The organism is Enterococcus sp. DIV0187, assembly GCF_051713785.1.
Taxonomy (GTDB): domain Bacteria; phylum Bacillota; class Bacilli; order Lactobacillales; family Enterococcaceae; genus Enterococcus_A; species Enterococcus_A avium.
The window spans coordinates 3,135,687-3,193,357 of record NZ_JBIOQO010000001.1; the positions used below are offsets into that span (position 1 = coordinate 3,135,687).

Annotated in this window: 43 protein-coding genes and 2 pseudogenes; 38 read left to right on the forward strand and 7 right to left on the reverse strand. The window is 38.6% G+C overall.

The genetic code is table 11. The features are described 5' to 3' along the window. Positions 1-99 precede the first annotated feature (99 nt). From IGI52_RS15370 to IGI52_RS15385, 4 genes are all read left to right on the forward strand, one after another. The gene (locus IGI52_RS15370; protein ID WP_016181618.1) at positions 100-963 is read left to right on the forward strand and encodes a MerR family transcriptional regulator; all 864 of its coding nucleotides are present in this window, start codon (positions 100-102) and stop codon (positions 961-963) included. A gap of 250 nt (positions 964-1,213) precedes the next feature. Continuing rightward, positions 1,214-2,224 (forward strand): hypothetical protein, encoded by a 1,011-nt coding sequence (locus IGI52_RS15375; protein WP_016181617.1) that lies wholly within the window; start codon positions 1,214-1,216, stop codon positions 2,222-2,224. A 603-nt stretch (positions 2,225-2,827) separates the two neighbouring features. After that, positions 2,828-3,754, forward strand: coding sequence for a sulfurtransferase (locus IGI52_RS15380; RefSeq protein WP_016181616.1), 927 nt, complete (start codon positions 2,828-2,830; stop codon positions 3,752-3,754). Further along, on the forward strand, positions 3,754-4,458 hold the full coding sequence (locus tag IGI52_RS15385; protein WP_049219875.1) for a TVP38/TMEM64 family protein: 705 nt from the start codon (positions 3,754-3,756) through the stop codon (positions 4,456-4,458). Before IGI52_RS15380 ends, IGI52_RS15385 begins: the two co-directional genes overlap by 1 nt. Before the next feature lie 36 nt (positions 4,459-4,494). On the opposite strand, the gene IGI52_RS15390 is transcribed toward IGI52_RS15385, so the two are convergent. Then, a complete protein-coding gene (locus IGI52_RS15390) occupies positions 4,495-5,439 on the reverse strand; it encodes a DUF975 family protein (RefSeq protein WP_016181614.1) in 945 nt (314 codons plus the stop codon). A 271-nt stretch (positions 5,440-5,710) separates the two neighbouring features. Beyond that, positions 5,711-5,881, reverse strand: a complete 171-nt coding sequence (locus tag IGI52_RS15395; RefSeq protein WP_420290702.1) for a DUF3592 domain-containing protein — start codon at positions 5,879-5,881, stop codon at positions 5,711-5,713. A 403-nt stretch (positions 5,882-6,284) separates the two neighbouring features. Here IGI52_RS15395 and mreC point away from each other — a divergent pair, with 403 nt between their 5' ends. Beyond that, complete coding sequence (gene mreC, locus IGI52_RS15400) at positions 6,285-7,115, forward strand: rod shape-determining protein MreC (protein ID WP_016181613.1); 831 nt, start codon at positions 6,285-6,287, stop codon at positions 7,113-7,115. A gap of 347 nt (positions 7,116-7,462) precedes the next feature. Here the strand turns inward: mreC and IGI52_RS15405 are convergent, their stop codons facing one another. Further along, complete coding sequence (locus tag IGI52_RS15405) at positions 7,463-8,260, reverse strand: MurR/RpiR family transcriptional regulator (RefSeq protein WP_016181612.1); 798 nt, start codon at positions 8,258-8,260, stop codon at positions 7,463-7,465. Between the two features lie 166 nt (positions 8,261-8,426). Here IGI52_RS15405 and IGI52_RS15410 point away from each other — a divergent pair, with 166 nt between their 5' ends. Genes IGI52_RS15410 through IGI52_RS15420 form a run of 3 tightly spaced genes read left to right on the forward strand, consistent with a single transcriptional unit; the run spans position 8,427 to position 12,013 of the window. Further along, positions 8,427-9,710, forward strand: a complete 1,284-nt coding sequence (locus tag IGI52_RS15410) for a PTS sugar transporter subunit IIC (RefSeq protein ID WP_016181611.1) — start codon at positions 8,427-8,429, stop codon at positions 9,708-9,710. Continuing rightward, positions 9,703-11,094 carry a glycoside hydrolase family 1 protein gene (locus IGI52_RS15415; RefSeq protein WP_016181610.1) on the forward strand — a complete coding sequence of 464 codons (1,392 nt, stop codon included), beginning with the start codon at positions 9,703-9,705 and terminating at the stop codon, positions 11,092-11,094. Before IGI52_RS15410 ends, IGI52_RS15415 begins: the two co-directional genes overlap by 8 nt. A gap of 28 nt (positions 11,095-11,122) precedes the next feature. Beyond that, positions 11,123-12,013 carry an ROK family protein gene (locus IGI52_RS15420; RefSeq protein ID WP_016181609.1) on the forward strand — a complete coding sequence of 297 codons (891 nt, stop codon included), beginning with the start codon at positions 11,123-11,125 and terminating at the stop codon, positions 12,011-12,013. Between the two features lie 520 nt (positions 12,014-12,533). Here IGI52_RS15420 and IGI52_RS15425 read toward each other — a convergent pair. Further along, a pseudogene (locus IGI52_RS15425) lies at positions 12,534-12,890 on the reverse strand (ATP-binding protein); the annotation flags it as partial. 12 nt (positions 12,891-12,902) lie between these two features. On the opposite strand from IGI52_RS15425, the pseudogene IGI52_RS15430 reads away from it, so the two are divergent. From IGI52_RS15430 to IGI52_RS15440, 3 genes and pseudogenes are all read left to right on the forward strand, one after another. After that, positions 12,903-13,475: pseudogene (locus tag IGI52_RS15430) on the forward strand (transposase); the annotation flags it as partial. A 102-nt stretch (positions 13,476-13,577) separates the two neighbouring features. Further along, positions 13,578-14,018, forward strand: a complete 441-nt coding sequence (locus tag IGI52_RS15435; RefSeq protein WP_438781652.1) for a transposase family protein — start codon at positions 13,578-13,580, stop codon at positions 14,016-14,018. After that, positions 14,011-15,375, forward strand: coding sequence for an ISL3 family transposase (locus IGI52_RS15440; RefSeq protein ID WP_438781653.1), 1,365 nt, complete (start codon positions 14,011-14,013; stop codon positions 15,373-15,375). The genes IGI52_RS15435 and IGI52_RS15440 overlap by 8 nt, the downstream gene beginning before the upstream one ends. A 262-nt stretch (positions 15,376-15,637) precedes the next feature. Here the strand turns inward: IGI52_RS15440 and IGI52_RS15445 are convergent, their stop codons facing one another. After that, a complete protein-coding gene (locus IGI52_RS15445; protein WP_438781654.1) occupies positions 15,638-16,021 on the reverse strand; it encodes a transposase in 384 nt (127 codons plus the stop codon). A 515-nt stretch (positions 16,022-16,536) separates the two neighbouring features. On the opposite strand from IGI52_RS15445, the gene IGI52_RS15450 reads away from it, so the two are divergent. The 19 genes from IGI52_RS15450 (at position 16,537) to tnpC (ending at position 40,368) form a co-directional block, all read left to right on the forward strand. Next, positions 16,537-17,652 (forward strand): tyrosine-type recombinase/integrase, encoded by a 1,116-nt coding sequence (locus IGI52_RS15450; protein ID WP_438781655.1) that lies wholly within the window; start codon positions 16,537-16,539, stop codon positions 17,650-17,652. Between the two features lie 497 nt (positions 17,653-18,149). Further along, complete coding sequence (locus IGI52_RS15455; protein WP_438781656.1) at positions 18,150-19,955, forward strand: SpaH/EbpB family LPXTG-anchored major pilin; 1,806 nt, start codon at positions 18,150-18,152, stop codon at positions 19,953-19,955. A gap of 155 nt (positions 19,956-20,110) precedes the next feature. Then, complete coding sequence (locus IGI52_RS15460; RefSeq protein ID WP_438781657.1) at positions 20,111-24,808, forward strand: SpaA isopeptide-forming pilin-related protein; 4,698 nt, start codon at positions 20,111-20,113, stop codon at positions 24,806-24,808. A 1-nt stretch (position 24,809) separates the two neighbouring features. Then, complete coding sequence (locus IGI52_RS15465; RefSeq protein ID WP_438781659.1) at positions 24,810-25,532, forward strand: pilin N-terminal domain-containing protein; 723 nt, start codon at positions 24,810-24,812, stop codon at positions 25,530-25,532. Between the two features lie 106 nt (positions 25,533-25,638). Beyond that, a complete protein-coding gene (locus tag IGI52_RS15470; RefSeq protein ID WP_438781660.1) occupies positions 25,639-27,393 on the forward strand; it encodes a class C sortase in 1,755 nt (584 codons plus the stop codon). A gap of 14 nt (positions 27,394-27,407) precedes the next feature. Continuing rightward, complete coding sequence (locus IGI52_RS15475) at positions 27,408-29,558, forward strand: glucosaminidase domain-containing protein (protein WP_438781661.1); 2,151 nt, start codon at positions 27,408-27,410, stop codon at positions 29,556-29,558. A 59-nt stretch (positions 29,559-29,617) separates the two neighbouring features. After that, the gene (gene lepB / locus IGI52_RS15480) at positions 29,618-30,196 is read left to right on the forward strand and encodes a signal peptidase I (protein ID WP_438781662.1); all 579 of its coding nucleotides are present in this window, start codon (positions 29,618-29,620) and stop codon (positions 30,194-30,196) included. A 28-nt stretch (positions 30,197-30,224) separates the two neighbouring features. Further along, entirely contained in the window at positions 30,225-31,001 is a 777-nt protein-coding gene (locus IGI52_RS15485; protein ID WP_438781663.1) for a hypothetical protein, read from the forward strand. After that, complete coding sequence (locus IGI52_RS15490) at positions 31,001-32,581, forward strand: hypothetical protein (protein ID WP_438781664.1); 1,581 nt, start codon at positions 31,001-31,003, stop codon at positions 32,579-32,581. Before IGI52_RS15485 ends, IGI52_RS15490 begins: the two co-directional genes overlap by 1 nt. 42 nt (positions 32,582-32,623) lie before the next feature. Then, the gene (locus IGI52_RS15495; RefSeq protein WP_438781665.1) at positions 32,624-33,364 is read left to right on the forward strand and encodes a hypothetical protein; all 741 of its coding nucleotides are present in this window, start codon (positions 32,624-32,626) and stop codon (positions 33,362-33,364) included. A 16-nt stretch (positions 33,365-33,380) separates the two neighbouring features. Continuing rightward, a complete protein-coding gene (locus IGI52_RS15500; protein ID WP_438781666.1) occupies positions 33,381-34,484 on the forward strand; it encodes a hypothetical protein in 1,104 nt (367 codons plus the stop codon). A 43-nt stretch (positions 34,485-34,527) separates the two neighbouring features. Then, complete coding sequence (locus IGI52_RS15505) at positions 34,528-35,340, forward strand: helix-turn-helix domain-containing protein (RefSeq protein WP_438781667.1); 813 nt, start codon at positions 34,528-34,530, stop codon at positions 35,338-35,340. Positions 35,341-35,611: 271 nt separating this feature from the next. After that, a complete protein-coding gene (locus IGI52_RS15510; protein ID WP_438781668.1) occupies positions 35,612-35,812 on the forward strand; it encodes a hypothetical protein in 201 nt (66 codons plus the stop codon). Beyond that, positions 35,784-36,140 carry an IS66 family insertion sequence element accessory protein TnpB gene (tnpB, locus tag IGI52_RS15515; protein WP_438781669.1) on the forward strand — a complete coding sequence of 119 codons (357 nt, stop codon included), beginning with the start codon at positions 35,784-35,786 and terminating at the stop codon, positions 36,138-36,140. The genes IGI52_RS15510 and tnpB (IGI52_RS15515) overlap by 29 nt, the downstream gene beginning before the upstream one ends. A 186-nt stretch (positions 36,141-36,326) precedes the next feature. Next, entirely contained in the window at positions 36,327-36,773 is a 447-nt protein-coding gene (locus tag IGI52_RS15520; protein ID WP_438780107.1) for a transposase family protein, read from the forward strand. Beyond that, complete coding sequence (locus tag IGI52_RS15525; RefSeq protein ID WP_438780108.1) at positions 36,742-38,082, forward strand: ISL3 family transposase; 1,341 nt, start codon at positions 36,742-36,744, stop codon at positions 38,080-38,082. The genes IGI52_RS15520 and IGI52_RS15525 overlap by 32 nt, the downstream gene beginning before the upstream one ends. A 91-nt stretch (positions 38,083-38,173) precedes the next feature. Then, positions 38,174-38,380: a hypothetical protein gene (locus IGI52_RS15530; RefSeq protein ID WP_438781670.1), complete on the forward strand. Its 207-nt coding sequence runs from the start codon at positions 38,174-38,176 to the stop codon at positions 38,378-38,380. After that, positions 38,352-38,708 carry an IS66 family insertion sequence element accessory protein TnpB gene (gene tnpB, locus IGI52_RS15535; RefSeq protein ID WP_438781671.1) on the forward strand — a complete coding sequence of 119 codons (357 nt, stop codon included), beginning with the start codon at positions 38,352-38,354 and terminating at the stop codon, positions 38,706-38,708. The genes IGI52_RS15530 and tnpB (IGI52_RS15535) overlap by 29 nt, the downstream gene beginning before the upstream one ends. 100 nt (positions 38,709-38,808) lie before the next feature. Next, a complete protein-coding gene (gene tnpC / locus IGI52_RS15540; protein WP_438781672.1) occupies positions 38,809-40,368 on the forward strand; it encodes an IS66 family transposase in 1,560 nt (519 codons plus the stop codon). A 92-nt stretch (positions 40,369-40,460) separates the two neighbouring features. Here the strand turns inward: tnpC and IGI52_RS15545 are convergent, their stop codons facing one another. Together IGI52_RS15545 and IGI52_RS15550 are read right to left on the reverse strand one after the other, a co-directional pair. Continuing rightward, on the reverse strand, positions 40,461-41,792 hold the full coding sequence (locus IGI52_RS15545; protein ID WP_438780293.1) for an ISL3 family transposase: 1,332 nt from the start codon (positions 41,790-41,792) through the stop codon (positions 40,461-40,463). Beyond that, on the reverse strand, positions 41,761-42,207 hold the full coding sequence (locus IGI52_RS15550) for a transposase family protein (protein WP_438780294.1): 447 nt from the start codon (positions 42,205-42,207) through the stop codon (positions 41,761-41,763). The genes IGI52_RS15545 and IGI52_RS15550 overlap by 32 nt, the downstream gene beginning before the upstream one ends. 1,384 nt (positions 42,208-43,591) lie before the next feature. On the opposite strand from IGI52_RS15550, the gene IGI52_RS15555 reads away from it, so the two are divergent. The 8 genes from IGI52_RS15555 to IGI52_RS15590 all read left to right on the forward strand — a co-directional run bounded on the left by IGI52_RS15555 (position 43,592) and on the right by IGI52_RS15590 (position 57,444). Next, positions 43,592-45,388 (forward strand): SpaH/EbpB family LPXTG-anchored major pilin, encoded by a 1,797-nt coding sequence (locus IGI52_RS15555; RefSeq protein WP_438781673.1) that lies wholly within the window; start codon positions 43,592-43,594, stop codon positions 45,386-45,388. Positions 45,389-45,531: 143 nt separating this feature from the next. Next, on the forward strand, positions 45,532-50,238 hold the full coding sequence (locus IGI52_RS15560) for a SpaA isopeptide-forming pilin-related protein (protein WP_438781674.1): 4,707 nt from the start codon (positions 45,532-45,534) through the stop codon (positions 50,236-50,238). 2 nt (positions 50,239-50,240) lie between these two features. After that, the gene (locus IGI52_RS15565) at positions 50,241-50,960 is read left to right on the forward strand and encodes a pilin N-terminal domain-containing protein (protein ID WP_438781675.1); all 720 of its coding nucleotides are present in this window, start codon (positions 50,241-50,243) and stop codon (positions 50,958-50,960) included. Positions 50,961-51,032: 72 nt separating this feature from the next. Beyond that, positions 51,033-52,790, forward strand: a complete 1,758-nt coding sequence (locus tag IGI52_RS15570) for a class C sortase (protein ID WP_438781676.1) — start codon at positions 51,033-51,035, stop codon at positions 52,788-52,790. 37 nt (positions 52,791-52,827) lie between these two features. Beyond that, the gene (locus tag IGI52_RS15575; protein ID WP_438781677.1) at positions 52,828-54,969 is read left to right on the forward strand and encodes a glucosaminidase domain-containing protein; all 2,142 of its coding nucleotides are present in this window, start codon (positions 52,828-52,830) and stop codon (positions 54,967-54,969) included. 26 nt (positions 54,970-54,995) lie between these two features. Beyond that, positions 54,996-55,571 (forward strand): signal peptidase I, encoded by a 576-nt coding sequence (lepB, locus tag IGI52_RS15580; RefSeq protein WP_438781678.1) that lies wholly within the window; start codon positions 54,996-54,998, stop codon positions 55,569-55,571. A 16-nt stretch (positions 55,572-55,587) separates the two neighbouring features. Further along, positions 55,588-56,328, forward strand: coding sequence for a hypothetical protein (locus IGI52_RS15585; RefSeq protein WP_438781679.1), 741 nt, complete (start codon positions 55,588-55,590; stop codon positions 56,326-56,328). 18 nt (positions 56,329-56,346) lie between these two features. Then, positions 56,347-57,444: a hypothetical protein gene (locus IGI52_RS15590; RefSeq protein ID WP_438781680.1), complete on the forward strand. Its 1,098-nt coding sequence runs from the start codon at positions 56,347-56,349 to the stop codon at positions 57,442-57,444. Positions 57,445-57,671: the final 227 nt, after the last annotated feature.

A 57,671-nucleotide genomic window follows, 5' to 3' on the forward strand; every position in this document is an offset into this window, starting at 1 on the left:
CGAAAAGTGGAACTGGCATCCTTCATCTATATTGTGTTGTATTTCACAATAATAGTATAATCTCTATAGTAACTATAGAGTCAAGGGAGAGTTTAGAAAATGTTTTCAAAAATGAAGATCGGCCATTTTGCACAATACAACAATATTTCTGTTCAAACCCTGCGCTACTATGAGCAAATTGATTTGCTGCATCCAGCCTATATTGATGCAGAAAGTAATTATCGCTATTATCATATCAATCAGTCGGCGGCCGTTGATAATATCCAATTTTTGAAGCAGTTCAATTTTTCATTGGAGGAGATCAAGCATATCATGAATGATACGGCCGGGTTGGCGGAACTGAGTCAGACGGTTGAAAAGAAGAAAGCAGAGCTGCTGGAACTGCGTGCTGCCCTTGATCAGCAATTAGAAGACATCGATTCCTTTCAGGCAGGCGCGCTGATTTTTCAAGAAAAGCAAGGGCAAACAGAAATAGAGGTAGAACATTTTCCGCCGCGACCGATTTTGACGTACACGATCGATAAAAACATTTATGAAATGACAGAGGTGGAGTATGAGTTCTATCTAAGAGAGTTTAAAAATCATATAGGTCAATTAAACATGCCGATTGGCCGCTTTAATCGAGTAGGAACGATCATGCCGCGACCAGATTTTTTAGCAGAAAATTTTGTATCCAAGGAGCTGTTCATTTTTACACCTAGTCATTTTAAACAGCTGAAAACACTAAGAGGCGGGCTATATGCTACTTTTTATTGTCATTCCTTTAAGGAAGAACTGCCTGCATTGAGTAAATTCAGAGCGGCGCTTCAGCAGCAAAATTATCAAATCGTCGGTGATTATGTGTGTGAAGTCGTCTATGAAAAAAATAAGACGGATTCCATGAATCGAACCATGTTTATCCGGATGCAGATTCCAGTAAAAAAGCGATCAGAGAATTTCTGGCAGATTTCTAGCAGTAAGTAGAATGAGAAGCTTTTTTTCGTTATTTATTAAGGACTTCGTAGCAAGTCAGTTCTGTATTTCCGCTAAAAAAAACGTAATGTATTCATTTTTATTAGAAAAAATCATTATTTAAAATACCAAAATTTTTCGAAAGAAATAGCATTTTTTAAGGTTTAGGTATATTTTTGATATATAACGTTTAACCGGTGAAATGTAAGCGTATTTTTTGGTACTGGATAAATTACGTACAAATATTAGGGAGTGGAAGATCATGCAAACACAACGATTAGGAAGTAGACAGCTGTTCAATATGCTTAGAAACAACCTTGAAAAGAGAATCATCAAGTTTTATAACGAGACGCGTGACGCCTCTGCGGTAGTGGAATATGCAGTGGCCGTTCTTGTGCGTCATTGCATCAGTTCCGATGATTTTTCTTTTATCTGTCGAGAGTTAATCAGAGAATTATTTCTAACCGCAACGCCTAATCATACGTTGCGACGTTTTAGTGTGTTTTTTGAGAACTACTTTACTCCCAATGAGTGGAAAACAGTTATCGCGCGCTTATATCGTCATAAGAAGGAGTATCGCTCAGTTACCGAGGAAGCTCGTTTATATAAAGAATATTTGAAGGAAAAAGACACGACCAGAACCGACGAATTGGCCAATCATCAATTTGTTATCCGCTCTGTTTTCAAAGGAGCCAATGGACGAAAACATACCTGGACATTAAAAAATGGACATCCGACAAAGACGCGGGAAGAGCTTGCGGGGGCGGTGAAAATTCTAACGCTGTTGTCGATTTTTGAGACAAGCGGTGTACGAAAATTCACAGAGTTTGTCGATATTTACCGTGACGCCTGGATAGCTGATTTTCCTTGTGAAGAAGACCAGAAAGAGCCTGTTGAGAAAAATAAAACTGAAAAGAAGGCTTCACATAAAGAAGATAAAAAACAAAAGAAAGTGACTCCAATTGAAAATTACAAGGAGCCTAAAAAGATACCAGTGAAAGAATTAAGTGACGGGCAATTAGCCAAAGTAAGTCTTTCGGGTAAAGAAGCACTGAAGAAAGAGGAGCCAAAGCAGCCCGTGCTTGAGACCTTGGCGAAGAAGGCAAAGACGCTGGAGCAATCACAACCTGCTAATAAGTCCAATCGGTCAGGTGTGGGAAACGTAATGAGTGATAAGATTGATATTGGTAAAATCGAAGAACAAATCAAAGCGGAACAATCGAATATGGGGTTTAGAAAAAGAGTTGCACAGTTTTTAGGTAGGGGAAGTTAACCACAAAGGCGCCGAGTGAAACTATAATTTTGCCTGCAATCCAATGATTGGTTGTAAAAGGATAAAGCGTTTTATATACTTTTACTAAGGGCAAAAATCGAGAATGTGGGGAGGGAGTATTTTGAATTTTCATCAGTGATCAGGTATAACACTTTGCCTTAGAGTCTCTAAGAATGTGAATGTAAAAATCTCCTCCCTAACGAACCTTCGTTTACCATTAGTGTAATCCATTCACTAAAAGAAGTCGTTTGGGAACATATGGGGGTATGTTTCCTTTTGTCAGTTTTGCTTTTTGCAGTTTAGTTAGTTTAAGGACTACGCCTAAATTTATAACAGATTTATGGTCGAACTGTTTAGCAAAATGCTACGCGAAGCGAAAAGCGAAATCATTTTTCTGCCTTTTAGAAAAATGAATCCATTAAATAGAGCTAGCTGTCAGTTTTGCTTTTTGCAGTTTAGTTAGTTTAAGGACTACGTCTAAATTTATAGCGGATTTATGGTCGAACTATTTAGCAAAATAACTTTATCAGACAAAAGGATGGAGATTCCTGGGCTTCGGCAGGAATGTCGGAGCAACAAAACGACAAATGAATGGAGAAAAAGATGAAAAAAACAATGATTGGGCTATTGGCGTTAGTTTCTTTAGGTTTAACAGGTTGCGGCGGCGGTGACGAGAAAGCGGACACTTCTAAATCAGCCGAAAAAGAAACAACGGCTTTTACTGGTGAGTATATTGTGGATGCAGAGTACGTTAAAAAAAATCTGGATGACCTCATTTTAATTGACGCGCGGGGTGAAGAAGAGGCCAATAAAGGTACGATCAAAGGATCGACTGTAATTGGTTGGCAAAATTTAGCTTCAGTCGAAGAAGGGGCCTCCGGCGATGAGAAATGGGGCTTGGTGCTTGAACCCGCAGAATTAGGCAAGCGATTAGGTGAAAAAGGGATCGCGAAGGACAAGGAAGTGGTCCTGTTTGCTGGTGCGCAAAAAGGCTGGGGCGATGATGGACGGATCGCTTGGGAATTATTAGCGGCCGGCTATCAGGATGTCAAGATGGTCGACGGTGGCTTTACGGATTTGAAAAAATCGGGGCTTAAAACAGCGTATGAGAGTACGGAGCTAGATCCAGTTGATGTGACGATTGATTCGATTGATCAAAAGCATATGATTAGGACGGATGAATTGAAAAAGGATTATGCTGACTACAAAGTTGTCGACGTTCGTGAGGACAAAGAATACAAAGGCGAGGTCTTGTACGGCGAGGCCAAAGGTGGTCATTTGCCTGACGCGATTCATCTGCGCTTCACGGAGCTGTTCCAGAAAAACGGCAAGCTAAAGAGTAAAGAAGAGTTAACGAAGTTGTTTGAAGATGCTGGTTTATCTAAAAAGGATCAGATCGTCACTTATTGTACGGCTGGAATTCGTTCAGCTTACATGGAGCTAGTGATGGAGATGTGCGGCTTCAAACAAGTAAAAAATTATGATGGCTCATATTATCGATGGGCAAAAGTTGAGGAAGTAGAAAAATAATGTCTAAAATGAACAAGCGAACTTTCGCTCGAATCCTATTGATTCTTGTGATAGTGCTGGCGGTCGTCGGCTTTTACTTTATTCCGGGGATTCGTTCGAAGGTTACACAAGTGTTGATGCTCTTTCGTTCCATGAGTGTAGAGAGTATCGTGGGCTATTTACGGTCTTTTGGAGTTTGGGCAGTCGTGATCTCATTTCTGCTGATGATGTTCCAATCAATCATCGCGCCATTGCCGGCCTTTTTGATTACGTTTGCGAATGCTGCGGTTTTTGGCTGGTGGCAAGGAGCTTTGCTTTCATGGACGAGTGCGATGGCGGGAGCATTGGTTTGTTTTTATATCGCACGAATTGCAGGACGAGATATTGTTGAACGGTTGAACAAGAACTTTTCGCTGGAGAAGTTAGACGCGTATTTTGATCGTTATGGGAAACACACGATTTTGATCTGTCGTCTGCTGCCATTTATCTCTTTTGACTTTATCAGCTATGCGGCGGGATTAACGGCGATTAAGCCGATTCCCTTCCTAATCGCAACAGGGATCGGGCAGCTTCCGGCAACGGTGGTTTACTCATATGTCGGCAGCAATTTGACCGGCAGCACGAAGACTATTCTGTTTGGTCTGTTAAGCATGTTTGCATTATTTATCGCGATCTATGTCTTTAAGCAGATGTATCAAAGCAGACAGGCGAGAACGAATAAATAAAAAAACGTCAGCTAAAACATTTAGCTGACGTTTTTTCTATGCTTCGACTTCTTTGTTTTGTTCGATGTAATGTTCATAAAGTCGGTCTAAAAATTGAATCTCTGTCACATTCTGGTAAGGCATCACGTAAAAATTCGTAAGCTGGAAGATTGCTGTGAGATTCCAGAAGAAAAAGGAAAAGCGCAGGATCAAAAATTCCAGCTTATAGCCATGCATGATTTGACGGCTTAATAAAATCGCATCCGCAGCACTTAAGTTGTCCTCTTTTTCCAATAAATAGTTCGTCATAGCATAGGATGCACTCTTTACAATACCTGGGATGACGAACAGCATCGACCAAAGGAAGGTATAGATGGCGATTAAAATATTTGCCTTCAATACACGATTTTTTTGCGCCTTGATAAAGTACGCGAAGATTTGTAATCCATCTGCTCGGTTGCCTCTTAAGGTGTGGATCGCGCACCATTGCAAGACAGCGGTCGATAAAGCGGCGATCAAAAAGATCAGAATAAAGGCCGCCACCATGATTAGAAACCAAGCAACTAGCGAAAGCCGCGATGTATACGGTTGGATGTAGTTATAATTATAGCCGTAACCATAGCTGTCGTAGTAGTCATAGGGGCTAAGTATTCTTAGCACGCCGTTGGTAAAAAAACGAAAGTAGGCAATTTGAAAAATAAAGCCGGCGATAAAATTCGCACCGACCAGCAAAATGATTGTTTTACACCATTCACCATATCTGCCGGACAGTTTTTCCTGTGCCTGTTTTTTGATTTCAGCACGAGTAATGTGTAAGCCATCTGCTTTTTCCAGCTCAAGCTTTAGCGGCTCTTCGATTTTTGGTTGATAAAAGGGCACGTTGTTTTCGGGATCTTTTTGAGGACCAACTGCTGGTCTTGTTTGTTCTAAGTTATATCCGCAGGCTGGACAAAAATTTGCTTCTGAGCGTACCTCAGTACCGCAATTAGGACAGTATTTCATTTTTTCACTCTTTTCCTTTTCATTCGATGTCAGCTAACAATTATCATTGATAAGGAGGCTCTCGTCAACATAACCTTTAAAAATAGCGTTTTTGATTAGCTCAAGGTGTTTTGCATGTAATCAATTTTTTTGATAAGGACACGAAATTAAATAATTTAAAGCAGAATACTATAAGAAATAAGAAGTAACTGTGGGTCTTACAGGATGATATGTTAGGGACATAAAGAGATGTTGTCGGATAATTAAAGCCATACTCGGTATCAATTTAGCGCTATGCAAATCGTGGTGAAAGGCGTTTAAATCTTGTGGGTTCATTTTTGTCATATCTGATTTTTATCGTATCACCAACTTGATAACCTAAAGGAACAGTTATACTTTTCTTTGAAACATACTTGAATCCATCAACAACGTAAGAAACAATGGCAAATTTTACATTTCCCAGTACTACTTTTCAGGTACAACGGTAACGATCTCTTCGATTGTCGCGAGTGTTTCAATAGTTTCTGATTTTTTCATTTCATTTCCTCCGTTATAAGTTAGATTACTGCTAATTATACTATAGCTATTTAGGGTAACGGTTTTTGAATGACTTTTGTACAATTACAAAAATATCCAACAGGAAAACAAAGCTCAGCGCATTTCGATCTTTTTTGTCTTCAAATAAAATAGATAGTTACCAAAAAACGAAATTACTTTTTTCGAGATACAGCATAAACAGTTGAATTCCAGTTTTAGATTATTGAATCTATCATTGACATTAGAAAGCGGTTAACAGAAAATTGAAGCAACAAAGGATTTGTTTTTGGTTGTTGGTAAAAGTCGAATAGTTTATAGAGGGTGCCTAAGTGAAAAAGTTTCGTTTAAAAAGGTGGATGATTGTCGTGGTAATTTTGGCTATGGCAGTCATTCTAGTTACAGTAGTAAATCGATGGAAGAAAAACGATGCAGATACTGCGATGAATGATCCACTGTCTGTTGTTGGGGATATCGTTATGATACCTGGACGATGGTTCGGGAGTATTGATTCCTTGTCTAGACTGGTAAATACGTATGAAGAAAATAAAAATCTAAAAGGCGAGATCGAGCAACACGATGATTTGAAACAGAACGTGAAAAATCAAGCACAAGAAATCGAACGTCTAAAGGTTGAAGAGGAGTTAAGCAAAACATTGACTGATTATGAGAAGGTCTCGGCAACGGTCATCACACGTTCTCCAGACACCTGGCAGGATGAGCTTATCGTTGATAGAGGAAGTGATGACGGCGTGACGGAAAACATGGCGGTTATGTCTCAAAAAGGGGTGATTGGTCGGGTGACGGAGGTTAGAGAACAGTCATCCAAAATTGAATTATTGACCTCTGATAATCAAAACAGTAACCATTTTCCAATAAAAATAGGTACAAATAATGGGGAGTCTTTTGGGATCTTAAATAAATATGAAGAAAAAAAACAGCAATTGATCGCCTCGCAGGTTACTAAAGAAAAAGAGATTAAAGAAGGGGACGTTGTTCGAACTTCCGGTTTGGGTGGAAATTCGCCAGCGGATCTTGTTATCGGCACTGTGGTTAAGGTTAAACCTAGCAGCAATGGCATCGATTTTGAAGTCTACGTTAAACCTTATGCACAAATGTATGATATTTCCTTCGTGACGATTATCAAAGGAATGGCCGAGTAACGGACGGTTCTAGACGAAAAGGGTAAATCTGCGTTTTAGTAATTTTTAAAAAGAATTCATAGTCAGAATTTGAAATAGAAGACAAAAAACACCCGCATCCTCAATCAGGATGCGGGTGTTGTTGTCTGTAAGAAGTCTTACATTAATTTGTTGTAGAATTGTTATTCTTTATGTAGCTAAAAGTCTGTGGAAATAGCATTACCTATATATGAAAAATCATATACTATTCAAATGTAACTAAGTCAAAAAACTCAATCGTGGGGCATATAGGAAAGTGAATCATTTTTGATATGTGTGCCTACAGTTGTTTTGGAAGAAAATAGAATGTAAAAATAAAAGGACCAAAATTATTTTTTTCTAAATAATGAAAAGTATCTTCTTACAAAGTATTCACAAAATAAAATAGTTGGATAACTTCCAGCTTCGATATAATTTCTTTTTGTAACGGAGATAATGTGGTCAAATGAAGTAGAAATTAGATTTTCTGTATGTTGTGTAATGAAACAGGTCTCGCAATCCATATTTATGATGGCATTCATCAATTTCGTATTTTCTGAAAGAAAATTTCCGAATGAGGATAATACGATTACAAAAGATTGACTATCAATATAATTAGTCAATCTTTCGAAATCGGCAATTGTCTCACCAGTATATATAACAGATCCTGAGATAAAAAAACCGCGTTGTATCTCTTGCAACAGATTAAGTGAACTAGGTGAGCCGAATAAAAAAAGCTTCTTTTGCTTATTTATTAAGGTGAGTATTTTATCTACCTTTTCAATATCGATATTTTCTGATACATCCTCGATAGAATTGATAATAGCCTGTGAGTATTTTTTTAAAAATTCTTTTGGATTGTCAGTAATCAAATCTACTGATTTACTATTCATCCTGAAATTGAATTCAGGTTTATATTGAGATGGCAAAGTTAGTTCTTTTTTTAAAGATTGAAAATTCTCATATTGAAAAAAACGAGCAAATCTAGAAACGGTTGCATTAGATACAAAACATTCGTTCGCTAACTCAGTAATAGAAAGTTTTGGAACGTTATTAATATGTTTAATTAGATAGATAATGATACGGGCATAAGAGCTGTCTAACTCGTGTGTGTTCAAATAATCTAGCATTTTGATATAGCTTTCCATTTTTTCACCTCGACGTACTGTATGAGTATGTTAGTCTACAAAGTATATCAAATTTTCATACTCATGAAAATAGTCATACAGATTGTAAATTTCTTTATTAAGTTGGAAACAAAAGAAGTTAGGGTATTGTTAATATAGTTTTATCTTATGAAAGGAAGGTTTTTTTATGAATAAAAAAATATCGGAAAAAATAGTTCCAGCAATGTCAAAACTTGGACAAGTCAAAATATTGCAAGCGCTATCTGGCGGTATGATGTTGACATTGCCTTTAACTTTGGGAGCGGCTATCTTTTCTTTATTAGGTAGTTTTCCTATACCTAGAGTTGCTGAGTATTTTCAGAAAATCGGTTTAACAGAGCAATTAAATGCAATCTCTGGAGGAACAATGGGTGTATTAGCACTTTTCACTACAGTTGCTATTGCTTATAGCTATTCAAAATTGCTTGAAATAAAAGAAATTACAGCAGTTTTATTTTCTCTAGCCGCTTTTCTTATTTTATCTCCTCAACAAATAACGGTTGGAGATGAAAGTGTTGGAGGTTTTTTGTCTAGTAATCTCGGAAGTTCAGGGATATTTGTTTCTATGCTTATTGGTATTTTTATTCCGTGGACTTACTCAAAACTTGTAAAAAATAAAAAACTAGTCTTAAAAATGCCTGATACAGTACCACCAATGGTAACTATGTCGTTTGAACCAATCTTCATTGGAATCATATTATTATTTTTTGTTTTTATAGTAAGACTAGGATTTAGTTTCACAAGTTTCGGAACAATTTTTTCTTTTATCAATGAAAGTGTCGCCAAACCGCTTTTAGATATAGGCGCGTCTGTGCCTTCATTATTTTTAATTTATGTTCTAGCAAACATATTGTTTTTCTTCGGGATTCATCCAAATGCGATTATGTCTGTAATCACTCCAGTCGTTATGACCATGATGATGATGTCTATAGAACAATTTAATGCGGGCGAATCTGTTAAGTATTTCAACAATTTAGTAGTTTTTGATTTTATGAATAATGATGGAACTGGTAGCACTCTTAGCCTGATGATATGTATTCTATTTTTTGGGAAATCCAAGAGATATCGTTCCTTTGCAAAACTCGGGACTATCCCGAACATTTTTAATATCAATGAACCAGTAATATTTGGTTTTCCTATCATGTTGAATCCTATCATGTTTGTACCATTTGTTTTAAGCACGATTGTATCCGGTGGTATTGGCTTTATTGCTGTACAAATTGGATTTATTACTTCTTATAACCCAAATTTTTCTGCAGTTATTTTACCTTGGACAGTCCCTAAATTTATTGCAGCATTCTTTACAATGGGGTGGCAAGGAGTTGTTGTCAGAATTGTAATCATGATCGTTCTAGTAGCACTTTATTATCCATTCTTTAAATACTTAGATAAAGAAGAAGTGGCAAATGAGGAGAGATTAATAAGTGAATAATCAATTTTTTCCAAACGATTTTCTTTGGGGAGCCAGTACTTCAGCATTTCAGGTTGAGGGGGCAGCGTATGCAGAGGGAAAAGGCATTTCGGTTGCTGATTTGAGGACTAAAAAGAAAAATCATATACAGATGGATACGACAGTTACAGTAGATCATTACCATCATCTTGAAGAAGATGTTCAATTGATGGTAGAGCTTGGTCTCAAAGCTTATCGATTTTCAATTAGCTGGACAAGGATTTTTCCAAATGGAGATACAAAAGAAATCAATCCTAAAGGAGTAGAATTTTATCACCGATTAATTGATTTGTTAAACGCAAATGGAATAGAGCCAATCGTAACAATGTTTCATTTTGATTATCCTATGTCTTTAATTGAAAAGTTTGGTGGTTGGGAATCTAAGCAGTCAATTAATAGCTTTTTTGATTACGCAACCTTTCTATTGAAGGAATACGGTAGTAAAGTTACCTATTGGTTAACTATCAACGAACAGAATGTAATGGTAAATCAACCAGATATTATGGGAATTGAAGACACTGATTCTTCAGAGTTATATAAAAAGGCCCAGTATGCGAATATTAACATGTGTATCGCTCAAGCAAAAGTCTTTAGTTTAGTGGAACATAAGTATCCCAAATTAAAAGTTGGTCCTGCTGTTTCTTATATTACAGCCTTGCCTGAAAATGGTACCTCAGAAAATGTTTTATTAGCGAAAACGATTGAAGACATGTTTTCTTTCTCGCTAATGGATATCTCACTAAGGGGAAAAATTCCTCAACAATATTTGAATATGTTGGAAAATGCTGGAATCTCTCTTCCTATATCAAAAGAAGAAATGAAAATTTTATCTGAGGGAACTGCTAACTATCTTGCCGTTAATTGGTATTGTACGACGACTTTCAGACAAAAAGATGTTTTTGATCCTAAAAAAGCGCTGATGGAAAATGTTGAAGTATGTAAATCTAAATGGCTTGAGTATACTAACTGGGGTTGGTCATTTGACCCTGTTGGCATTCGTTATGCGTTACAGCAACTACACGACAGATATCCAGATATTCCAGTCTTGATTACAGAGTGTGGTTGGTCTGATACTGATGAGTTAGTCGATGGAAAAATTTATGATAATAAGAGAATTGCTTATTTAAATGATCATATTCATCAATTAGGGTTATCTATACGGGATGGTGTCAATTTGATTGGATTTTGTCCATGGTCTTTCATAGATTTACTTAGTGTTAATGATGGAATGGATAAAAGGTATGGGCTAGTTTATGTTGATCGAGATAATTTTAATGAAAGAAGCATGAAACGATATAAAAAAGAGAGCTTTTATTTTTATAAAAAAGTAATATCCAGCAACGGACATAATACGTTAAATGAATAAACTATAACTGAAAGTTGGGAGATATCAATTGAATATTCTAAGTCTAGATGTAGGTGGAACATTCATCAAATGGGGTGTAATGAATGAAAGCGTAGAAATACTCAAACAGGGGAAAGTAGTTACCCCTAGAACCTGTCTTGACGATTTTCTAAATTCAATCAAAAAAATAGTAGAATTGAATCAAGAGTTCTCGATTGTTGGATTATCTTTTAGCCTTCCTGGAACTATGGATAGTTCGACGGGTGATATTACACACGGAGGTTCTCTGCGTTATTTAGATGGAATTAATTTCTATGATCTTCTTCAGAACAGTTTTCCCATGAATATTCATGTTGCGAATGATGCGCGATGCGCAGCGCTCGCAGAGATGCAATTTGGAAATCTTGGAAATGTGAAAAATGGTCTGGCTTTTATTTTAGGTACAGGTGTAGGTGGAGCTATTATAATCAACGGTGAAATCTATTCAGGTTCTAATTTGTATGCAGGAGAATTTTCACTTATGGTTTCTTCGAATTTGGAAAATGGTAGAAGACAATTTTTAGGTGATGAATTAAGTGTTCCGTCATTAGTTGAAAAAGTGAAACAACAATTGAATTTAGAAAAATTAACAGGCGAATCAATGATGGAAATAGTGAAATCAGGAAATTCTGAAGCTAATAAAATTTATGGTGAGTATATTAATTGCGTAGTAAATAGTTTAATTTCATTACAGTTTATCTTTTCGCCAGAAAAAATTGTTCTTGGTGGGGGAATAAGTCAGGATGATTATTTTATAGAATCAATAATTCAAAACTATGCTATTTTTTTTAAAACCATTCCTTTGCCGAAAGGATTGAAGCATGCAGAGATAACTCGATGTAGATTTGCAAATGATGCCAATCTAATAGGTGCGTTCATTAATTATCAAACAAAAAAGTAAGATACTAAAAAATCTATAATCAATTTCAACCAGAAGACTGGATTAAGTACACGATTTGAATCACGATAAATACTTGTAAATAAAAATCTGATCAATCTTTTTTCATACGAACAAGTTTAGGTTATTCAAGTATTAAAACTATAATGGATTAATATGTCGGATAGCAACTAAGTCGAATCGATTTTCGGCATTTACAGACAAAAAACACCCGTATCCTCAATCAGGATGCGGGTGTTGTTGTCTGTAAGAAGTCTTACATTAATTTGTTGTAGATTTCTAAAACAGGTATTATTAAACATCAAATTATGGAGAATACTGATTGAACAACAGATTTTCTATGTTTAATAATCATTGACAATCATGGTCTTGTAAACGTAGCTAAGGTAAAAACTAAGTTAAAAAATGTACTGTGGGGCACATGGAAAAAGAAATCAAACTTGATGTGTTTTGCAAGGACATTCCGCATAAGATTGCAAAGAAAATTACATAACTTTGCCACGCATAATTTTTGTCTATTTTTTTATATTTTTGATAACGCATTCTTGAGTTTATAGCTTTCACCAGTGAAGCTTAATATATGGGCGTGATGAATCAATCTGTCCACCAATGCCGCCGTAAGGCGGGGATCAATGAGCACTTTATTCCAACTACTAAATTCAAGGTTGGATGTAATAATGACGCTTTTTGTCTCATACCATTCGCTGATTAACTGAAATAGCAGTTCAGAGCCTTCTTTTGTAAAGGGAACATAACCCATTTCGTCTAATATAATTAAACGTGCCTTGTCGAATTTCTTTTTTAGTGAATGAATCTGTTGCTTCTTCCAAGCCTTCTCAAGTTCTGTTACAAGCTCAGAAACACGCCAAAATCTTGTTTCGTAACCCTTGGCACTTTTGGAAAGAATTATGTCCGCCGATTTAGAGAAACGACGGTGTTTGAGGATATTTTTGCCTATATTTTAGAACAAGCAGTTAAAGCAGGTTTTGTAACAGAGGATCATTTGTATCTTGATTCTACCCACATCAAAGCTAACGCCAATAAACATAAGTTTACGAAAGAAATGACCCATGATGAAGCGAAAGCCTATCAGGATGAATTAGAAGATGAGATCAATCGTCAACGAATAGAGGCCGGAAAACGCCCTTTTACTTTGGACTTAGAAAAGGAAGTGAAGCTGAAAGAAAGAAAAATAAGTAAGGCTGATCCGGAAAGCGGCTACTACGTCAAAGGCGAACGAGAAAAACAATTTGCTTATTCTGCCCATACTTCATGCGACGACAACGGATTTATTCTTAGCACAATCATCACTCCTGGAAATATTCATGACAGTCAAGTCGCCTTTCAGCTCGTCAAACAATCGAAGAGACTTTTTCCTGAAATCAACTGTGTTGTCGCTGATGCTGGGTATAAGACACCTAAGTTTGTTCACTTTTTGACTCATTTGAATCTTCGACCTTGTTTGCTGTGACTGCTAAAATAAAGTGGGTTCTTTCCAGAGTTAGTTGATTTGCTTGCTCAAGCATGGTAAAAGTAAAGTAATAAATCAACATAGGAGTGAGCCATCGTGAAGGAATTGATTAAACTGCTGGATGAACATCTGGATTACATTGACCATGAGTTGACGGGTGACACATTTTTCATTTATGTTGCTTCAAACCGGTATTCTGTCGATTGCCCATTCTGCCACACTCCCTCTTCCAGGATACACTCAAGGTACGAGCGTTCTTTCCAAGATCTACCGATCCAAGGAAAAAAAGTGGTCATCGTGCTGGAGAACCGCAAATTTTTCTGTGAGAACCAAGAATGTGGTCATACCACTTTTGCAGAACGTTTCGATGTTTTGGCTGGAAAAGCAAAAAAGACCAAACGGCTGGAAGAAGAAATATTACGTATCTCGTTGAATGTCAGTTCAGTAGCAGCCTCGGAAATACTGAGAAACCAGATCGTTGATGTGGGAAAGAGCACCATCTGTAATCTGATAAAAAAAAACTGGAACAATGATTGATAAAGCGATCGTAACTGCTGTTTGTATTGATGATTTTGCTCTAAAAAAAAGAGAACGCTACGGCACAATTATGGTAGACCTCGAGACACATCGAGTCATTGATCTTTTGCCCAGCAGAGACGCGGAGGAGGTAACGGAATGGTTATGCACTTTCCCCAATTTGGAACTCGTCTCAAGAGATGGATCCATCACTTATAAAAACGCAATCTCTATTGCTCATCCAGAGGTCCGACAAGTAAGTGACAGGTTCCACTTGTATAAAAATCTCATTGATTATGGGAAAGCCCATTTGAAAAAAGTCATGAAGGCGCGAATTCTTATTCCAGCAACCAGAAGCATCGAAAACGTTGAAATAGAACAAGAAATATCTTCAGCCAATGAGAATCGAAAATTAACTTTGGAACAAAAATTTAGGAGGATAAAGAGTCTAGCTGATGCGGGTCTCACTCAAACACAGATCTGCGAAGAATTGAACATGGATGTCAGGAGTTATAAAAAACTGATTGCGCTGACAGATAAGGAAGTGATTGATCGTTTTAGAACGATTGCAAATGAAAGAAGTCAGGAAAAAGTCCTGATGAAAATGGAACTGGTGGAAGAAATACGAAGCATGCGACAAAACGGACTCAGCGTGAGTGCGATACAGCGTGATACAGACCTTGCACGAAGAACCATCTACAGATACCTTTCTCCAGATTTTGATCCCGTACACGGAACGATAGGCAAGTACAGACAAAGTGTTCTTGACAGGTATCGCTCCTTCATTGATCAAAAACTTGAGCTTGGGGTAATGGGCAGCGTCATTGAAAGAGAAATTAGGGAAATGGGGTACGAAGGTTCATCTTCCAATCTACGACACTACTGCAGTAGATGGAAAAAGGAGCAGATACATCCAGATGCTTCGAAAGCGACTGAAGTAGTTGGCTACACTGAGATGATCAAGCGTCAGCGATTGTTTAAACTGCTCTATCACCCGCTGGAAGAAGTGAGCGCCATCACAAAAGAACAATTTGAGCAAGTACTAAAAACGGTGCCACAATTTCAAGTCATATATAGTCTCATTTGGAGCTTCAAAAAACTGGTCTCCGAGAAAGAGGTGAATCAACTATCCAACTGGATCGCAGAAGCTCAAAAACTAGGAATCAGCGAAATCAATAGTTTCATCAATGGTATTATACGAGATATTGATGCGGTGCAAAACGCAATCACTTTTGATGAAAGCAATGGGCTAGCTGAAGGTAGCGTCAACAAAGTGAAAGTGATCAAGAGGATTATGTATGGCCGATGCGGGTTTAACACTTTAAGAACCAAAACCCTTCTTCTGGAAAAGATGCGGGGAAAGCCTGAAATCAACTAACTCTGGAAAGAACCCACTTTATTTTAGCAGTCACAGACGTTCAATAGCCCCTTCACGAATGTTGAAAAATAGCGAGATTGAGAATCGTTAGTGAAGCATTCAGTGCAAGTGGAGATGTATTGATTGAGTGATGTAAATCATCTGTTGTAAGTTTGTCTAGACCAAGCGTATCCATCATTTGAACGGTATAGCATTCTTTTTTCAGATCGGCCCCTTCATTTGAAAGATGCCACATTTAATGTGTTCGTTGTAGTGATAATGTCTACTGAATAATTACCAAATATTCGGAAAACGCAAAATCCGATGACTTTGACCATGTTTTTCTGAAACTCAAAGACCAATTGAAAATTTGGCGTAAAAAATCTGCCGTCAATTTTGACAGATTCATGGCGATCACGCTCAGAGCGATACTGGTAAGCGTCGTATCCTTGCGTTTTGTTCGGACTAATCTCGCACTAAAACAGCGTTTCAATAGACTGAAGCCGCGTTCCACTTCTACTCTGTCCGCGTTGTCTTGGGGTTCGATGGTTTTATCTCGACTCGCATTTTTCTTTGGACGCCCTAAAGTTGGTTCAGAAAGCCGGATCTCTCGATGGTTACGTCTCTTTTTTTCAAAGCAAATGAAGATCAAGAATAAAATTGTCATGAATGTTACTGTTGAAAATGATAAGCTATTTTAGAAAAGTAATATTATAATAAAAGGATAAGTAAAATGAGGTGAATGGAAAGTTGATATAAAGAATAAAAAACGTTCTTTTTGTTTGGGATATAACAAAAATCACACATGATATGTGCAGATATATATAACATAAAGTTATTTTTCTGAAACAGAAAAGATGCTTTTATTTTTGTAGTTTAGCTTTTAAAAACACTATTTACCTGCATGAATCTTACTTGGTCTTATAAAAAACTAGAAACAAACAAGACTCATCAAAAATATAATAACTAATATATGACATATAAGAGCAATTCCTAAGATGATTATATATTATCTGTTATTAATAAGCAACACAAATCACAAAAATAATTATTTTTTTAATAGTAGAAGTGAGGATGGGAGAGTAGCCTCCTCCTATCTCTAGCTTTTCAACTAAAAAGACTAATAGAATAGAAAAATATACACCGTCAGTTACGCCGTCAAAAAATAGGAGGAATGCTCGTATGCGCAAAGGTGAAAATATTTATCTTCGGAAAGATGGTCGTTGGGAAGGCCGATTTCCGAAAGGGAGAAAAACAAGTGGACAAATCAAGTATGGATATGTCTATGGGAAGAGTTATACAGAAGTAAGACAAAGAATTTATCCGCTTCGAATTCATTACCAATCCTTACAAAAAATTCAAGGTTCCTCAGTGGAATATTTTGAAAAATGGGCAGAGAGATGGCTTGATGAAATTCAGGACGAGGTCAAGTCATCAACACTTTCCAGTTACCGTTATAAGTTAACAAAATATGTTTTCCCGATGATTGGAAAAGTTGCTTTAAATGAATTGTCGATTGATTCAGGAAAAATTCTCTTGAAAAGACTGCAGGAGACTTTATCCTGTTCAACCATTCAAGTGGTTTTCAGAATATTGAATAAATGTTTGAATCACGCTAAGAAAACAGGGAAGATTCATTCGAATCCCCTTTTAGAGTTGGGAATTCCAAAAGCGAAACAAACCAAAGTAAGGGCCTTGACCCGCGCGGAACAAAAGAAAGTGATGGCTATTGCACTTAACGAGAAAAAGGGCTATGGTGTTCCCTCGCTACTCGCTCTCTATTCGGGGTTGCGAATAGGGGAAGTTGCGGCACTCAAATGGACGGATATTGATTTTGATGCCAATTTGATTCATGTGGTTCACACGTACCAAAGAATTCCAACCAACAGTCCGATTAAAAAAACACAATTGATTTTAGCAGACTCAAAAACGGAAGCTTCTGGACGGATAATTCCTATGAGTAAGACATTGAAGAAACTATTACTGACGCATCGGAAGCAATCAAAAGGCCACTTTGTCTTTTCCACCAACGGTCACCCCTGTGAACCGCGGCTACTTACTTATCATTTTCACCGTATTCGTGAAAAAGCGGAGCTTCTTCATATCCATTTTCATCAATTGCGGCACACATTTGCAACTCGCTGTTTGGAAATAAAAGAAGATATTTCCTCTGTGAGTGCCCTTCTTGGTCATGCCTCTACGCAGATGACGTTGGATACCTATGTGGATGCTATGCTAGAACAACGGTTTTCAGTTATTAACGAATTGGACAGTTTTTTAAGAAAAAATATTTTGTAAAATTAAAAAAAATAGGCTCTTTTTTCGGGGTATTCTTTTTTCAAAAACGAAGAAAGCGCTTACTCGGAGCCGTGAATGAACACACCATCATGAATCCTTCGGTTTATTCAATTTCTTTTCCAAAATAGATTGAGGATCCAAAGCATTCTATAATAAGCCGTCATTCATCGTCAAGAATAGATGATAGAGCCCTATTCAAAAGGAGTGATAATGTGTTTCTAGTTTTTTATAAGACTAAGAAGAAAAAAGTGTAATAATTAGAGCTTTTGACAAAAATGATGAACTTTATCAAGCTTTTGAAAGGGGGAATGTTTATCGAAGGACAGACATACTATTTTTTCATTAATTTCCAATATAGAACTGGAAGGTGCTGTTCTCCATTTGTGTATTGGAGTGTATTGGAAAAAATTAGCAATTAGGAAATCGATAATCCTTCTTTCTAATTCTTTATTTTAGCTAATTTAAGAGTAAAAAACAAAAAAGTAAGGGAGATAATTATGAAGAGCAAAAGAAAATGGATAAGTAAAACAGCAATGATGTTAGGGGTATTAACAATGATAGGAGCAGCAGGTGCTGGTTCTACGGCAGTTTTTGCGGCACCACCTACACAGAATATTAGTGGGAATGCGGTATCAGACAATACATCTGATCGTTCAATTACTATTTGGAAATACGAAATTAATAGTGCCTCTGAATTAGGTGAGCGAGGCGATGGGGAATCATTAGATCCATCTGTGGCACCTGATTTAGTTGGAAAAAAAGTCATGAAGGATGTTAATTTTGAAATTATCCGAGTGAAGCCTAAAGGAAACGCGTCCTTGACAGACCCGTTAAAACAAGTCGAAGGTACAGATTGGGAAGTCGATGCAACATTCACTAGATTGACTGGCAAAACTGATTCTGACGGTAAATTGACCTTTGATGTAGGTACAGGTAAAACAGCGGATGGAATATACTTAGTTCGAGAAATCAAAGATTCTGTGTCTGGTGATTATACGTATACAGATCCTACGACGGGTGAAACAGAATTGAAAATCAGCAAACCAATGGATCCATTCTTTGTTCACCTGCCACAAACAAAACGAGATGATACTGGCAAATTGATTTATGATGTCCATGTGTATCCTAAGAATATCGTGACAGATACAGAATTAAATAAGACTGTTGAAGGTGGTAAAGGCTACTCAATCAAAGCGGGAAATGACTTCCAATGGGAAGCGACAACGAAACTTCCATCAGGGCTGTACAGTGAGATCGACAAAGAAATGACGATTACTAATTGGTTAGATCCGGCAGATGGGACCATCAAAGATTTGGTGATCGGAGCAGGTGACTTGCCATTTGATTTATTCGCCAATTACTTCAGAGTAAGCGATAGCATCGATGAAAACCTGAAATTACAAGATGTAGAAGTTTACGTGTTAGACAAAAATGGTGATCCTGTCCAATTAACAAATGGGACAGAATATGAAGTAACACTAGGTGGCACGAAAATTGTTGCACCAAGTAAAGTAGAAGATTTAACGTTGGGTGCTAAAAAAGAAGTTGTAGTTAGTTTAACGCAAGCTGGAATGAAAAAAGTGACTGTTGATGAAGACACACACTTGCAAGTTGTGTATAAAGTAACAACGGACAAAGATTTTAACGGTATAATCGCCAATAAATTTGGCATCGAATATTTGCTTCCTGGACAAGAACCAGTTACAGAAGAAAGTGAAGAAAATCCAGAGTACTATGATGGTGGATTTGACATTGAAAAGACAGATGAAGGTTCAACAGCGTTGGATGGTGCAGAATTTCATATTGCGACCAGTGAAGCAGATGCGAATGCGAAGAAATTCTTAGCGTCTGATGGCAATTCTTATACCTTGAATGACGATGGGACAAGTACACCGGCATTGCCAAGCGGCGTTACTTACCTAAAAGCAACTTCTCTTAGCGGAAAAGCAGAATTCAATGGGTTAGCATTGGATTGGTTTACTGATGATGATGGGGATGGGAAACAAGATCCAACGAATCCAGTTGAAGCAACATGGCCTAAAGCAAATATCAAAAAAGATTATTGGGTAGTGGAAACGAAAGCACCTTCTGGCTATGAATTGATTAAAGACCCACAAAAAGTAACGGTAACTTTGGATACAGCAAGTGATGCAGCTGTAGAACTAACCGTAATCAACAAGAAGAAAACGGACTTACCATTTACCGGTGGCGCTGGTACAACATTGATGATTGTGATTGCTTTAGGAGCTATTACAATTGGTACAGCAACAATGGCGATTGAAAAAAAACGTCGTCAAGTGTAGGGGATAACTAGCGCATGACATACGTTGTACTGCAAGCTGCTTACGAAGGATTGTCTTAAAAAGACATCCTTCGTATCAATCTGTTAGACAAAATATATGTTTAACGGGGCTGATAGATTGTCTCTTAAGAAGACAATGGAAAGGAAAGGAAGACGATGACAAAACCGATTCAAATAAAACGCATGGTCCCCCTCCTTCTTCCTGTTGTGTTGATAATAGGAGTTCTTTTCTTCTATTACCATGGAAAAGCACTAAAAGCATCAGCACCTGACTCGTTAGTCAGTGTAACAGTGAAAAATAAAGCAGTTCCCAATGATTCTTTAGAGACTGATAAAGAAACTGTCGAGCTTTCTTTTAAGGCAAAAGATACAGATATTTTTGAATTATCGTATGATGATACCGTTTCTATTGTTCCTTTAAATGAAGAAGGACAAGACATCGCGTACCCTCAATTGGATTCTTCAGATTTTAAAAAAAGTCAAGCTTTGGGGCTGTTTGAAAAACGTTTGGAGACAGTAAAAACGAGCGAACAAGAATCAAGTAAAGAACTGATGGTTAGTGAAGGTCGTGAACGATTTCCTTATTACCAAGTACATAAAAGCGAAAGTAAAGGGAGTTTCTATTTTGAATTAGAAAAAAATCAAGTTCAACACCTTCGTATCACACGATTGACAAGAAAAGAACAAACCGTGACCATAAAATCATTAAAAGACAACAATAAAACGCAACCAATTGTTCTATTTAAGACAACAGAACAATTGAATCAAGCTCAAACAAAAATTCCAGAAACAATTGAGCCAGTTGAGAATGAAAGACAAGAAGAATTCGTAGAACCAACAAATAGTGGAAGTGATAATACTGAAGGTCAGATAAACAAGTCACCAAAATCTGAAAATGAAGATGTCAAAGAAGAAAGAACAGCAGATTCTGCGGCTGAGGAGAAAACAATTGACTCACGAGCAGTTAGTGGAACTACACCATTTCGAGTAAGCATTGATGTTGGACGAACGACCGGGGTGGCGCCATTTGATACTACTAAGGCACCCGGTTACGATAGAAGTGCAGATGATGAGTTTGTTCGAACATGGGATATTGCCAGTTATCGTGTCAACATTGGGATAAGTAATATGGATGTAAAATATACGTCATTGCGCATTCGATTAGACACGGAATTATCAGATTCTTGGCGTAAAGACAGTGCTGGTCAAATTCGACAAACTGCGGAATTATCGAATGGTACAGTAACCGATACAGGGAATGGGACAAAAAAATCAAATCGAAGCAGTTGGCTAACCTTGAGTAAAGCGACTGGACAAGCTTATTTTACTGAAACAATAGAAACATTTGGTGGCGTCAATGGAGATTCATTGAAACCAGAATTTACGGTAACCATTGAAAGTGCTAAAACGACGAGTGGGGGAACAGAGACGATTGATCAAGTGATCAATGCTAGTGTTGAACCTCATTTGAAGGACGAAATCTTTATTAGTGCTAAGCCACTTGTAGATGTAAAAATGGTTTGGTCTCCAAATAGTATGACAACTTTTAATCAATTAGCAAGTTCTACTGATCATCCGTATACAATGGTTAGTAATGTAGCAGCATATGTTCAATTGAAGCCGCTTCCTGGAAGGACTGATATTGGTTTACTTAAGGGATCGACCTATCCGGTTGGAGGGGTTCGATATGATATTAATCAGAAGCTCGTGTATTCCGAAGACCATAGTGATGTACAAAAAGAGTTAGAAATAGGGACCGATACTAGGGGGATGCAGGCCATTATGTATGACGGTCTCTATCGCAGAGATCAATGGTCACCTAATAAACAAGTTACTGCGGAATATGTACAATATGAACCCACACTTAAAGAGCTATCTCGAAGTGGAATGGCAGCGCCGGCGGGATATACAAGAAGAATATATCCACCGACTCAAACTAGTCCAAATAATAATATAGGGATATATGATACGGGAAAACCTAAGGCAATCAATCAAGTATCGGATAATTCTATTCGTGTTGAAAATCAAGATTATACACCGATTAGTGTCGGACCAAATAAATGGTTTGTTAATGGGGGAAAGATGGCAAGTAATGCAGAACCTTTTTCTGTTATAAATATGGCTATGACTTTTCCTTATGAATACTTAGAGAAACAAGTAGATATTAATGCTAATATTGATTACCAACTAACTGTATCAAAAATAAAATATGAAGGTGTAGAACAAGATGTAAATTCAAAAATCAGTATGGCTTGGGATAGAAAATGGCCAGGAAGTATGATAACTTATGCAGTTTTTATGGATAAAAATAGAAAGGCCTATAGTAGTAATCATGATACTAACTTTTATAAAAGCTCAGGAGATGGGGTTGTAGCAAAGGGAGAAAAAATATATCTTAGAAGTGCCACTAGTGCTGTAGATTTTAGAACAGAGAATGCAGTTCAGTACACACGGTGGAATGCTAATAGTTTCGAGTATGATTCATCAAGATCAATCATCCAGACTCATACCGATATGGATGAAAAAGCAATATATTTTGGAGTAGGAAATAATGTCCCTGATGTTTCTTTAAGAGAGCAAGAAGAAATAGATAAAGCTTATTCATGGTATTCTAGTGCTACGGAAGCAGAGAAAAACGGAACTATAGCAGCTATAAAGACCGTGACTCATAATACATCGGCATCTGGAGTGAATTCTATAAGAGTTTGGGTACCGTTAACAGTTGTTGGAACATTGACGGAGGAAGATGGAAAGGGAAATGGCAATATAGGCTTGACAAATACAATGTTATTAGACAATGAAGATAAAAGTGTTCGCATTTCACCAGGAAAGGGTAAGAATAATTATGCTTATACAAAGTATAATGATAGTGGAGTAATTACAGAAATTCATAACCCATCTGGGGATTATGGAGATACTCTTTATATTACACCGATGACAATTCGTCCAACAATTACATCGGATAAATCTGTATATTCTCCTCAAGAAGTGATCAGATGGAGTGTAGAGGGAAAAGTAGAAAGTGGATCTAGTCAAAATCATAAAGTAAAATTTGCAGTCACTATACCTGAAGAAACACATTATGCTGATGGTACGGCAAAAGATTATCTAGGAAAACAGTTATCCGATCCAGTGATTAAGGATAATAGTGATGGAACTCAAACGTTGACATGGATATTGGATTATCTGACAGAAAATAGTAGTTATAATCCAAAGGTATCTTTTGATACAATTGTTATTTCTTCAAAGTTAAACTTTATCAATAACGTTGCGGATTTAGACGGAAAAGTTGTTGCAGATTTATGGTTGGAGAGTGATGAAAATAACAAGGATACGTCAGAAGAAGAATTTCGAACTAGTACAAAAACAGTGTCAGTATCGAACAGTGGTGTAATCGTAGTCGATAAGGAAGTTAATAAACCTTATATCGAAAGTGGGAATGAAGTTGATCCCGCTAAACCCTCAATAACACATCCTACTGATTTTACGTATACCATTTCCTATAAAAATCACTCAGCGGTTGCAATGAATGATATTCGGGTGTTGGACGTCCTCCCTTATAACGGGGATGGACGTGGAACAGACTTTAATGGCGACTATTCTCTTTTATCAACCAAGTTGGGTAATGGCTCTGGAGTGATTTGGTATACGAATAATTCTTTTTCAGCAAATGTTGATCCAAACTCGATTGTCTTGAGTTCTGGTTGGTATAAACTTGGTTCGGATATGTCTGTTTTGAAAAATGCGAAGGCTGTAATGGCTATCTATGACGAGGTTCAACCAGATGAAGATTTGAGTTTTTCAATCACTTTACGACCGGATAAACAGAAAGCTGGGGATAAGTATGTCAACGCACCATCATTGAATTCTCATTTGAATAAATTTGTTCAAGGTGTTCCAAGTAGAGTAACAGTTTATGGACGAGATCTATCTGGGGTTGCTTGGTATGATGATAGTCTAGATGGGTTGATAGGGAATAAATCCTCTGGGGCTCCGGAAGACTGGGTCAAAGATATTCCCGTTAAGTTATATCGAACTAGTCTTGAAGTTCCTTCCTATAAGAAGAAGTTAGTGGAGGAAAGTTTGACAGGGGAGAAATTCATTAATGGTTCTGGCGATTCCTTAGTGAAAACCGACGCGAATGGAAAGTATCTATTTGAAAATTTACCAGAGGGTGACTATATCGCGGAGTTTATTATCGGAGATAAGGTTGTTCAACGAGAAGCAAGGGTCACAAAGCAGCTGGTAGGATCCGATCCAACAAAGAACTCAAAAGCAGATCAAGACTCTTATCAAACGCTGGAGTATGAACAACCGAGCTTGAGTGAAATTGCGGGTTCGGGAGCGACCGACGCAAAGCATCATGTGACCGATGTCAACCTCGGTTTGATTCGACCATCAACGATTCGTCTATTTAAATATGCGACAGGGACAGCGACAGATGCTAACGGAGATGGAGAATTAAGTGAGGCCGAAAAGGCGACTGGTACACCATTAAGCGGGGCAGAATTTGAGGTTTATGAAGGGGATGCAAGTACACCTTTTGCGACTGAAACAACAGATGGTAGTGGGTATCTGAATTTTGTGAAGCTGTTCCCTGGGGAACACACCTTGATCGAGACCAAAGCCCCAAGTGGTTATGAATTGATCAAAAATCCGATCAAAGTCACGATCACGGAAGGGAACCAAACGGTGACGGTCTATCAAGAAAATGACAAGAAGGCGGACCTACCATTTACTGGAGGTACCAAAGCATTACGAATCATTTTGATTGCATCTGTCTCATTATTCGTCATTGGAATGGCCGGAGTATTCCTACATTTTCGACCAATCAAAGTAAGGGGAGGAAATTAAAGTGAAAAAAGTACGTCGTTTGTTGTTTTGCTTATTTGTTTTCTCTCTGAGCTTTGGTGGTGTGATTTCTGCTCATGCCGAAGCAGAAAACGCAGAAGGTGTGGGGATTTCTGGGTACAGTATCTTCATTCAAAAATACAAAATCGATGATTTTGCAAAAATTGCAGAGACGATGCCCTTAGATGGAACCAAAGTAGATCAAGTGAAAGATGCGGATGGGAAGAATCTTGATCCGTTGCCAGGAATATCTTATGAGATCACTCGGGTGACGCCAATTCAAGGGGCATCTGGATTTGAGCCTGTTCAGGGGGATGGAGCGTACCATACAACGGTAACCACGGATACGCAAGGGCTTGCTCATGCAGAAAATCTCGCGCAAGGGATGTATCAAATTGTTGAGAAGGAACACAAGCAATTAAAAGATGTGATGGAGCCGGTCATTGTTGAGTTACCTTTCCCTCAACAGACAGGCGAACCCTTGAATGAAGTATATATTTATCCCAAGTCCAGTGTTTTAGGTGAGACGCCTAAATTGCCTGTGACTAAAGGACCAGACGGTCAGCCAATTCCTGTTGAAGTCGATGAAAAAGGCGAGATTAAGAAGTTGCCGCAAACCAGTGGAAACATTGGAACTGCTCAGGTTTTGATGTGGATCTTAGCCATGATCGTTGCGATGGGCGGAGTTGGAATGTTTAGTATCCACCGCAAAAAAGACGTTTTTTAATCAAGTCATGCATCATCACTGAAGAAAGAATCTCGGATGCGGAACTGTTAGTATCCTGGATTCTTTCTTTCAACTTGTAAATCCCTATTGGAAAGAAGGAACCGCCATGAAGAAGACCCCAAAAAAGAAACGAAAACATTCCTTTCTAAAGATTTTCGCAATCATCATGATTGTCGGCGGAGTCTTGACATTACTCTATCCAATTGCTGGGAATTACTTGGCAAATCGTGAACGTAGTCAGGCGGTATCTGAGTACGACGACACGATGAAGAAAATGTCTCAGAAGGAAAAAGATGAACAATGGGCGTTGGCAAAAGCCTATAATGAATACATCTACAACAAACAAGAAGGCTTGCCGAAGGGCAATCCAGTCGTTTACAACAAGGTCATGAAACAAGGGGATGTCATGGGTACCGTCGATATTCCTGCGATTGATATCAAACAAATGCCTTTTTTTCACGGCACGTCATTCAAAACATTAGAAAAAGGCTTGGGGCATTTTGAGCCGACTTCGATCCCGATTGGTGGGAAAAATACCCGCTCAGTCATTACGGGACATAGCGGAGTCAAAAACCAAGTCTTGTTTACGGATATCCGTAATTTAAAAGAAGGCGATTTGTTTTTTATTAATATTTTAGGCAAGCGATTGGCGTATGAGATTGATTCTTTTGAGGAAATCCTGCCTAGCGATGTCGATAAGGTCAAAATTTATAAAGGGAAAGATAAAGTGACCCTGCTTACCTGCACACCGCCAGGTATCAACACTTTCCGGCTATTAGTAACTGGTCATCGAACGGATTATAAAGCCGCGGTTCAAAGAAAAGTCAAAAAACGGAATACCTGGAGTTATCAAAATATTGTTCTGACAACACTAGGATTGAATGTGGCGATCTTCATCTTATTGATGAGCCTATATCGCCGCTTCATCAAACGTTTCCGCTCAGATGATCCCGTCGTTTCAGCGAAAGCTCGAAAGAATCTGAAACGCTTGTTCCAAGTCACGAAAACCTTATTCATCATTCTGTTCGTCACGATGACCGCTGTTCTAGTCACCGCGATCTATGGCTACCTGCACATGGAACAAGAGCCCGCCTCGGCAGCGATTAATGTAGGACCGAAGGAAGAACTGAGTGCCTACAACATCGACAAAATTGATGAGGCAAATTATGGCGAGAAACAAATCGCCAGTGTAAAAATCTCCGATTACGCCAAAGCGAAATCAGTGGTTCAGAATACAACCAATAACTGGGGGATCGGCAAGCTTGTGATCCCGGATGTGTCGATTGATTTACCCATCTTAGCTGGGATGGCAAATGAAAACTTGTTAACAGGAGCGGCTACCTACCGCTCCGATCAACAGTTAGGACGAGGCAACTACGTTGCGCTAGCCCATAACATCTTCGATAAGGATGTCTTGCTTCACCGCATCCAAGATTTAAAAAAAGGACAGCTGATCTATGCGACAGATTTCAAGGATGTCTATGTTTACGAGGTTTTTTTGAACAAGATTATCGAAGAAACAGAGGTTTCATACGTTGAAAAGGAACCAAAAAATGGGATCGCCAAGCTGACACTTTTACGTTGTGAGGGAGACATCGGCACGATCTATCGGCGTCTTGTTCAAGGAAATCTCAAAAGCGTCCAGCCGCTTCATGACGCCAAAGACGATCTGTTCGATCAAATGAAGCTGAAACGAAATGATGGGAAAATCGACGGCACCATCATGAAAAAGGATCCAGTGTCTGAGCTCGAACGGGTAAGCATGACACTGGCTGCGAAGATCATTTCTGATCCGATGCAGACGGTCGTGCCGTTGTTCTTATTATTCTTATTACCGATTTTATTCTTTAGTTTGATCTAGAAAGGAACAAATACATGAAAAAGATAGTTGTGGGTGTTTGCGGGATACTCGTTTTCATTGGCGGCCTTGCCAGCTTACGCAGTGGTGTTTTAAAAGCAGGAGAGCTGACAAAAGATTCTTCTTTAATAGTAGAAACAGGAACGGTAGAAAGTCAGGTGTCAATTCCAGAAAGTAGCGAAGCACGAGTAAATGACGTGAGTACAGTGGAATTGGAATCACCCATTCCCATGGAAGAAGTAGAAGAATCAACGGATGCACCAGAACATTCCAGCAGTTCCGAATCGGAAGTTTTAAGTACGTCGGAAATTGCTTCTTCAGAAAGCAGCTCAGTCGATTCGTCAACGAACTCGACGGCTTCTTCGACAAATTCAAGTACATCCAGTTCGACGAAGCCTTCCAGCAGTTCGTCCAATTCAAGTTCGACAAGGCCGAGCAGTGCACCATCAAGCAGTACGCAACCAAATAAAACGAAGCCAAGCACGGCAACTCCGAGTAGTTCCGTGCCAACACAGCCGACCACAAGTAAAGATGAACCGAAACAGTCTATGGCTCCAATACCAGTTGTACCGAATGAGCCTGCCGCAGTAATGCCAGCTGCACCAAAAGATTCAAGTGTTCGACCGAACGCGTTTGTTGCGCCGACGGCACCGGATGCCTTTTCAGAAACCAGCAATTTAAAGCTGCCAAGTGAGCTGAAGGCAACGGAAGTTGCTCAATCCGATTTGAAGGGATTCGAATTACCGTTACTAAACAGTCTTGAAAATAAAACTCATGGAGCATTAATCTATGAAGGGATCAAGCAACTTGGAACTGAACAGGAAGAAGGCTATGATCCGGAGCAATTAGCGACAGACATCTATCAAAATCTATTCGCGTTAGAGCTTGAAGAAAAGCCAGAAAAAATGCCTGAAGAAATCGAAGTGGGCAGTCTGTTATATCAAAAGAAAAAGGACAAGAACATTCTACTCGGTGTCTATCTTGGAGATGACTATTATTTGACTGTCGATGATGTAGAAATCGAAAAAGAGGCGGATAAAGAAAAAGCGACAGAAGAAAAAGGAACGACAGATTCGGAATCTGATGAAATTGAAGCCCAACGTCAAGTCGTTATAGAAACGATTGATTTAGAAGAGGATTTATTAGTTCAAGAACTGCCAGAAACACCCTTGACCAAATATGGTGAAGAGATTCTAGCGGAATATCCTGCCTCAATGAACTTTAAAGAAAACGAAGGTGCTAAGAATTTTATTAAGAAGGTTGGAGACGATGCTCGTAAGTTAGGACAGGAGTACGATGTCTTTGCCTCAGTCATGATCGCCCAAGCATTATTGGAAAGTGGATCTGGAACAAGTACCTTATCTTTAGCACCAAATCATAATTTATTCGGGATTAAAGGAACCTATCAAGGTCAATCAGTTTCGATGGCGACTCAAGAGGACCGTGGAAATGGCGATCTCTACTCGATAAACGCAGCTTTCCGTAAATACCCAAATTATGCGGCGTCGCTGGGTGATTATGTAGAATTATTACGCGGTGGAATTTCAGGAAATGCTAGGTATTACAAACAAACGTGGCGTTCAACTGCGAAAAACTACCTACGCACCACAAATGCATTGACCGGTACTTACGCGACAGATACCACTTATGGGAAGAAACTGAATTCGATTATCGCGCTCTATCATTTGACGCAATATGATCAGGTGAAAACAGACGGCAAAGATTCGGGCATCTTCATCAAAGGCAAAGAGGCGATTCCAGCGGAGTACCGCAGTCGGATGAAATACCCGGACTACAATGGTGTGGACTACAACAGCTCCGGCTCTTACCCCGTTGGTCAATGTACCTGGTATGCCTTCAATCGTGTGAAGCAGCTAGGAAAATCAGTCGATGATTACATGGGCAACGGCGGCGAGTGGGCGACAAAAGGTAAAGCGTTAGGCTATCAAGTCAGCCAAAAACCAAAAGCAGGTTGGTTGATTTCCTTTAAACCAGGTACCGCTGGTTCCGATCCACGCTACGGACATGTGGCGTTTGTGGAAGTTGTTCGACCAGAGGGTATTCTGATTTCAGAAGGAAATGTTTACGGCGGTACGGTGATCTCGTATCGAGTAATCGATACGGCTTTAGCAACATCTGACCAGGTATCTTATATCAAAGCGAAGTAAAAAGAATACCCAGTCAGACTTTATTTGACAATACTACTATACAAGGAGCACTGTAACTTATGGCAACTGTTCGATCACGTCAAACAAAAAAAGAAGAAAGTCCGCCTCACCGCTCGATCGCTAAAAGCCTTATCTTAACGATTCTGACCCTGTTGTTATTAGTGGTTCTGTTCGTTTCCGGGCAGCTCGTTCGAAGAGAGTATAGCTTTCATCCCATCTCAGGAACTTCTATGAATCCAACCTTGACGGAAAAAGATATGGTTTTAGTGAAAAAAAGGGATCCAATTCACCGATACGATGTGATCGCCTTTTCCGTCAAAGGAGAGAATGGGAAATTTGTGAAACGAGTGATCGGGATACCTGGGGATACGATGTTTATCCGCAATGATCGAATGGTTTTGAATATTGGTGATCATGGAGATTTTGAGACGACTTATACGTTTCAATTATCTCCGGCTGTCGCGGAAGAATTTCAAGCGTTGACGAAGATTCCAAAGGGCTTGTATTTTACGACAGGGGATCATATTGATGTGTCGAAAGATAGTCGCACATTTGGTTTTGTCTACAAACGAGATGTTGAAGGGACCGTTCAGTTTCATCTTCCCTCCTTGATCAGAAAGCAGGCGGACAGCGAATGAGACAACACAACCTGCTGGAGGAGGAACCATGATGGTGATACTAGGGATAGCTAGTGCGGGCTTAATTATTATAGCTCTTATTTTAACCTTTCTAAGACTTGTCTTCGATTTACGGTTCGCTGCGATTCAAAAGGAATCAGATCAATCGCCTTTGTTTCGGCGAAAGGTTAATTATCTCAGAAAACTCGAACAGACTCGCCACATTCGCTATTTACTTCTTACTTGTCTAGCCATCGGAATCGCGTTAATGCTTTTTATTGGTTCTTTTCTACTGTTGACTAACGACTATCAAAGTATGAAAAAGAAGACTGTTCATTTAGAAGATCGGTTAGAACGCTTGGAAGAGCAGCACAAACAGCTATCCGCCAGTATTCCTTTGAAAAATTATCCGGCAGAAGGAATTGGTCTCAAAGAATATGAGTGGGAGAAACTAACTGTGGAAAAGAAAGACTCCGCCTTCCAGCATCAAGTGGAAGCCGCCATTTCCCAAAAGACAAGTCCATATTTTGGTTCTTCTGATACAGAGGTTTCTTTGATTGTTCCGAAAGCAATAACACTTCATCTAAAAGGGCAAGCGAATGATAGAGGCGAAAAAGAAACAATTCAGAAGAATATTGATGCATTCGCGAAAGAAGCTGAAGGAGTTTCTGAATTGACCGATATCCATGTTCGGATGATCGCTTCTATAGGCAAAGAAAAGAAGATTGTTTATAGCGTGAATTACTCTCGTAAAAATAGTGAAGAGAACTTTAATAAAAAAAGTATTTCCGAGCAAAATCTAAAGAATGATGGTGGGAAGGGTTAATGGCAGAGAACAAGAAAAAGCGAAAATGGCTATCGACGCAATCGTTGAAAGAATTTATCAACGATATTACTGAGGAAGAGCTAAACGCAGAGGAACGATATATTGAAACAAAAGAGGTTCCAGAGGCGTTCTTTTCAACTGAGGAAGATAACCAAATTAAATTAGAAGGATCAACTCAAGAACAGGAGCAGGAAAAACGTAAATTCGCTCAACAATTAAAGCAAAGTGACTTTGAACAGAAGACAGAAATTCAGCAATTTCAGACAGAATTAGAAGCACTAAAAGAAGAAACAGAAATTCATGTTCATAAATTAGAGTTGGAAAATGAGTCATTAAGAGAAAAGTTGGCATTTGAGCGGATTCGATTAACTGACGAGCTGAAGGAACAAGAAAAGGAGTGGCAAACGAAACTTACAGAAATAGCTGAAGAAAAGAACGAGGCAGAATTAAACATCCAACAGCTCCAACAAGAACTAGAGGAAAAGCAACGAGAGTTAAACGATACAGTTGAGCGAATCAAAGAAGATGAAACTAAAGAAGAAACTGTCACCACAGACTTGAAGGAACTCACTCGACAACTTGCAGAGTACAAAAAAAATTATCAAGAGTCACAAGAAGAGAGCAAACAAAATGTAAAAAAGTTAACTCAGATCCAAACGGAAATGGAGTATTACAAAAATGAACTCGAAGAGTTCAATCAGTTAAAAAAACAACATGGTGAATTGGAAAAAGACTACCAACAGTTACATACCATTAATAAAAAGAATGAGACAAAAATGATTGAACTTCAAGCTGAAAACGACATACTCGATGAGATGCTTGAGGAAAAAGATCAAGAAATTGAAGCGGAGCTGAAGAGTTTAAAGGAAAAAAACGCGAAGTACAAACGAACGATCCAACAATTGAACGAGCAGGTTGCTCAAAAGCTTGAAAATGCATTGGAGGAATCACAAATGGCGATTGATGAACAAGGACAAATTCTGGAAGAACAAGTACAAGAAGAACCTACGGAAACGATGGAACAGCTAGCTGCGGAGAAAGAAGCTCTCAACAGCGCCTTGTTTGATGCCCATGAAGAAATCGCAAAGCTGGAGGAGAAGACGAACACGCTAGAACAGCTCGAGGCGGAAAAAGAACGACTGGCCAGTCGTTTAGCCGATGCGCAAGTCGAATTAAGCAAGCTGAAGGAACAAAAAGACGCGGAAGAAAGTCTTGAATTGATCCAAGCGAAGAAACAAGTCGATGAACTGATGGAAAAAAATGAACGCCTCAAAAAAGAAGTGGTTCAATCGCAACAAGAAATTGGCGAGGTGCTGATCTCAGCGAAGAAACAAGCCAATCGGACCGTGGAGGAAGCGCAAGTAGAAGCGAAGCACATGATCAGTTCAGCCGAATTGGAACTAGAAAATATCAGTAACCGGGCGAAAAAAATTCTTATCGAAGTTTCTGAATCAAGAAAAAGTGTGCTTTCCATTTATGATGATTTGGAATTCAAGGTAGAAGCCTTGTCGAACGGAACGCTGTTACAAGAGATAAAGAAAAAGAAGCACGATCAAAAGCTAGCGGATTATTTTGATTAAGCAGGAAACGAAACCAACGAGAGAAAAGGGGATAGAAACATTTTGATCATAAATTGGATTAGCGTGGCGCTAGTCATTTTGATACTGATTGTTTGGTTTCGGCGAATGGTCATCAAGGTGCAATTGCAGCGGCTGAAGCTGCCGCCAAATACACCCGCATCATTCCAACGGAAGTTGGAGATTGTCAAACAAGCGGAACAAGGCAAGCATGTGTCGTCCTTGTTGTACCTGACAATCTTATTAGCACTCGGCCTATTGTTGACGACCTATAGTTTGTTTCAAATGGAGGACCAGCTGCACGACATTACGGAGCGAAGCAATCAGTTAAAAGATGAACTGTATACGCTAAAAAAAGAACAGAAACAACTCATCAATAAATTGCCTATCAAAGTCTACCCCCAAAAGGGGATAGGATTGAAAGACTATCCATGGGAGGAATTGTTCTCCAATGAAAATCGGGAGAAACAGTACGAGATCGAGAGTGATCTTTCAACGAAGGTCAGTCCGTATTTCGGTTTATCCACCACCTTGATCGTCTTGGATATTCCAACCCAAACACTAAATATTGCCTTGGCAGGGGATTCCGGCAGTGAAGAAAATCGCCAACAGATCAAGGAAAACATCAAGGCTTTCGCGAAAGAGGCGAAAGATGTATCGAACTTGACGCAGATCACGTTCCAGATGAATTTGATGAACGATAAGAATAAGAAGAAAACGTATAGCTGTACATTCTCACGGGAGAACCCTGCTGAAGAATTTTCATTGATTCAAGAAGACGAGTAAAGAAAGAGGAGAGACTATGACTGCACAACAAAAGAAAAATGGTTGGTTTTTCAATAAGAATATTATCGATGAAATTAATTCCGTTCCAGAAGAAGAGATCCTATTTGAGGAAGAAGCGAAAATTCTGCCAGAGAGGCAAACAAAGAAACAAATCGATGAGATTGGAGAATTGAAACGTCTGATTGCTGAAAAAGACGAACTGCTTGAACAGGCGAACCGAAATACGGACTTAGAAAAGCAGCGCCTAACAAAGGAAAATGAAAAATATAAACAAGCACTTCTGCGAACCGGAGAAGAAAAAGCCGAAAATCGTCGTCAAATCAAAGATCTAGAGACAGAAGTTCGCCGAAAACGTCAAGAGATCCAACGGTTGCAAGATAATAAAGAAACTGGCTACTTGAAAGAACAGCTGGATCAAGCTGAAGAAGAGATTAACACCTTGAAGGTCTCGATAGAACAGTATCAGTCGGTGGATGCCGAGCTGGAAGAAGCTAAAAAACAGCTTCATGAGTTCGCCATGAACCAGCAAGACGGTGAACGTCGTTACCAAGAAACGGTTCAGCAACTCGAGGATCAAATGACTACTTTGTCGAATGACTTGACCCAAAAAGAAGAATTGGTGGCTCAGTTGGATCAGTTGATTATGGATAAGGACCAGCAGATTTTAGAAAAAGAAGAGCTGGTTCAGCAATTGATCGAAGATCAAAAGCATCAAGAGGCAGTAATTGAAAGTGAGCAGATCACTAACTTATACCATCAAATTGACGAATTGAAAACTGAAAATGAGCAGTTGAAGCAAGAAGCGATCCATTCCCAGCATGAAATTGGTGAAGTTTTAATCTCTGCTCGACGCCAAGCCAATCGGATGGTGGAAAAAGCCAAGCTGGACGCGCAACGGATTGTGAAAGATTCAGAAGCTGAATTACAAACCATCCATGATCGGGCCAAAGAAATATCTTGTGAAGTGGATGAATCCCGCCAAACAATCATGAGTATTTATGAAGAAATGAAGACCCGTGTGGATCAATTGGCTCAAAGTGATGTACCGGACTTAGAGGAAATCAAAGAGCGTTACGAATATCCAAAAGTTTCTGTGATCTCACGAAAAGAATATAAGTAAGTGAATTAATAGCATTGGGCTTAACAAAAAAGGGGAGATTATTATGAATCAAGTATTGATTCTGACTAGAAATGTTTTGGCTGAACAAGAAATTCAACAGAAGTTGCAGTCACTGGATTATGAGGTCTACTGTTCTTCAAAAATTTTTAACAGCTGTAAGCAACAGCAAGAAACAAGGGAGTTTTTTAAACTGTTCCAGTATGTCATTTTAAGTGAAACAATTTGTGAGAGTGAGGTAACAGAACTTATCCCACTCTTAAGAAATTACTCCATTCGTATTATTCGTAAAGTCGAAAGCAATGTGACGGAGATGGATCAGAGATATTTAGAAATTGCGCATCTTAATGCGATTATTTCATCCGCGGATTCTATCGATGAATTACGTGAACACTTGTATAACCTGAGGAAAAAGGATGCCCGAACGGAAGATTCGCAACAAGCGAGCAATGTTGCTCAGTTATCAGTATCAGGCAAGGTTTCGCCAATTAGTTCGAATTATCTTCAAGATACAGGGAAACATGCAGGTAAAGAAAATGAAATGAATTACGGAATTATGGAGACGTTGCATCGGTTATCTCAAACGGAATCAAGAATTTTATCCATTTTAATCGAAGCAGGGAGTCAAGTCGTTACACGAGAAGAAATTTGTCATAAAGTATGGAACGAAGAAGTGACTAAATCCCATTTAGCTTCTCTTTCCAGTACCATAACACGAATTAAAATGAAATTTGAACAAGCGAATGTAGAGAAAGTTGCGGTTCAAACTTTATGGGGAAGAGGCTATAGAATTAATACAAATTTATTAAATTATATTCAAAAGGAAGATCTTTTTAAAAATATTATCTCACAGGCGTGAAGAATAAAACGAGAAAAATGAAAAAGAACTATTTGGCATCACTAAGAACTGAGGAGTGTGTTATTCGTAAAGAAACGGTAACAAAAACGAATTAAAGGAATCCCCAATTCGACTAAATAAAGCACTTGAATCGTAACCGCAGAACCACTGTAAAAGCCCAGCGTCCATCCTATAGAATAGGGAGAATGGTAACCGTCCTATACTGTGGTGTCTCGCATCTTCAATAAATGCTTGATAAACTGAACCTAACAACTAGAAGGAGGTTCAAGTTATGGAGACAAAAGAAGTCGTTCCGATTCAATTAGTGGATCAAAAACCAATCGCTACCGCTGCATCAAAACCAAAAATTGCCGCACGGGTTAAACTTGGAGAAGCAGAAGTTAACATCTACAACGGTTCAGACAAGTACATTCTAGCAACGATTTTAAAGGAGCTGAGTATCCATGCTTCTCGACTTCACTCGCGTACCTAATATCTTTTTGGTTTGTGGGAAAACGGATTTGCGAAAAGGGATTGATGGTCTCGCAGCTTATGTCATGGAGACATACCAACTGGATGTTTTTGACAATGCGCTCTTTCTCTTTTGTGGGTCAAGGCCAGATCGGTTTAAAGCTCTTTATTGGGAAGGGGATGGCTTCATACTCTTGTATAAACGCTTTGAAAATGGTCGTCTTCAATGGCCGAAACATTCTTCGGAAATCAAACAATTGGACGGCCGACAATTGAAACGATTGCTTACTGGGTTTTCAATCGAAGAGAAGAAAACTATTCATTCAAGCACCAAGGGTGCCTTCTATTAAGTAGTAGAAAACGTTGATTTTATGCGATTTCTACTACTTTTTTGTATGAACAAATGGTAAGCGTCATATAGGTTCTTTCCGTAAGCGTCATATAGGTTCTTTCCAATTTCATGGGATTCGATATACTAAATGTAGTATAATTTAATTGTTGGTAGTTACTGTTACATGATAAGGAGGCGTATTTCTTTGGAAGAATTACTTTTATCATTGGACGTTAATTTACATGTTGATGACTGTCAAATAACAAAAGAGAAAATTACCTTTGATGTTTCTTCCATTTCTACCTCGGCAAAGTGCCCCACATGTCGCTGCAAATCCACCAATATTCATGATTCTTATACTACTAAAATTCAAGATCTACCGATTCAAAGTAAGACAGTCTATTTAAATTTACTTATACGAAGATTCAAATGTCAAAATCCTGACTGTTCTAAAAAAACATTTTCTGAGACGTTCCCTTTTAGGGAACGAAATGCACGAAAAACAACACGATTGATGAAACTAATTGTTGATTTAGCAGAAAGTCGGAGTTCTGTAGGTATGACTAAAGACCTTGAAGAAATGGGAATCATAGTAAGGAAGAGTAGTCTATGTAATTATCTTGGGCAAAAAAAAAATTCACGTAGATTATGATGTAGCTGAAATATGCATTGATGATTTCGCTCTGAAGAAACGCCAACGTTATGGCACAATTATGGTAGATATCAAAACTGGGAAAATTGTTGACCTGCTGGAATCTCGTGAAAAAGAGGATGTGATCGAATGGCTTAAAAAATTCAAATGTGTTGAGCTGGTGTCACGTGATGGTTCTCGTACATACTCTGCAGCGATTAAGAAAGCATTCCCTCATGCAATACAAGTCACCGATAGATTTCATTTGGTTGCTCGTCTTTGTGAACTCGCTCAAACATTCATGCGCCACTCTTTCCCGCCAAGGATTCCAATCGAGATTTCCAATGAAAAATATGAAAAATTTGAAGATTTTCTTCTATATGCTTCACGAAGAGATAAAATTGTTTATGTAAAACGGCTGCATACCGACGGTATGACACAGCAAGAAATTCGAATGAAAACAGGCTTCGGCCTTAAAACTATTTCCAAGTATATAAAAATGAAGGAGAAGGAAATTCCGGAAGATAAAGCAATATTTTGGGAACGACATCATAATGAGCTAATGGAAGAAAAACAACAACAAATTGATGAAGTGAGAGCCCTTGCCAAAAAAGGAGTTGCCCTTTCCGAAATAACTGATATTACAGGATACACGCCTCAAACAATTGTAAGATATTTAGGAAAAGATGCTTCTTCTCTCAGCGGACAATATGGGATCGATCGTCCTGGTAAATTAGAAAAATATCGCAAAGAAGTTCTTGCGCTTCGTAAAGAAAGAAAAACATACTCAGAGATTTTTCAAATTATTTCTGAAAAAGGATATACCGGAACAGTAGATGCTATTCGAGGATATATGTCCCGGCAACGTCGTCTTCATAAACATTTTAAAGAAGAGTATCAAGGGAAATCCATTGAAATATTAGAACGAAAATGGTTAATTAAACTATTCTATTTACCGATTGAGAAAGTTCCCGTCATTGATAGTGAGTTATTGGAATTAGTTTTCAATCAGCATCCAAAATACAAACAACTCTATGAATTAGTTTGGAGATTTCGTCATTGTTTAAAAAAACAAGATCTAGAGTCTTTTAAAAGCTGGATGTCTTCTGTAAAAGAAAATTTTGATGATGTCTCTCTATTAAAGTTTGTGGGTAGTCTCTTAAATGATTTCCCAGCAGTCAAATATGCGATTACTCATAAATATAACAATGGTTTAGCTGAAGGTAGCGTAAATAAGATAAAGACCATAAAGAAACAGATGTATGGACGGTGCAGTTTCAATTTATTACGAAAAAAAGTTTTATCATTGGAAAATCGTCGAATCCCATGAAATTGGAAAGAACCGTCATATAGCAAAGTGTCTCGTTTCCTCCTGCGATGATTGTTAAACTAACTCTATCAACTACAGGAGGTTTATTTATATGGAGAAAAAAGAAATTGTTCCTATTCAGATCGTGGATCGAAATCCGTCTATGACACCCACTGCTCCAGCAAAATCAAAACTCGCTGCTCGAGTAAAATTGGGACAGGCTGAGGCCTATATTTATAATGGGACGGACAAATATATTTTGGCCACGATCATGAAGGAGTTGAGCATCCATGCTTCTCGACTTCACTCGCGTACCTAATATCTTTTTGGTTTGTGGAAAAACGGATTTACGAAAAGGGATCGATGGTCTCGCAGCTTATATCATGGAGACGTACCAACTTGATGTTTTTGACAATGCGCTCTTTCTCTTTTGCGGGTCAAGACCGGATCGATTTAAAGCTCTTTATTGGGAAGGTGATGGCTTTTTACTTTTGTATAAACGCTTTGAAAATGGGCGGCTTCAATGGCCGAAGCATTCTTCGGAAATCAAACAATTGGATGCCCGGCAATTGAAACGATTGCTTACTGGGTTTTCAATCGAAGAGAAGAAAACCATTCATTCCAGTAACAAGGGTGCCTTCTATTAAGTAGTAGAAAACGTTGATTTTATGCGATTTCTACTACTTTTTTGTATGGATAAATGGTATAATAATAACAGATATAATTATATTTAGGAGGTGCGGATGATTGGCTAAAAAGGAAAATCAGCTTCTTTTGAATAACAAAAAATTGGAACAGAAGAATAAAGAGTTAACCGAACAATTTCAGCTTGTTCTTGAACAAAATCACTACCTTCAAGAACAACTATTTGTGCTGCAACGACAAATGTACGGCCGAAAAAAAGAAAACACCCCTTCTGTCGAAGGACAAACAAATTTATTCGATTCAGACCCTTTTAAAGAACCAGAGCACACTGGTCAAGAAAGCCAGGAATCAATCAAGGTAAGGAGCTTTCGTCGGAAAAAATCATCTGGCAAAAAGGCGTTATCACTCGCTCATTTGCCTTCTAAACATCTTCACTATTGTTTAGAAGGAGAAGACTGTCTTTGTGATGCTTGTGGGACTCAGCTAACAGAGATTGGCTCAACGATCGTTCGCGAAGAACCTCTATTTATTCCTGCTCATATTGAAAAGAAATTAGTTCATCAACATGCTTATAAGTGTTGTGCTTGTGAAAAGAAATCGGGAAGTACACCAATTAGAAAGGCACGCGTACCAAAACCGTTAATCAATAATAGTTTCGGCAGCCCAACGATGGTTGCACAAACAATCATTGAAAAGTATGTAAAGAAAGTTCCTGCCTATCGGCAAGAGAACGAATGGAAAACCTTTGGTTTTCCATTGGATCGCCAAAAGATCACGAATTGGCATCTCTTGGCGACTGATTACGTCTTGGAGCCAGTGTATCAACTGTTAAAAGAAACATTGCAAGAACAAGAAGTCCTTCATGCGGATGAAACAACGTATACTGTTTTAGATGTTCCCAAAGCCACGACCTACTACTGGTTGTACACCTCTGGAAAATCAGAAACACACCCCATTGTTCTCTATCAACACGAGCTGTCACGTAAGCACGAACTACCGCAAAAGTTCTTAGATCGTTTCACTGGTTATCTTCACAGTGATGCGTATTCGGCGTATGGAAAAATGTCTCAGGTAAAGAACGTCTACTGCTGGGCGCATGTTCGGCGAAAGTTTCACGAAGCAATTGGTTCACAGCCGCAGAAATATAGCACGGCCTTGATGGGGGAACGCTATTGCGATCTGCTCTTCAAAGAAGAGAAAAAATTGCGGCATCTTTCCCCAGTAGAACGTCAAAAACAGCGAGGGCAATGGATAAAGCCAATCGTTGATGAATTCTTTTCTTGGGCAGCGAATCTTCATATTCTGCCACGATCAAAACTGGGGGAAGCCGTTGGCTACCTATTAAAGTACAAGGAAGGATTGTGTACTTTTTTGACGGATGGTCGATTGGAAACGACCAATAATCGAGCAGAGCGAGCAGTGAAAGAGCTCGTGATTGGGCGTAAAAATTGGTTATTCTCGAAAAGTGAGAAAGGCGCGCAAGCGTCGGGGATCATTCTGAGTATTCTACGCACAGCGGTAGAAAATGGATTAGATCCGAGAAAATACCTTGTTTACTTATTCGAACAAATCCCCAATCTGCCAAGTCTAACAAAAACTGCGCTAGCAGCTTATTTACCGTGGAATCAAACAGTCCAAGCGGATTGTCGCGCAAGCTATTAGCAAACTTTAGAGAAGCCCAGCGTTCTCCCTATTCTATAGGATGGACGCTGGGCTTTTAAATACACCTTGGTATATGACGGTTCTTTCCAATTTCATGGGATTCGACGATTTTCCAATGATAAAACTTTTTTTCGTAATAAATTGAAACTGCACCGTCCATACATCTGTTTCTTTATGGTCTTTATCTTATTTACGCTACCTTCAGCTAAACCATTGTTATATTTATGAGTAATCGCATATTTGACTGCTGGGAAATCATTTAAGAGACTACCCACAAACTTTAATAGAGAGACATCATCAAAATTTTCTTTTACAGAAGACATCCAGCTTTTAAAAGACTCTAGATCTTGTTTTTTTAAACAATGACGAAATCTCCAAACTAATTCATAGAGTTGTTTGTATTTTGGATGCTGATTGAAAACTAATTCCAATAACTCACTATCAATGACGGGAACTTTCTCAATCGGTAAATAGAATAGTTTAATTAACCATTTTCGTTCTAATATTTCAATGGATTTCCCTTGATACTCTTCTTTAAAATGTTTATGAAGACGACGTTGCCGGGACATATATCCTCGAATAGCATCTACTGTTCCGGTATATCCTTTTTCAGAAATAATTTGAAAAATCTCTGAGTATGTTTTTCTTTCTTTACGAAGCGCAAGAACTTCTTTGCGATATTTTTCTAATTTACCAGGACGATCGATCCCATATTGTCCGCTGAGAGAAGAAGCATCTTTTCCTAAATATCTTACAATTGTTTGAGGCGTGTATCCTGTAATATCAGTTATTTCGGAAAGGGCAACTCCTTTTTTGGCAAGGGCTCTCACTTCATCAATTTGTTGTTGTTTTTCTTCCATTAGCTCATTATGATGTCGTTCCCAAAATATTGCTTTATCTTCCGGAATTTCCTTCTCCTTCATTTTTATATACTTGGAAATAGTTTTAAGGCCGAAGCCTGTTTTCATTCGAATTTCTTGCTGTGTCATACCGTCGGTATGCAGCCGTTTTACATAAATAATTTTATCTCTTCGTGAAGTATATAGAAGAAAATCTTCAAATTTTTCATTGGAAATCTCGATTGGAATCCTTGGCGGGAAAGAGTGTCGCATGGATGTTTGAGCGAGTTCACAAAGACGAGCAACCAAATGAAATCTATCGGTGACTTGTATTGCATGAGGGAATGCTTTCTTAATCGCTGCAGAGTATGTACGAGAACCATCACGTGACACCAGCTCAACACATTTGAATTTTTTAAGCCATTCGATCACATCCTCTTTTTCACGAGATTCCAGCAGGTCAACAATTTTCCCAGTTTTGATATCTACCATAATTGTGCCATAACGTTGGCGTTTCTTCAGAGCGAAATCATCAATGCATATTTCAGCTACATCATAATCTACGTGAATTTTTTTTTTGCCCAAGATAATTACATAGACTACTCTTCCTTACTATGATTCCCATTTCTTCAAGGTCTTTAGTCATACCTACAGAACTCCGACTTTCTGCTAAATCAACAATTAGTTTCATCAATCGTGTTGTTTTTTGTGCATTTCCTTCCCTAAAAGGGAACGTCTCAGAAAATGTTTTTTTAGAACAGTCAGGATTTTGACATTTGAATCTTCGTATAAGTAAATTTAAATAGACTGTCTTACTTTGAATCGGTAGATCTTGAATTTTAGTAGTATAAGAATCATGAATATTGGTGGATTTGCAGCGACATGTGGGGCACTTTGCAGAGGTAGAAATGGAAGAAACATCAAAGGTGATTTTCTCGTTTGTTATTTGACAGTCATCAACATGTAAATTAACGTCCAATGATAAAAGTAATTCTTCCAAAGAAATACGCCTCCTTATCATGTAACAGTAACTACCAACAATTAAATTATACTACATTTAGTAGTATATCATATCGAATCCCATGAAATTGGAAAGAACCTATATGACGCTTACAAACAGCTAACGTTAAAGTGCTGGAATAAAATGCCGATCAACATACTATGGGAAAACCTAGTGGATTTCTTTTGGAATAATTTGCGTCAAACTGTTGTGAATGGTGACGATCGTCACTTTCGACTCACAATTCGGCACTGAAAATCACCATCTCCGACTGACGTTTCACTGTCGCATCAATTTTTTTAAAATATTTCAAAATGTTGAATTAGATAACGATGTCTTTTTGTTTATAATAAAAATATTCAGTGAATGCGAGTTTTATTTATTATTTGAGCAAAATAGGCAACTATTTTACATGTTTCCAGTAAGAAATTTTGATAAAAAGATTAATGGGATACTTGACGGGATAGTTCTCGTTCTGTAGATGAAGTACCAAGCTGTAAGAGGATAGTAGAATTCCTATCTATAAAAATGTAGCGACTATCAATTTCTAAAGTCATAAATTTTTTGAATTTGTCTTTCAAGATTTTGTTCTTTTGTTGAGACGCGAGCATAAGCAAAAAGTATAAAGGTCCTCATTTCTATACCAAAAAGCATATTATTTTTATGATACATATCAATAATTCAAAAATAGATATTTTGATACAACATGTTTTTCAGTTTAAAATTAGTGACCCCAAAAGTCTGCTTTTTACCACATTGAAGAAACAAAAAAGAAGTGTTTCATCCTGAAAACAAAAAACGTTCGTTCTATAGCGCAACTTTTTGTACCATTGATCCCGTATACCCTTCTACGTAAAGATTTTTTAGAGTAAATCAAAAAACGGAACTTTTCGGAAGGATCCGATTGCCTGAAATACTCAAGGATAACCTTATTGTATCAAGTTAGAGGAGTCTCCTTTTTTTATGTGTTTTGAAAATAATGATGTATTATGGGGGAAATTATGAAATTATCTATATTATAAAAATAATTATATCGTTTTAATTGAAAAGGAAATCGTAATGTTTAATAGTCATATTTTTTTTTTTGAAAAATAATTTTTTAAGATTGCATTGTGCGAAAAAAATTAATAATATAATATAATCATGTAAGAAACGTGAGAATAAGATGTGTTCCATGTAATATTTATTTGGAAGGCAATGAAGGAGGGGCATCAAAGGACGAACAGACGAACATAAGTAGAGGTCTTGTATATTTTTTTGTAGGTATACAGTAGATCGGTTAGTTGGTAAAAGAGTAAGGAGTTAATAGACGGCAATCATATACCCATTCATTTTACCAGAGTATTTAATGAAGGACAAAAAGAATAGAGAAAAGGAGATTATTATGAACAAAAAATGGATAAGTAGAACAGCGACAAGTTTGGGATTGTTAACAATGGTTGGAGGAGTTGCAGTAAATTCAAGTATGTTAGTATATGCTGCACCACCGACACAAAATGTCAGTGGGAATCCGGTATCGGACAATACATCGAAACGTTCAATCACTATTTGGAAATATGAAATCAAAAGTTCTGCGGAATTGGGTGAACATGGAGATGGAGAAGGTCTAGATCCAGCAACAGCACCAGATTTAAGTGGTAAGACCTTAATGAAAGATGTTAATTTTGAAATTATTAAGGTAAAAGCTAAAGGGAACGCATCTTTAACTAATCCTTTAAAACAAGTAGAAGGAACTGATTGGGAAAAAGATACCGGATTTACTGCAATGACAGGAAAAACAGGTGCAGACGGTAAATTAACTTTTGAGGTAGGAACAGGAAAAGTTGGAGATGGTATTTACCTAGTACGAGAAATCAAAGATTCTGTGACGGGGGATTATACGTATACCGATGAGAATGGGGATACGAAGAAGATCAACAAGCCAATGGATCCATTCTTTGTACATTTACCGCAAACCAAACGGACCGATACAGGTAAATTGATCTATGATGTGCATGTGTATCCCAAAAATATCGTAACCGATACAGAGTTGGATAAAACGATCGAAGGCGGGAAAGGGTATTCGATCAAAGCTGGGAATAACTTCCAATGGGAGGCAACAACGAAACTACCAGCTGGATTGTACTTTAAAGCAGATAAAGACATGATCATCACAGATGTCGTTGATCCAGCGAATCATGCGAATAAATTACCGGACATCCATGTTTCGGCAGGAGACGAAGTTTATGCAAACTACTTTAAAGTAAGTGATACGCTTGATAAACGACTGTTATTACAAGATGTAGAAGTATGGGTGTTAGATAAGACAGGAGTACCTGTTCAATTGACGAATGGAATTGAATATGAAGTCAAATTAGATGGGACGACAATTCCTTCACCTAATAAAGTAGAAGATTTAACTGAAGTGGCCGATAAAGAAGTTGTTGTTAGCTTAACAGAAGCTGGAATGAAAAAAGTGACGGTTGACGAAGATACGCATTTAAAAGTGGTATATAAAGTAACCACAAATAAAGATTTTAATGGAACGATTGTGAATAAATATGATGTTGATTATTTGATCCCAGGGCAAGAGCCTGAAAGTGAAGAAAGTGAGAATAATCCAGAATACTACGATGGTGGATTAGATATCAAAAAGACAGATGAAGCGAAAACAGATTTACCTGGTGCAGAATTCCATATTGCAACAAGCGAGGCCAATGCGAATGCGAAGAAGTACCTAGCATCAGATGGAAAGTCGTATGAATTAAAAGATGATGGTACCACAGATCCAGTAATGCCAAATGGTGTAAGTTTCTTAACTGCTACCTCAGATTCAGATGGGAAAGCAGAGTTCAACGGGTTAGAACTGAACTGGTTTACTGATACCAATGGTGATGGCAAACAAGATCCAAGTATTCCAGGTGAAGGAACATGGGCACCTGCGGATATTGAAAAGGACTATTGGGTAGTGGAAACAAAAGCACCAAGTGGGTATGAATTGCTTAAAGACCCAGTGAAAGTAACCGTAACATTAGATACAGCATCAGATACTGATGTAGAAGTAGAGGTTGTCAATAGAAAGAAAACAGACCTGCCATTTACAGGGGGAACAGGGATGACAGTGATGATTGTGATTGCATTAGGAGCGATTACAGTAGGTACTGCAACTATGGCGATTGAAAAGAAACGTCGTCAAGCATAGAGCTGTGAAAAAACGAGTAAGTAACTACTAAATATTGCGTGTGAGGGATTGGCGGAAACGCCTCTCCTTCCCGTTTGTATGAAAAAAATGAGTGGTTATGGAATGAATGTCTTGTTGGAGACAATGGAAAGGAACGGAAGACGATGAGAAAAATGAAACAATTTAATTACATGATTCCACTCCTTCTTCCTATCGCATTGATAATAGGAGTTCTTTTCTTCTATTACTATGGGAAAGAGCTAAATGCATCAACACCTGATGCAATAGTCAGTGTTACAGTAGGAAATAAAGCAGTACCCAACAATTCGTTGACAACAGATCAAGAAACAGTAGAACTAACTTTAAAAGCAAAAGAAAATGACATAATAGCGATTCCATATGATGAGACGGTGTCTATCAAACCTCTAGATGAGGAAGGAAAAGAAACGAATTATCCTCAACTTATGGCTTCAGATTTTAAGAAGAGTGACGCCATCAACTACTTTGACGAGCGTATTTCATTACAAGAAGAAATGACTAGTAAAGAAGCGAGTGAGGAGACAACTGAAGAATCCTCGATCAAATTATCGAAAGAACTCGAAGAGGCACATACACGCCTCCCTTACTATCAAGTGAATAAAACTGAAAGCAAAGGTCATTTCTATTTTGAGTTGGAGAAAGATCAAACGCAACGAGTTCAGATTACCCGATCGACAAAAAAGGAACAGACCGTAAATATACAATCTGTAAAAGACAGCAGTCGTTCGCAGATTTTGGTGACTTTTCAAGCATTGAAAGAACCATTGAAACAAGTGGAGCAACCAATATTGCCGGAAGAATTGGAAGAAGTGGAAGAAGCGAAGTTATCGGAACCAGAACAGCCACAACCGGCAACTGAAGGTTCCCCCGTGGTAGAAGAAGTGGGAGAACAGCTTGCGAACGAGTCAGGAACGGTTGATCCGAAAGCCGTTAGTAAGGATACGCCCTTTAAGGTCGATGTAGATGTTGGAAAGACGACGGGATTAGCCCCATTTGATACAGCAAATGGTCCTGGTTTTGACAAAAGTGCAGATGATGACATTGTTCGGACGTGGGATTTAGTTAGCTATCGTGTCAATCTTGGGATTTCCAATATTGATGATAAGTATGCGTCCCTTCGTATCCGGCTAGATAGTGAATTGCCGGATGCTTGGCGTAGAGACAGTGCGAATCAATCGCGTCAAACGGCGGAAATAGCGAATGGCACGGTGACAGATACAGCTTCCGGGGTAAAAAAATCTACGCGAAGTAGCTGGGTGACGTTGGAAAAAGCAACTGGGCAGGCGTATTTCACGGAAACGATTGAAACATTTGGTGGTGTGAATGGGGACCTGTTAAAGCCGAAATTTAAAGTTACGATAGAAAGTGCGAAATTAAAAAATGGGAGTACAGAAACGATCAACCAAGTGATAGATGGCAGCGTTGATCCCCACTTGAATGATACGGTACAAATTAGTGCAAAACCGTTCGTAGATATAAAGTTAGCATGGACACCGAGCAAAATAGGGCGCTTTGAAAAAGTGGCTGGAACACCCGAGAGACCGAACACCATAGTCACTAATGTGGCGTCTTATGCACAAATCAAGCCGTTACCTGAACATATGGGCGGTAAATTTTTGGGTACTATTAAAGGTTCGACCTATCCAGTTGGTGGAATTGAGTATGAAATTACTCAAAAGCAGATCTATAACGCAAATAGTGCAAGCAAAGAATTAAAGATAGGCGTAGAGAACGACCCTGTTCAGGCGATGTTTTATGATGGGTTGAATGCTTGGGAGCCAAATACTATTAAAATGGCGAATGGGTATGAGAAATATCAAAGTACGTTTATGCCTCTTAGTAGGCAGGGACTAGCAGCACCTGTGGGGTATACGAGACGAACCTATCCGCCAACACAATCGGATTCAATTCACATTGGAATATTTGATACAGGGAATCCTACTGCAGAGAATATCAGTTCCAGTCATGCACTAAAAGTGATCAACAAGGATTACCAACCAGCGAGTGTTGGGAGAAATAAATGGTTATTGAGTGGACCTAAAATGGGCAGCAATGATGAGCCATTTTCAGTGATTGCGATGCAAGTTACTTTGCCTACGGATTACTTGGAAGCACAAGCAGGGACTGGTGCGCTGTCAGTCAGTTTGGACTATGTTTTGTCCGTTTCAAAAGTGAAATATGAAGGGAAAGAACAAGCTCTTTCGTCCAGTTTACGAATAAATTGGAATAAAGAATGGCCGGGCAATGCAAAAACATATTCTTGTTTTCAAAATGCAGCTGGGAGGGGCTTAAGCAGTGGACCAGTAAGCAATAGGGATTATGCGAGTATGGGAGATGGAATGACGACAAAGGGAAATAAACTTCGTGGCGCTGTTTATGCCTCAGTTACTGATGGAAGGGCAGATACAGGGGTATTGTATGGAAGATGGAATAGCAATAGTTTTCCGTACGATGATTCAAGAGGGATCACGCATACGTCAAATGGAGTGAAATTCAGGAAGGACTATTTTGGTGTAGGTTTAGCTACGCCAGATTTGTCAGTCCGTACACCCAGTCAAATTGAAGCCGCGTATACGTGGTATGCCACACCAGCAGAAGCCAAGAAGCATGGAAAGATCGCTGCGATAAAAAGTGAGTTTGATGTGGTCGATCCTTCAGGATACGTACTTCCGCGGACGTTCGTTCCGTTAGCCGCTACTGGAATCATTGGGGCAGAAGATTCTTCTGGAAATCCGAATGCACTTTTAACAAATGTTTTTATGTATTCAAAAGGAGCCCTGATCAGATCGTATCCCAGTAATCATGCGGATTTGATTTATAAGCCAACCAAATATTCGAATGCCGGAATCATCACTAGTTCGCAAGCGCCCAAACAAAATTGGGCGGATACATTATATATCGCACCTATGACCATTCGACCAACGATTACGACCAACAAATCAACGTATTCGCCAGATGAGACCGTGCAGTGGATAGTAGATGGCAAGGTAGAGAGTGGTTCGGAAAATAACCATAAGGTTCAGTTTGAAGTGACGATTCCCAAAGAGACGGAGTATATAGTGGGAACCGCAAAAGATTATCGAGGCACCTCTTTGTCAGATCCCTCCACTATTGTAGAAAATAGTGATGGCACGAAAACCTTAACATGGGTTTTAGACTATATGGCAGTCGGAAGTACCTACAATCCAAAGGTTACGTTTGGGACGTCTATTGTTGCCTCAAAATTGACTTTTGTGAATAATGTGGCCAATTTGAATGGAAAAGTAGTGTCCGAATTATGGCTAGAAAGTGATGAAAGTAATCGAGACACTTCAACTAAAGAGCAACGAACGGCTTCTAAAGACATTATAGTAACGAATTCTGGTGTTATTGTCGTCGATAAAACGGTGGATAAACCATTTATTGAAAGTGGCAATGAGCGTGATCCAGCAAAACCGGCAGACACGCATCCTACCGATTTTACGTATACGGTTTCTTTTAAAAATCATTCGGCAATTCCGATGCAGAATGTCCGTGTATTGGATGTTTTGCCCTACAACGGGGATCAACGAGGGACCACTTATCAAGGGACGTATTCACTGACTCAAGCAAAGCAGTTGTCTGGTACACAGGGGACGATTTGGTATACAAACAATTTTGTAGCGGCAAACATCGATCCCAATGCGATTGTTTTGAGTGCTGGCTGGTATAAGCTAGGTTCCGATATGTCTGTCTTGAAAAATGCGAAAGCGATTATGGCTGTCTATGATGAACTAGAACAAGGGAAAGATATGGCTATTTCATTGACATTGCGACCGTCAGGTCAAAAAGCAGGAGACAAGTATATTAATGCCCCTTCTTTAAATTCTCATCTGAATAAGTTTGTTCAAGGAGTGCCAAGTGGTGTTCGTGTTTATGGTCGTGATTTATCCGGTGTGGCATGGTACGACGATAAGTTGGACGGCTTGATTGGAACGAAACCTTCGGGAGCGCCTGAAGAATGGGCCAAAGACATTCCCGTGAAGTTGTATCGTTCGAGTCTAGAAGTGCCAACGTACAAAAACAACCTAGTGAAAGAAAGTTTGACGGGAGAAAAATTCATCGATGCCTCCGGAAATTCTTTGAAAAAGACGGATACCAATGGGAAATACCTATTTGAGAATTTGCCAGAAGGAGACTATATTGTCGAGTTTATCATTGGGAATAAAGTCATTCAGCGAGAAGTGAGAGTCACTAAGAAATTAGTGGGTAGCGATCCGAAACTGAATTCAAAAGCAGACCAAGACTCGTATAAAACAGAGGCATTTAATCAACCAATTTTAAGCGAAGTAGCTGGTTCTGGAGCGACGGATGCGAAGCATCATGTGACAGATGTTAACCTTGGATTAATTCGTCCATCGACTATTCGACTCTTTAAATATGCGACGGGAACGGCAATCGATGCCAACAAAGATGGGCATTTATCCGATGTTGAAAAGGCAACCGGGACGCCATTGAAAGGCGCGGAGTTCGAGGTATACGAAGGGAACGCGTCCACGCCGTTTGTTACAGATACAACTGATGGTAGTGGTAATTTGAGTTTCGTCAAATTATTCCCAGGGGAACATACATTAATTGAAACGAAGGCGCCAGATGGATATGAACTAATCAAATCACCAATTAAGGTGACAATCACTGAAGGGAATCAAACCATTCAACTATATGAAGAAGATGATAAGAAAACGGAATTGCCATTTACGGGTGGAACAGGTCCGATGTTTATTATTGTTATGATTGTGAGTGTGATGGGGATACTGGGAATGGGAGGTCTTTATTGGTACTATAGGCAACCTAGCAGGAAGGGAGAAGGATAACAATGAAACGAATGGTCACGATAGGTTTTAGCCTTCTTCTGCTAGGAATCCTCACGGCCTGGACCGATATGAGTATTGCGGCAGAAACAACCGATAGTTATTCGATTTCGGTTGTGAAATATAAACTGGAAGACCCAGAGGTTCTGACCAATCAATTGCCTTTGGATGGGACAAAAGCTGGGGAAATTAAAGATTCGCAAGGGAATCAGCTGGATCCATTAGCCGGGATTTCTTATGAAGTTACACGGGTATCTCTGGTTCAAGGGACGACCGAGTTTGAACCTGTAATTGGGGAATCAGCTTATTCTACAACAGTAACAACGAATGAATTTGGATTGGCTCAAGTGACCAATTTAGCCCAAGGAACCTATCGCGTTGTAGAAAAAGACCATGAATTACTTAAAGAAACAATGGGGCCAGTGATTTTGGAACTCCCATTACCTCAGCGAACTGGAGAAGTGCTATCAGAAGTGTACCTGTATCCAAAGTCGAGCGTTGTTACAAAAGAGGCCCCAAAGGATGATTCGTCCACTACTAGTAATGGAAAACTATCTAGTACGAATTCCACTAACGGAAACAGCGCTTCGGCTAGAACTGATCGGTTACCGCAAACTAGCGGAAATATTGGGTCGTATCATTCGTTACTGCTCGTTTTAAGCTTCATTCTTGTTATGACTTTAATTGGGTTTAGAGTTATGAAAACGAAGAAGTTTGATTTTTGATGAGAAAAAGTAACTCGAGATTCAAGAGTTACTTTTTCTTTTGCAAATTTTTGATTAGAAGGATGACGATTCATGAAGAAAAAAGCGAACAACAAACACAGTAAATGGATTATGAGCTTTGCCATTTTTATGATTGTTGCCGGTGTCGCAGTGTTAATGTATCCGATCGTTGGGAACTATTTGGCAAATCGTGAACGAAGTGCAGCGAGTATATCTTATGATGACTCATTGAAAAAAATGTCGACAAAAAAAAAGAAAGAACAATACGAAGTCGCCAAAATCTATAATACATACATATTCAATAAGCAACAAGGCCATAGTGCTGAGCCAATGGTCTATAAAAATATCCTCAAGAATGATTCGGGAGTTATGGGAACGATTGATATTCCAGGAATTGATATCGAACAAATGCCCTTTTTTCACGGCACATCCTTTAAAACGCTTGATAAAGGGTTGGGACATTTAGAAGAAAGCTCAATCCCGATAGGGGGTAAAAATACACGGGCTATTATTACTGGTCATAGCGGAGTTCAAAACCAAGTCTTGTTTACCGATGTGAAAAACTTAGAAGAAGGAGATATCTTCTATATTAATATTTTGGGGAAACGGTTGGCGTATCAAATCGAATCTTTTGAGGAAATCTTACCTAGTGAAGCCGAAAAAGTAAAAATCGTACCAGGAAAGGATATCGTGACACTCTTAACATGTACACCGCCAGGGATTAATACCTATCGGTTATTGGTGAATGGTCGTCGTATTCCTTATAAAGATGCTCAGAAACAAAAAGTTAATAAGCGAAATTTATGGAGTTATCAGAACGTTGTGTTAGCGACCATTCTTATAAACCTACTCTTGTTCATCATTTTAGTGACAATCTATCGTTTCCATATCAAGCGATTTCGTTCGGATGATCCGTTGATTGTAAACAAAGCACGGAAACATCTGCGCCGTTTATTCAGGATAACGAAACTCTATTTTGTGTTGATTTTTGTAGCAATGATGACAGTATTAGCAGTAGCTGCTTATGGTTATGTGCAAATGCAGGAAGATACATCTTTAGGTGCGGTTGATGTTGGTCAAAATGAATATTTAAGTACGTTCAATTTAGACAAAGTTAATCGGGCAAATTATGCAGAGAAACAAATTGCGAGTGTCAACGTTGCGAATTACGCGGAAGCTCGCGGGAATAGTTTTGAAACCACTAATAATTGGGGAATTGGAAAATTGAATATCCCAAAGGTTGATGTTGATCTGCCTATTTTAGCTGGAATCGCTAATCAGAACCTTTTGACAGGGGCAGCGACCTATCGGGTGGATCAACAACTGGGAAAAGGTAACTATGTTTTATTAGCACACAATATTTTTGAAACTGATGTGCTCCTTCATCGTATCAAACAATTGAAGCTTGGTGATAAGATTTATGCCACAGATTTTAAGGATATTTATACGTATGATGTATCGGTGAATAAAGTCATTGAGGAAACCGAAGTTTCTTATATTGATGCTAAAGCAGAAGATGAGAAGCAGACGTTAACCTTACTTAGATGTGAGGGAGATGTCGGGACAATCTATCGGCGCTTGGTTCAAGGAAAATTATCAAATGTTCAACCTATTAATCGGGCAAGTAAGCAAAGATTGAAGCAATTAGGAATTAAATCGAATGGACAGAAGATATCCTCGAGCAAGATTTTAAACAAGCGAAGAGTTTCTCCGTTTCAACAATTTGCAATGTTAATCGCAGCGAAGTTCGTCTCGGAACCACTACAAACAATGGTTCCGATGTTTCTCTTCTTTTTATTACCCATTCTGTTCTTTAGTCTTATTCGTTAGGAATGATTTAGTTCAATTCAGGAAGGAATTTTAATTCATGAAAAAGATAGTGATAGGAATTTGTGGGTTTCTCGTTTTCATTGGTGGACTAGCTGGTACACGCAGTGGAGTGTTGAAAGCAGGCGAACGAATTGAGGAATCTTCATTAATGGTAGAGACTAATACCGTTGAGAGTGCAATTTCTGTACCAGAGAGTGTAGAGATATCGACGGACAAAGGAGGGATCCCGATTGAAGCGCAGCCGGAAGTGCATGGGGAAGGAGAAACAGAATTATCGGTGCCTACTGTTAGTTCAGAGCTAACAACTGAATCTTCTTCGGAGTCTACTCCAGTTGAAAATAGTACAGATTCGACGACAAGCTCATCGAGTTCAAGTACATCAACTAGTCACACTAGCTCTAATAGTTCATCGAATAGTTTAACATCAAGTGACGCGAAATCGGGCAGCTCAACTAAACCAAGTACGACATTTCCTAGTAGTTCGGTATCACTCTCATCGTCTACAAGCCAAAGTAATGAAGAGCTGACACAACCAGTGATTTCGGAAACGCCGGTTGTTGTACCAAGTACACCAACCGTGGGGATGCCAATAACACCTGTAGGACCAAGTGTTCAAGCCAACTCCTTTGTTGCTTCAATTGCACCGGAGGCTTTTTCGGAAAGGAGTACATTGAGTTTACCGAGTGAGTTGAAAGCAACTGAAGTGGCACTCTCAGATTTGAAAGGATTTGAATTACCGTTATTGAGTAGTTTTAAAGACAAGGCTCAGGCGGCGTTGATTTATGAAGGAGTCAAACAGGTAGGGACAGAACAAAAGGCGAATTACGATGCGAAACAATTAGCAACAGAGTTGTATAGGAATATAGCTGGTTTGGAACTTACTGATAACTTAAAAAAATTACAGAAAGAAATTCATATTGGCAGTCTCGTGTATCGGGAAGAAAAGGAGAATCATATTTTGCTAGGAATCTACATCGGGGATGGGTACTACTTGACGGTTGATGATGTGGAAATTGGAGCAGATGAGAGTGAACTATCTAATGTAAAAGAAAGTGGTCCAACTGAAGATACTACTGAGGAATTGGAAGAAAAAGTAGAAAAAAATAGACAACGAGAAATTGTTGTGGAAGCAATTGATTTAGAAGAAGATCTTTTGATTCAAGAATTACCAAAAATGAATTTGACTAAATATGGCGAACAGGTTTTAGCAGAATACCCAGCTTCTATGAATTTTACTGAGAATGAAGTGGCAAAGAATTTTATTAAGAAAATCGCAAAAGATGCACAGAAATTGGGGCAAGAATATGATGTTTTTGCATCCGTAATGATTGCGCAAGCGTTATTAGAAAGTGGCTCGGGGACAAGTACCTTATCGCAGGTTCCAAATCATAATTTATTTGGAATCAAAGGAACCTACCAAGGTCAGTCGATTTCAATGGCGACGCAAGAGGATCGTGGTAATGGCGAGTTATATTCTATCAATTCTGCTTTCCGAAAATATCCAAATTACACAGCTTCGTTAGGTGATTACGTGGAACTGTTACGAGGCGGTATCTCAGGTAATGATGCGTACTACAAAAATACTTGGCGATCCACAGCTAAGAATTATCTGCGCACAACGAGCGCATTAACTGGAACTTATGCGACGGATACTACCTATGGACGGAAATTAAATTCGATTATTGCCTTATATCATTTAACTCAGTATGACCAAGTTAAAATAACCGGTAGTCACTCAGGTATTTTCATAAAAGGTAAAGAAGACATTCCAGTAGAATATCGTAACCGTATGAAATATCCGGATTATAATGGCGTGGACTACAATCGTTCGGGGTCTTATCCTGTTGGTCAATGTACTTGGTACGCATTCAATCGAGTGAAGCAACTAGGCAAAAACGTGGATGACTATATGGGAAATGGAGGAGAATGGGCAACCAAAGGCAATGCATTAGGCTATGAAGTGAGTCAGAAACCGAAAGTTGGTTGGTTGATTTCCTTTAAACCTGGCGTGGCTGGTTCTGATCCACGCTATGGACATGTGGCCTTTGTTGAAGCGGTCCGGCCAGAGGGGATTCTGATTTCCGAAGGAAATGTTTATGGTGGAACCGTTATTTCTTATCGTGTCATTGATCAGTCATTGGCTAATTCCGATCAAGTGTCGTATATCAAAGCAAAGTAAGAATTCAAAAAGGAGCATCGTAAGTTATGGCAACCGTTCGGTCGCGAAAAACAAAAAAAGAAGCGCACCCTCCACAGCGCTCGCTTACAAAAAGTCTTGTGTTGACAATTTTAACCCTTTCAGTATTCGTCGTGTTGTATTTTTCAGGTCAGCTTGTACGAAGAGAATATAGTTTTCATCCGATTTCGGGAAGTTCGATGGCTCCGACATTATCGGAAAAAGACATGGTTTTAGTTAAAAAGCGAGACCTGATTAATCGGTATGATGTTATTGCTTTTTCAATCAAAGGAGAGGATGGGAAATTTGTGAAACGTGTGATTGGTATGCCAGGTGATACGTTGTTTATTCAAAATGATCGGATGATTCTAAATATTGGTGAACATGGAAAATTTGAAACAACGTATACTTTTCAACTTTCGCCTGCGGTTTCCGAAGAGGTTCAAGCACTAAACAAAATCCCAAAGGATTTCTATTTTACGATCGGTGATCACGTTGATGTGTCGAAAGATAGTCGAACGTTTGGTTTTGTACCTAAATCATTAATTGAAGGCAAGGTACAATTTCAAATGCCTAGTATTATACATTCTAAAGAAGAAAAGTAATGGAGGGGAAATACTTATGGCGATTGTTCATTGGATCAGCGTGGCCTTGATTATCGTAGTATTGGTGATCTGGTTTCAACGGATAGCTATTAAATTGCAGTTTGATCGCATAAAATTACCGAAGAATATGCCTTTGTCGTTTCAACGGAAATTGGAGTATGTCAAACAAGTGGAACAAAGCAAACATGTTTCAGCCCTTTTGATTGTGGTCTTTTTTATGACGATGGGCTTATTATTAGTGACGTTTAGTTTGTTTCAATTAGACCATCAGTTAGTACTGAGCGTCAATCAAACAAATCAGTTAAAAGATGAATTGTATTTAGTTAAAAAAGAACAAAAACAATTGCTTACCAAAATGCCAATCAAAAGTTATCCCAAAGGTGGACTCGGATTAACTGAGTACCCTTGGGAGGAACTTTTCTCAGAAGAAAACCGTGAAAAACAATACAAATTGGAAAGCGATCTGTCTGCTAGGGTGAATCCATATTTGGGGTTATCTAATACGTTGATTGTATTGGACGTTCCAACACAAACCTTAAATATAGCATTGGCTGGAGGTTCTGGGAGCGAAGATAATCAAAAGCAAATTAAGGAAAATATCAAATCCTTTGCCAAAGAGGCAGAGGGGATATCTAAGTTGACTCAAATCACCTTTCAAATGAATTTGATGAATGATAAAGAACAGAAAAAAATGTATAGTTGCACATTTTCTCGTGAAAGTGAAAATGAAGAATTTATATTAATTCAAGAAGAATAAAGAAAGTGAGGAAATATTATGAGTGCGCAGTCAAAGAAGCCAGGTGGTTGGTTTTTCAACAAAAATATTATTGATGAGATTAATTCCATTCCAGAAGAAGTTATTCGAACAGAAGAAACAGAGCCAATTTTAGTGGATCTAGAAAAGAGAGCACCGAAAGTCACTGAGGAAATAAAGCAACAGAGTTTTGCTGCAAAGGAACAAGCATTAGAACAGTTAAAAAGAGAAACTGAAGCAGAAAAAAGTCGACTGATAAAAGAAAACGACAAATATAAGCAAGCATTATTACGTTCTGGAGAAGAAAAGGCTGAAAATCGCCGACGTATTCAAGAATTAGAGAGTGAACTTCGCCGAAATCGCAAAGAAATTCAACGCCTTCAAGAAAATAAAGAATATGATCATCTAAAAGGAGAAATCCATCAGTTAGAAACCGAAAACGCGACATTGAAAGAAGCATTGTCAGAATTACGTACAGTGGAGGGGGAATTAAAAGAAGCGCAACAACAGTACCATGAATTGATCATGCAACAAAAAGACGAAGAGGTACAACGGCAGGATGCCATACACGAACGTGAAGATCAACTCGCGCAAGTTCAGGAATTGTTGATAGAAAAAGATGAACAAGTGGAGCAATTAGATCAGATAGTTCTTGAAAAAGATCATGCACTTCAAGAAAAAGACCACTTGATTCAAAAACTGCTCGACGAGCAGCGAGATCAAACCGTTGAAGGAGAAGTTGTTTCTGACCTTCAACATCAGTTAATGATGATTCAAAAAGAAAATGAGCACTTAAAACAAGAGGCGAGTCATTCCCAACAAGAAATTGGGGAGGTCTTAATTTCTGCAAGAAAACAAGCAAATCGAATGCTTGAAAAAGCGAAACTAGAAGCAAAACGAATGATTGAACAATCAGAAAATGAAATACAAACAATTCAAGAACGTGCAAAAGAGATTTCTTTTGAAGTAGATGAATCGCGTCAAACTATCTTGAGTATCTATGATGAATTAAAACAGCGAGTAAATCAATTGGTTCAAGAACCTCCGCTAAGTGAGGAAGTAGACAATGGCAGATATAATTTTTCTAATCTTTCGGCGTTGTCACAAAAAGATAGATAAGAAAACAGAAGATTGCAACCATAGTGGAGACAAAGAGGAATACCGTACTTCTTCTTTGATTTCTACTTTGTACATAGAGATACGAATGATGTACTTACAACTCTTAGGAGAAGAATTAAAAAGGTCTGTTTATTAGTGAGCAAGAGTAACCTCGGAAACTAAAAGACAAAAAAGGCATAGCGGTGTGGGAAATAGGAAATGCTCTCGTTTTTTCAAAAAGTTTTTCG

Bases quoted from the DNA above. Each gene is read 5' to 3' on its own strand.
- IGI52_RS15410 (WP_016181611.1), top strand. From the start codon at position 8,427: ATGAATAAAAAAATATCGGAAAAAATAGTTCCAGCAATGTCAAAACTT.
- IGI52_RS15530 (WP_438781670.1), top strand. From the start codon at position 38,174: ATGGAGAAAAAAGAAATTGTTCCTATTCAGATCGTGGATCGAAATCCG.
- IGI52_RS15390 (WP_016181614.1), bottom strand. From the start codon at position 5,439: ATGAAATACTGTCCTAATTGCGGTACTGAGGTACGCTCAGAAGCAAAT.
- IGI52_RS15470 (WP_438781660.1), top strand. From the start codon at position 25,639: ATGAAGAAGACCCCAAAAAAGAAACGAAAACATTCCTTTCTAAAGATT.
- IGI52_RS15505 (WP_438781667.1), top strand. From the start codon at position 34,528: ATGAATCAAGTATTGATTCTGACTAGAAATGTTTTGGCTGAACAAGAA.
- IGI52_RS15460 (WP_438781657.1), top strand. From the start codon at position 20,111: ATGACAAAACCGATTCAAATAAAACGCATGGTCCCCCTCCTTCTTCCT.
- tnpB (WP_438781669.1), top strand. From the start codon at position 35,784: ATGCTTCTCGACTTCACTCGCGTACCTAATATCTTTTTGGTTTGTGGG.
- IGI52_RS15405 (WP_016181612.1), bottom strand. From the start codon at position 8,260: ATGGAAAGCTATATCAAAATGCTAGATTATTTGAACACACACGAGTTA.
- IGI52_RS15475 (WP_438781661.1), top strand. From the start codon at position 27,408: ATGAAAAAGATAGTTGTGGGTGTTTGCGGGATACTCGTTTTCATTGGC.
- lepB (WP_438781678.1), top strand. From the start codon at position 54,996: ATGGCAACCGTTCGGTCGCGAAAAACAAAAAAAGAAGCGCACCCTCCA.
- IGI52_RS15450 (WP_438781655.1), top strand. From the start codon at position 16,537: ATGCGCAAAGGTGAAAATATTTATCTTCGGAAAGATGGTCGTTGGGAA.
- IGI52_RS15380 (WP_016181616.1), top strand. From the start codon at position 2,828: ATGAAAAAAACAATGATTGGGCTATTGGCGTTAGTTTCTTTAGGTTTA.
- IGI52_RS15375 (WP_016181617.1), top strand. From the start codon at position 1,214: ATGCAAACACAACGATTAGGAAGTAGACAGCTGTTCAATATGCTTAGA.
- IGI52_RS15500 (WP_438781666.1), top strand. From the start codon at position 33,381: ATGACTGCACAACAAAAGAAAAATGGTTGGTTTTTCAATAAGAATATT.
- IGI52_RS15385 (WP_049219875.1), top strand. From the start codon at position 3,754: ATGTCTAAAATGAACAAGCGAACTTTCGCTCGAATCCTATTGATTCTT.
- IGI52_RS15575 (WP_438781677.1), top strand. From the start codon at position 52,828: ATGAAAAAGATAGTGATAGGAATTTGTGGGTTTCTCGTTTTCATTGGT.
- IGI52_RS15570 (WP_438781676.1), top strand. From the start codon at position 51,033: ATGAAGAAAAAAGCGAACAACAAACACAGTAAATGGATTATGAGCTTT.
- IGI52_RS15565 (WP_438781675.1), top strand. From the start codon at position 50,241: ATGAAACGAATGGTCACGATAGGTTTTAGCCTTCTTCTGCTAGGAATC.
- IGI52_RS15490 (WP_438781664.1), top strand. From the start codon at position 31,001: ATGGCAGAGAACAAGAAAAAGCGAAAATGGCTATCGACGCAATCGTTG.
- IGI52_RS15440 (WP_438781653.1), top strand. From the start codon at position 14,011: ATGATTGATAAAGCGATCGTAACTGCTGTTTGTATTGATGATTTTGCT.
- tnpB (WP_438781671.1), top strand. From the start codon at position 38,352: ATGCTTCTCGACTTCACTCGCGTACCTAATATCTTTTTGGTTTGTGGA.
- IGI52_RS15590 (WP_438781680.1), top strand. From the start codon at position 56,347: ATGAGTGCGCAGTCAAAGAAGCCAGGTGGTTGGTTTTTCAACAAAAAT.
- IGI52_RS15555 (WP_438781673.1), top strand. From the start codon at position 43,592: ATGAACAAAAAATGGATAAGTAGAACAGCGACAAGTTTGGGATTGTTA.
- IGI52_RS15510 (WP_438781668.1), top strand. From the start codon at position 35,612: ATGGAGACAAAAGAAGTCGTTCCGATTCAATTAGTGGATCAAAAACCA.
- IGI52_RS15370 (WP_016181618.1), top strand. From the start codon at position 100: ATGTTTTCAAAAATGAAGATCGGCCATTTTGCACAATACAACAATATT.
- IGI52_RS15560 (WP_438781674.1), top strand. From the start codon at position 45,532: ATGAGAAAAATGAAACAATTTAATTACATGATTCCACTCCTTCTTCCT.
- IGI52_RS15455 (WP_438781656.1), top strand. From the start codon at position 18,150: ATGAAGAGCAAAAGAAAATGGATAAGTAAAACAGCAATGATGTTAGGG.
- IGI52_RS15485 (WP_438781663.1), top strand. From the start codon at position 30,225: ATGATGGTGATACTAGGGATAGCTAGTGCGGGCTTAATTATTATAGCT.
- lepB (WP_438781662.1), top strand. From the start codon at position 29,618: ATGGCAACTGTTCGATCACGTCAAACAAAAAAAGAAGAAAGTCCGCCT.
- IGI52_RS15585 (WP_438781679.1), top strand. From the start codon at position 55,588: ATGGCGATTGTTCATTGGATCAGCGTGGCCTTGATTATCGTAGTATTG.
- IGI52_RS15445 (WP_438781654.1), bottom strand. From the start codon at position 16,021: ATGACAATTTTATTCTTGATCTTCATTTGCTTTGAAAAAAAGAGACGT.